This window comes from Synechococcus sp. MIT S1220 (genome assembly GCF_047303025.1).
Lineage (GTDB): Bacteria > Cyanobacteriota > Cyanobacteriia > PCC-6307 > Cyanobiaceae > Parasynechococcus.
The window spans coordinates 567,418-625,088 of sequence record NZ_CP138939.1; the positions used below are offsets into that span (position 1 = coordinate 567,418).

Below are 57,671 nucleotides of genomic sequence, written 5' to 3' on the forward strand. Positions count from 1 at the left end.
GTTGGAAGTACGAATGGCGTTTAATCGCTGATTGCCGTGGCTCAGATAAATCTTTAATCTGGTGTAACTGCCTTTTTCCGCGACGTCCGAGGTCTTGCTGATTCGTGATGCGTCAACCAAGATGATGGAGCCCGATCGGCTGCAGGAGATGGCGGGGCCGGGGGGGCTTGGATGTTGCATCCATTGATTCCTGTCACCGATGCGCTTGATCTTTTGATCTTGCTCTTGCTTGGTCATTTTCTGGGTGACTATCCCCTGCAGGGAGACAAGATGGCCGTGGAAAAGTGTCCTGGTTGCGACAAGACCATGAATTGGCGATGGTGGCTCCTGGCGCATTCCGCGACGCATGGATTTATAGTGGCCTGCCTAACCGGCATCCCGTCGATCGGTTTGGCTGAAGTGGGCGCGCATGCCGTGATTGATTACGGCAAATGCAAGCTTCGTTATTCCTTGTTGGTGGACCAGGCGTTGCATTGGCTGTGCAAAGTGTGTTGGGTGCTTTGGATTGCCTTGTGGTTCCCAGGCCTTTCTGCATAGATGGTTGGGATGGAATTGAGTTCCAGGCGATTGAATCTCTCCATCAGTCCAGCTTTGCAATGGGGAGTTTGATGTCTGCCTGAGTCACTTTTTGATGATCTTTTGTCTCGCCATTGTTGAACTTGCCCGCTCGCTCTGGATTGATTTTGCATCCTCCCAGCAATCTGCTCGGCTCTCTGGATGTTGATCAGCAAGTTGTTTGCCAAACTATTGATAGGCACGCTGTTCTGTCGTATGCAATTCACGCCGTTGCTAACCATGGTTTTTAGGCGAAGCGTGCTGCTTGCCGCCGTTGTGTTGTTTCTGCCGCTGGCATCCGCGCAGCAGAATCAACGCAATGTGTTTCCCGGACGCCGGGTCGGTGGGGGCACCCGTGGTGAATGCAGTGCGCGTGTGTTGGCGCACCTGGTTCCCGAAACCAGTGTTTTTTCTCCTGCTCCGACGGGTGATCTGGCCCTGGTTCGTGGTCCTTCCGCCCAGCCCGTGCCCTTGGCTGTGACCTTCCGAGCGCAGCGCGGTGAAGCGGAGGAGGACCTTCGGCGTATGCCGGCGCGTCCAGCAGGAATCACCTTGCTCCGCGTTCCACCGATTCGGGAGGCCATGGTCTGGGAGTCTGCTTTTGCATGCGAAAGCGATGACAGCACAACAGCTGATGACTTGTCGTTTGTGGAAACAGCGTCTCCACCTGCCTTGAGTTTGCTTGTTGCTGTGTCCGAACCCGGGGACCTTCCCGTTCAGCAGGCCCTGGCTGGACTTCGGCAGCAATGTGGTGCTTCGGTTCCCACTGCTGAGACTCTGGCCAGTTTCGGATTAGCGGATCTCGCTACGGCTCAATGGCCGAAGCATTTGCCGGTGGATTGTCCAGATTCAGCTCGCTGACGTCCAGCCCCTGGTCCCGTCCTTTGATCGGGACCGATCCCCATGCCGTCAAGTCGAGGTTCTTGAGAAAGTCTGGTTCCAGCAGGTCTTGCGTGTCTTTGGAGAACAACACGCGCACAACACCATGATGCCTTTGTTTGTTGATGCTCTCCAGTCGTGAAGCACAGTTGACGGTGTCACCGATGACGGCATATTCGATTCGCTCAGAACTGCCCATGGATCCAACCAATACTTCGCCTGAATGAATGCCTACACGCATGCGCATCGCAGGTGCACCATTGAGTTGGAATGTTGCATTCAGATCCTGGAGTCCAGTGTTGATTTCAATCGCGGCTTCGATTGCCGCACGAGCGTCACCCCTTGGATTTTGTTTAAGGGGAACACCGAAGACGGCAAGCATTCCGTCACCCGTGAATTTATTCACCATTCCGCCCCGTCTTGTGACTGCTGGGATGCAGATTGCCATTCCCTGATTCAGCCAGTTCATCAGCTCACTTGGACTCAATTGTTCTGAAACACTGGTAAATGATGCTGTGTCTGTGAACAGAACCGTAACTGGTAGCAGTTGTCCTTCAAAACGTCCGTTGCTTAACAAGGACTCGCGTTGATTCCAGAGTTGTTGCGCAACTGCTGGTGAGGTGGTTTGTCCTAAAAGTCGGCGGATCTGTTGTGTGTGGTGTTGATTGAGTACACCCCGCCGGATCCATGCTGACCCTCCCATGCTCAGTAGCCCTGTGATCGGTAATGCCATTCCGACCCAGCGGTGATTCAAGAGCAGAACCAGCAAGCCTCCACTTAGAGCCAGCGTCAGCAGGCTCACGATGAACACACTCCTGCGCAATGACGGGATGGCCTCCCCACAGATCAGCCCGACGGATGCACAGATCAGCACAAGCAGCACATTGCCCCATCCCGGCATGATCCAACCGATGTTCAACGTGTTGTTGTGATGGTCCAGCAATGTCGCGATGCGGTTGGCATGGATCTCGACACCACTGATCTGAAAGGGTTCGGCGCCATGACGAAAGCGGCTGTGTGGCACTTCGAACAAATCTCGAAGCGATGGTGCGGCACTGCCGATCAGCACGATCTGGTTCTTGATGGCCTCGTCAGGGATGTCTCCGCTGAGGAGTTGGTTCAGTGAAAAACTTGCGTAGCTCCCTGGTTCCCGAAACAGCAACAGGCGTTGCCAGCCCAACCCCGCATCCACGGCACCGTGATAACCACCGCCATTGGCGCTGACCCAGGCATCCCTGTGACGCCCCTGTTCCAGGTCCTCTCGGATTCGCGTTGATCCTGTGGCAACTTCGATCACGCGCATCGGGAACGTCACCGTCGCCTCGTCCTGGCCGCCCACATGCACCAAATCCCGGCGAAGAATACCGTCACCATCGAGGCTGAGATCGTTGTAGGACTGCCGGTGAGCTGGCGTTCCAGGGACTGCACCAATGTCGGCAGCGGCGTTGAAGATCGAAATCAGGCGTGGTTGTTTGCTGAATCGATCTCGTAAACATTGCTGATTGGGGCCTACACCCTTGTCGCGATAAATATCGAAGCCGATCGCCCTGGCGCCATGGGTGTTGAGGGTGTCGATCGCCTGGCAGAACAAGCCATCTTCAATGGGCCACCCGTACTTTTTGATGTCACGTTCCTGAATTTGGATCAGGGTGATCGGGGTCATCTCGCCAGATTCTGCTGAGCGTTGACTGGTGACCAGGTCATAGAGGAACAGGTCGATCATCTGGGCCAGTCCAGTGCTTCGTAGAAGGACCAGAACAAATGCTGCAAGAAGTGCTGGTCCGATCCGCTGGGTCAATTGTGTGAACTGTTTCATTCTTCCAGCGAAGCGATCACTCTGGTCATTCAATTTGCAAGCAATCTAGATCGATTTAGAGGCCAGGTCTTAAGACTGTCAATTTGTCATCCTGAGCGCATCGACGGCTTCAGCTTCTCTTGTTCTGATGGTGTACTGAGTACTTGATCCATCAATCTTGCTCACTCAGAGTGAGATTAAAAATCAACGGGTTGTCTCGACATTGTTCAGGCATGAAAATTGGTGGACCGAATCAATTTGTCTGGTTGGATTGATCCTGGATTTAGGTGATCTGCAAGCGATCTTATAAGTATCTTCTGGGTGACGATGAAACTGAACAATCTGATCGGGTGCTTGCCGATTATTGCCAGGATTGTGACGACGGATTTTATTATCGAGATCCGATGATGATTGAAGTGATTAGGATCTTCAAGGGGCTGAGATTATTTTTCCAGATAGGTGGTTTGGCCCAGGCTCAGGCGGAGGTGGTCCATCAACAGTCGTGCATCGGAAATGCTGAGAGAGTCACTTTGAATGGCTCGTTCTGAGACCTTCCTGAGCCTTTCGAGCAGCAGCTCTGGGTCATGTTCCATCATCTTCAGCACATCAGCGTTGGTGTCGCCGCGGAGAACGTGATCGAGTTCGTAGTCGTTGCCCCGATCACTCAGCCTGATGTGGACGGCGTTGGTGCTACCGAAAAGGTTGTGCAGATTGCCCATCACTTCCTGATATGCGCCACCAAGAAACATCCCAATTCGGTACGGCTCGTTAGGGTCAAGTGTGTGAAGTTCTAGAAGCGATTTTGTCTGTCCGCCATCGATGAAACGTGCAAGTTTGCCGTCAGAATCGCAGGTGAGATCAGCAAAATGACCGAGTTGCGTTGGCCGTTCTTCCAGTCGATGGATCGGCATCAACGGGAAGAGCTGATCGATGGCCCAGGTGTCGGGAGCGGAGCGGAAGACGGAGAGATTGGCGTAGTAAGTGCAGGCCAGTGCCCGTTGAAGGCCGCGTAGATCGTCGTGGACAATCTCGTCATCCGGTAGACGCTGACTGATCTCTTTGGCGCAGGTCCAGGTGAGCTGCTCGGCCAAGGCACGCTGGCTGAGACGGATATAGCCCAGGCGGAAGGCTGCCAGAGCATCATCTTTGAATTTGATTGCATCGTTCCAGGCCTCCTGCATCAGGCTGGTATCGGGGCTCTCGAGGTTGCGGACCCGCTCAAGGGTTTCGCGGAGATTGCGGACTGGTAGCGGTTCGTCCGTTTCCTCGTCAGGCTCCTCACCTGGAGTGCCGCTGCACCCGAGCACGTTGAACACCAGCACGGAAAAATGGCTGGCGATGGCTCGGCCGCTTTCACTCACGAGGGTGGGTACCGGCACCCCATGGGGGTGGCAGCACTCTCGAACTGTGGCGACAACATCGTTCGCATAGTTTTGGAGGGAGTAGTTGGTGGAGGCGGCACTGGCAGTGCGGCTGCCGTCGTAGTCGATTCCGAGTCCGCCACCAACATCCAAAAAGCCCATGGGCGCCCCGAGTTGGGTGAGCTCCACGTAGATCTGCCCAGCTTCCTGGAGCGCATCCTTGAGGACAGCGATGTCGTTGATTTGGCTGCCGATATGGAAGTGCAGTAGCCGAAGGTCTTCGAGCAGGTCTGCCTGCTCGAGCGCACGCACGGTCTGCAGCATTTCAGACAAGGACAGACCGAATTTGGCCCGATCGCCAACGGAGCTGCCCCACCGCCCCGTGCTGCGGCTCGACAGCTTGGCGCGGACACCAATGAATGGCGAGGCGCCAAGGTCTTTGCTGGCCGCGATGATCCGTTCCACCTCGTCGGCCTGTTCGATCACGACGACTGGCTTGTGTCCAAGTCGTCTGGCGAGGATGGCCGTCTCGATATAGCGCCGGTCCTTGTAGCCGTTGCAGATGAGCAGCGCATCTGGGTTCTGCGTCAGGGAGAGCGCGATCAGCAGTTCCGCTTTGCTTCCCGCTTCAAGGCCGAAGTTCCAACGGTTGCCCCGTTCAACCAGGTGCTCCACCACATGCCGCTGCTGGTTGCACTTGATTGGAAAAACACCTTGATATCTTCCGCCGTAGTCGTAGTGCGCGATAGCGCGATCGAAGGCGGCATGCAGTCGCTCGAGCCGGTCTTCGAGGATGTCGTCGAAACGGATCAGCAGCGGGGGATGCAGATCCCGTGCTTCCAGGCCTTTCAGCAGGTCCACCAGATCCAGTGAGCCACCCCGGTCACCCCGTGGTTGCACCACGACATGCCCGCGGGAGTTGATCGAGAAATAGGGCTCCCCCCAGCGATCAAGCCCATAGAGCTCAGCACTGCGGGAGACGGACCATGACCGTTCCGTTCCGGTCAGCACCATGGCTCAGGCGGACAAACAAACGAAAGATAGGGTTTTGTGTGCTGGTCGTGCTTGCCAAGAGGGCGGGCCAGCGTTGACGATGACGGCGCTTTTCCGTAAAAAGACCCATGGCTGAACGCACTTTTGTTGCCATCAAGCCCGATGGCGTCCAGCGTGGGCTGGTGGGAGAGATCCTCGGTCGCTTTGAACGCAAGGGTTTCAAGTTGGTTGGTCTGAAGCAGATCACCCCCAGCCGAGAACTGGCTGAGCAGCATTACGGTGTGCACAAGGAGCGTCCTTTCTTCGCAGGTCTGGTGGAGTTCATCACGTCCGGTCCTGTGGTGGCGATGGTCTGGGAGGGCGATGGTGTGATTGCCAGTGCTCGCAAACTGATCGGCGCAACCAAGCCACTGGAATCAGAACCCGGCACCATTCGCGGTGATCTTGCGATCAACATCGGTCGCAATGTGATCCATGGCTCTGATGCGCAGGAAACAGCTTCCTTTGAAATCGGCCTTTGGTTTGACGCCTCTGAACTGAATGATTGGACTCCCTCTGATCAGACCTGGCGCACTGAAGATTGAGTTCAGCGACGAATTCGGTGACACCCTTGGGTTGAGTGTTGCCGGATTCTCTTGAGCAAAGCGCTTCTGGTTGGTTCCTGCCTTTTGGTGTCCACTGTGGTGTTGTCACCACTGGGCAGGGCCACATCTGAACCAACGGTGGTGGAGGTCCCCAAGGGTCCTGCCTTTGTGAAGCCTCCATCGGAGTCTGAGATCAAGGCGCGCAAAGGCCTAACGCTGAAACAGGATTCCCTGCTCCGCACCACCAAGCCAGGTCGGATGCAGGTCAAGCTCAGCGATGGTCGGGAGTTCCGCATGGGTGGCAATGCCTTGCTGCGCCTGAAGCCCAGGTCTGTTCAGCTCCTGAAAGGATCGATCATCGGCTGGATCAAGCCTGGATTGAAGCGGAATCAACCATTTACCATCCAGACACGCCTGGCAACAGCCTCGATCCAGGGCACCACAGTGTTCATCGAACTCACCGATGACCTCTTCAAGGTGTTCAGTTGGGAGGGCCGTGTCTTGGTCACAACAAGCTCTGGCGATCAGTTCCGTTTGGAGAGTGGCCAACAGCTTCTGCTTGACTTGACCCAGCCTGTGCGTTCGGTCTCGGGTGATCGCTTCGGCGACGACGACTATGGCGATGGTGGGTATGGGGCCAATGACGCTGGCGACTTGGATTCAGCTGTCGAGACCTTTGAGTGGTCGTCTCCCCAGCGGATCAGTGAGGCCGAGGTGCGCCAACGCATGCAGAACAGTCAGCTGATCAACGGTTTTTCAACACCCCTCGACACCCTGCCGGAGATTGAGCGTGAGCTGGGAGTTCCAGCAGCGGGCTCTTCGCAGCGTCCGTCACCGCCGTGAACCGGATCATCATTCCCTTGCTCTGGCGGCTGGGAATCCTGCTGCCGTTGCTGTTGCTTCCCTGGCTCAGCGGGCTGGATTCACTCAGCCGCCAGCTGCTGTTCCAGCTGCGCGGTCCACGCCCGATTGCCGAATCCCTGACGCTCCTGGCGATCGATGAAGCCTCTGTGGATCCGGAGCTGTCTGAATTCGGTCGCTGGCCATGGCCGCGCGCTTTGCAGGCGGAGTTGGTGGCCAGGGTGCTGGAACTGGGGGCGCAGCGAGTTGTCTTCAATATCGTCCATTCCGGCATCAGCCCGTATGGCATCGAGGATGACGAGGCCTTTCTGCGTCGGCTCAAGCCCTGGCTCGATCGGGTTGTATTTACTGCCCATCTGGTGGAGCAGAAGCGTGATGGGATGGAGGAGGTTCAACTCCGACAGACCTCGATTCCGGATGTTGCTGTAGGCCTGTCCAATACCGTTCTTAATGAATTTGGTGTGGTGAAGGCCATTCCAGGCCTGCGCATCCTTCGCGAACGGCTGGCGGATTTTCCACCGCCGTACCCAGCTCCACTGGCCCATCTCGCCGCCGGAATCAACGCTGCTGATGGCATCTACGGCATTGATTTTCTTGGACCCGCCGGCCAGCTTCCATTAGTGACGCCACAGGACATCGACAATCTGGGAGATGGGTTCTGGAGCAACCAGGTTGTCGTGTTTGGAGCAACGGCTCCGACCCTGGGCGATCAGCTGGAAACCCCGTTTGGTCTGGTTAGTGGTTCTGAAGTGCTGGTGGCTGCCATGTCGGGGCTGTTGGAGGGGCGAGGCTTCAGGGAGCCTGAGCCTTTGGTTCTGGGTGGCCTTTTGCTGCTTTGGACGCTCCTTTGCGGTTGGCGGATCGGCGCAGGCAGCGTCGCCCTGATCACCTTTCGGCACAGTTTGATTTTGATCGTTTTGGCGGCGGGAGTCACCGTTGCTGCTTGGAGTTGGGGCTGGTGGCTGCCTGGCACAACGCTCGTTCTGGCACCCTTACTCGGAGGAGGGATCCGCACGCTCGCTCAGTACCGCGTTGAAAACGTTCAGCGCCGTTTTTTGAAATCGGTCTTGTCCAGCCGGATCTCCCCGACGTTGATGCAGGACATGCTGCTGTCCGGGCAGGAGATGTGGACCCAGCTGGGCGGCCGACGGACGCACTGTGTTGTGCTCTTCACCGACCTTGTCGGTTTCACGGCACGCAGCAGTGTGATGGAGCCCGAAGCGCTGTTTCAGCTTCTCAATCGTTATTTCGAGGCGATTGCTGCGCCGGTGCTGGCTGAGCAGGGCCTGCTGGACAAATTCATTGGTGATGCATTGATGGCTGAATTCGGCGTGCCCCAACATCGGGGCGAGCGGGAGGAGGCCCTGGCTGCAGTGCGGGCTGCTCTGGCGATGCAGGACAACCTGTCAGCCTTGAACGTTGATTTGGAGAGGGAGGGGCTGGAGCCACTGCGCCAGGGGATCGGCATCCATGTGGGCGAGGTGATCGCAGGCAATCTGGGCTCCAGCCATCGGTTGGAATACACCGTGATCGGTGCTCCGGTGAATCTCGCCAGTCGGCTGGAATCGCTCACCAGGAATTTCCCTGAACATCCGATCCTGATGAGTGATGCTGTGCGCACCCTGCTCGGCGATGAGGTGCAGGTGGAAAGCTTGGGACGGCATCAGGTGAAGGGCTGGCCTGAGCCGATTGAAGTGTTCGGATTGATCCGTTTGAATCGTCCCTAGGCAGCCCCAGAGGACAAGACCTGAGGGAATTTACCAAGGTGTGCTGATCAAACTGAAACCGGCCCAGTAGTAGGGCGTGCGCTCTGCGATGTTGGCGTTGGTTGCCCGCAGAGCGGCCACCTGCGCTGATTGCAATGCCTGGGCCTTCGTGGAGCTGCTGGGCAGCGCTTGGTAGAAGTTCTTCATCAATGTTGCTGTGGTCTTGTCGTTGATGGACCACAGCGTTCCGATCGCCGATGGGATGCCTGCCTTGAGAGCGAGGCCGGCAAAACCATTGGCAGCGTCTTTGTCTCCCAGGGCTGACTGGCAGGAGCTGAGCACGATCAGATCGGCACCTGATTGCCTCCAGGCAATGGTGTTCAGAGCGTTCAATTTGAGTTTTTGATCCCAGAGTTGGATGTAGGAGGCATCCGCCTTGCCCGGCCTGAACTGGGAATGGGTGCTGATGTGCAGGGTGGAATAGGGCGTTGAAGCAATTTGTTGATTGATTTTGCCCTGGGTGAAGTTGTTGTTTTCCAGCCGCTTCACAGTCCAGTTGTTTGGACGTTGCGCATTCAGGCTCTGGTTAAGAAGATTCAGTTCCTTAGTTGCGCCTGGGAGAGGAGGAATGGTGCTGTCTTGGAAGGTGCTTGCTCCCATGGCAAGCAGGGTGCCAGATTCAAAAGGCTTGTATGTGGTCTCGATCAGGTTGAAGGCTGGAATCCTGGCCATTGCATAGGATTCGATCAGATATTTATTGTTGTTGGAGAGAGCGGGTAAGGCCAGATCTTTGATTCCATCACCCAAGCAGAAGAGAAGAAGATTGATCCTGGCGTCCTTGAGTTCTTGTTCATAGGGTTTGATGATCCAATCGTAGAGCTGTTGCCCTGTTTCTTGAGTGACTGCCTGATTCAGGCGGAGAATGCTGGTATGAAATCTTTGCGCTGTTTCGAATAACAGAGGATCTGTCACTTCGTAGAAATCTTTGACGATTGGTGTGCCATCAGGCGTGATCAGAACCAGGTGCAGATGGGTTTTGCGGGGGATGACGTAAAGCAGGGCTGAGCCTGTGCCGGTGATAGCGCTCAGACGGCTGAGCTCGGCGGCGGTTTGATCAGCTGTTTTACTCACCGTCGCCAGATCTTCTTTGAAATAATCTTCAAATTCTTTCTCTCTGTCGCGCTCCATTTGCAGCACTTTCTTGGTCAATTCTGGTGATGTTTGGGCGTATCCGGGCGATGCGATCAGCGTGATCCCCCCGTTGATAACGGTCGCGATGATCAATGCTGCGAGGGCGCGATGCATGTTGCGGACGTTTCTCTCTTCAAGAGATAGCTTTAACCGAGCGATTTGGCGCTCTTTGCGATTGTGCAGCTTTGTGCAATCAGAAGCGATATCGGAGGTTGCTGTAAAGGCCATTGCCCAGCATCCAGTCGTTCCAGATGCCGGGCGAGTCATCGGTTTTGAAGCTGTCGACCCAGCCGAGTTCAACCACCCAGCGCCCATTGCGGTAGCGACCGATCAGTCCGCCTGATCCAACGGTGTCTCGAAAGACGGTCCGGTTCACTTCGGTATGGACGCCGCCCATGCCGATGAATGGCACAAGCGAGAGGCTCTGGTTGTTGTTTTCCCAGAGGTTCCAAACCAGTTCGCCGCTCGTCAGCCAGCCGCTGTCTCCACTGACGAGACTGCCGGGGAAGCCCCGCAGGCCGGTGTCGCTCCCGAGGACGAAACCCATGCTGCCGGGCAGAGGGTTGAAGGCCACTTGCCCGGCAGCGCGGAGATTCAGTGTTGTGTTGGTTGCCAATGGCCACGAGATGTCGGCCAGCCCACCGATCGCGCGCGCAGTACCAACGTCGATGCCAAGCCTGTTGAGATTGCTGAGATGGTCGTTTGGGGTGACGCCCGCCAGTCCTTGCATGGCGTAGAGATTGGCTGACCAGAAGCCTCGTCCCGTGATGCCACTCAGGCTTGTCGACAGTTTCAGGTAGCCGGTGCGTGTCCATGGATCCCATCGTCCATCGGTTTCGATGAAGTCGGAGCCGCCAGCGATGAGGGGGATCTGGGGGCGGCCTCCAGATTCGAAGCTGTCTGTTCGGTTTGCTGAAATCCCCGCCGCAGCGCTCCAACTGAAGGACTGACTGCTCTTGAGGGTGGTGTCCAGTTGCAGCAATCCCTGCAGTGTGCGAAAGCTGAAGTTGTAGGCCGGCTTGCGAAATTCAACGAAGCGTCTGTAGCTGTAGCCGAGGGAACCGGTCAGGGACCAGTCGCGGCTCAAGGGCCAGCTGTAGGTGGAGGTGATCACACCAGTGCCGAGTTCCAGCTGGCCGTCAGCGTCGAGCTCAAGAAACAGCAGGCCGGTATCTCCCTGACGGAGCAGATCGTTTTTCAGCAGTGTTGTGGTTGCACGCCATTCACCACTGCCTGCGTTGCCGCTGTTGCTCAGTTCGAGATCTCCCTGGAGGGGGGATTGCGGTGCAGGGGTAACCCGCAAGCTGATCACAGCCTTGGTGGGATCACTGCCAAGACGTCCCATGTTTCCCTTGATCGACCCAACGCCGTTGCGTCGCACCTCGAGCAGGGCTTCTTCCAGGCTCGGTAGGTGCAGCACTTCCCCGACAAGAGGGTTGAGTTGCTGTTCCACCCGTGATTGCAACGCCGCGTCGTCGCTGCTGATCCGCAATTCGCTGATGGTTCCCAGCACCAGCTCGAGGGCGCCCGGCGGGGGAGTCTTCACCACATACACGCGGCTGTTGATGTAACCGTCCTGGATTAGACGCGCCGTCAGAGCAGAGGCACAGGCATTCAGTGTGCTGACCGGTGATGGTCGTTCACAGCCAGAGAGGATCAGATCCAGATCTTCAGCTGAAAAAGGTATGGTCCCCTGGATGGGAGGGCGCCAGCCGGGCATCGGTTGTGTGTTCTCCGCGCCATCCCGATCGATTGCGTCGTCGCTGGGCGCTTTAGGAGGTGCGGGCTCAGGGATCAACACAGGCGTCTGATCATCCGATCGACGACGCTGCTCCGCAGGTTTGTTGGGCAGGCGAACAGGACCGGGCTGGAGGGGTGGTTCAACCAGCTGGGCCAGGAACAACACGTTTGCATCACTCTGTCGTGATGATTCTCAGTGAATTCAGCTGGAAAACCAGCCCTGTAGTTAGCCAGTATTGGAAAAGACGAAAAATTTCTCAAAATAAGACTCAAAAGTCTTATTGCTCCATTGTGTCTCGGCACTACGATTTTGTTGGATCTTCTCCTAAGTAAGCGTGTCTGCGGCTGTGTCCAGGCCTGGCGTTGTTGCTCTTGTATGGGCAACGACATTGTTTGGTTTCGGCCTGATCGTGCCGTTGGACGCAAGCGCTGATGTTCGCGCAACGAATGGACGCAAAGGGCTGGGCACCTTGGTGAATGGCAAGCGGGGTGGCCGTTGCCGCTCTGGTGTGTGCCGCGTCAGTGGTGGTACAAAATCAGGCCGCAATCAATTTCATCGGTTCGGCCGTTTTGATACACGTGGCAAGATTCGCTCGGTCAAATTTGATGTTGGCAATTCCAAGAATGTGATCGTTGGCGTGACATCGCCCCGCGGTACATTTATTAATAAGATGATCAAAATGTCATCGAAAGCCAACCTCTTTTGGTTGTCTCCCGGTGGTATTCATTTGGGCCGTGGTGCAGGTTTTGTCAATATTCCCCGGCTGAATCTCAGTACGGCACGAATGCTTCGGCTGGGCGATGGTGTGTTTGATGCCTTCAATAGTTCAGCGGTTCAGTTGAAGCAATTCGGGGATGATCCAAGGCCTGGTGCGGATGGATTTCAGGGCGCCGTTCAGGGATCAATTCAGCGGGACGGTGGCTCAATTCCTGGAATTCAACTGGACGGAATTGAGATCAGTATCGATCAGGAGCTGCTGCTGGATGCTCCTGGGGGCCGTGTGGATGTGCGCAACAGCAGCCTGTCGGTGAGCTCTGTCGAGGGAAACGCTGGCCGGATGACGCTCAGCGGAGACGCCATTGATGTGGATGGCCGATCGCAGTTGTTGGCGCGAGGTCGCGAAGGTGGCGGGCTGATTCAGATCGGTGGCAGCTGGCAGAACAGTGATGCGTCTGTGCGTCAGGCGACGACGACCAGTGTGGCGGCGGGTGCCTTGATCGATGCGTCGGCAACACTGCGTGGTGATGGCGGCGAGATTGTGGTTTGGAGTGATATTTCTGCTGTCGATTCCATCACGGATGTAGCTGGTACGTTCTTTGCAAAAGGGGGGCGAGAAGGGGGTGATGGTGGCCGAATTGAGACCTCAGGGGCGACATTGTTGCTCGCTCCGAACCTGAAGATTGATGCGTCGGCGTTGAATGGAGACGCTGGTTTGTGGCTACAAGATCCTTTTAATTATGACATCACTTCTGCCCCGGCGGGTACGATCTCGAGTAGCTTAGATAGTGGGACGAATGTCACGATTAGTACTGCGGTTCAGAATTCTTCGCTTGGTTCGTCAACTGACAGCGGTGATCCAGGGAATATCACACTGGCTTCGCCTATCAGCAAGACAACTGGCCCTCCAGTGACATTGACGTTTGAGGCGGATAATGATGTTGTTCTCAATGCAGCGATTTCTTCGACGGGTAGCGCTTTGAATGTGGTGGCCAAGGCTGCGGGTCAAATTATTCTTGATCAAGAGAAATCGATTGAAACGAATGGTGGCGATATTGTGCTTTGGTCGAATACAGGCAATAAACAGTCTGGATCGGGTCAGCACTTCATTCGTTTGAATCCAGGGTCCTCGTTGACTTCGGAGGGTGGCAAGATTGTTTTGGCAGGAGGGCTTGATACGAACTCTGATGGTTATCCCGATGGATACGCGTATGTCGGTGATGTTGTCCGGTCAGCAGGATCGGTCTTTGCTGGAGACCCGCTGCAGTCCGGTGTCAGTTTGGGCAGCGTGCGTGATCAAACGGGTGCACGCATCACGATCAATTCCGGTGGCGGTGATGTGATTATCAGCGGACGTTCGGGTGTGGCCAGCACCCAAGCCGATGGTTTTGGCTCGCAGCGGGCTGTGGTGATTGATGCGGGTTCAGGGTCAATTCAGATCGAAGGTGATCAGGTTGCCGCAGGTGGTGGCGTTGGCTTGCGCTTTGGCAATCTTGATTACTACCCAGACGTGGCAATTACGAGCGGGAGTACGTCCACGCCTGCAATTCAAATTGTTGGTACGTCGGTGAATAATCGTGGCGTCTGGTTGGGTGATGGTACCGGTGATTCTTCACCAGCAGGAACAGTTTTATTGCAGAGCACTGCCAACAGCGGCGGTGGGATCACGTTGGAGGGTTCATCATCACAAACGTCAGGAGATACACCTGGCATTGCTCTCTCGGGCACAGACACGAATGGCTTCCAGGAGTATCAATTTATATCGAACGGAGGAGAGATTCTCCTGGTGAGCAAGCGGGATACAGCGAATTCGAAGATATCGGTTCGATCAGAGACGTTTTTAGGTCGCCGTAAAAATGCGACTGCCGTTCAAGGAGTGACTCCGATTGAAGGGGCATCTTCTGTTAACACAACTTTTCAAGCCGATCGCAAGATTTCGTTCAAGAAGCATGTGGAGGGTGTTGGCTCAATCGTTATCAAGCCTTTTACGGCGGGGAAGAGTATTGGATTGGGAACCAGTTCTGGGGCCGATTTGGAAATTGAAGGCCTTACAGAGATTGATAATACACACTCACTCTTAACGATTGGTGATGCAAACACCAATGGAATTGCATCGACTTCGCCGATTTCTTTGACTGCTCCGACGATTTTTATATCGGGCTCAGATGCGCTTAGTTTTACTGGAAATTTGACGTCGACGAAAAATTTAACGCTTGATGTTGCGGGCAATTCGTCGGTCGGTGTTTTGAATCTTGGTACAGGATCGTTGACTAAGGAAGGTGCTGGAATTCTCAATCTCACGGCGACGAATTCTTACTCAGGAGCCACAAATATCAATACTGGAACGTTGCAATTGTCGAACACAGGAGCTCTCGGCACCACAAGTGCATTGAATTTTGATGGCGGTACGCTCCGCTTTTCAGCAGCGGCTTCAATCCCTTCGGGAACTGCTTTTGTTCTAAACAGCGGTGGTGGTGTCTTTGAGGTTGATCCTGGTCTTGCGATCAATGTCAGTCGTGCCATCAGTGGCTCCGGTGCGCTGACCAAGACAGGCTCCGGAACGCTCACGCTTTCTGGGATCAACACGTATTCAGGTCCAACCGCTGTCAGTGCCGGCACGTTGACGGTGACGGGTGAGGCGCCTGCGACGGCGACCTGTGCGTCCGGTGCCAGCTCCAATATTTGCCCAACACCAGCTCCGGCTCCGTCGCCAGATCCGGCACCGACTCCCGATCCCTCTCCCACGCCGGATCCGACGCCCACACCGAAACCAGCGCCTGCACAGCCTGGCGCTGGGCTACCCAATGCTCCAAAACCCGGAAGTCCACAACAGCCTGGTACACCCAAACCCGGTACTCCTCAACCAGGCGCATCAGTCCCCACAACACCCAAACCAACTCCTGCAAAGCCTGGGCCAGGGCAACCCGTTGCTCCAAAACCAACGCAACCTTCAGGGCCTAAGCCAGTACAAAGTGATGACAACAACGGTGGTGTCGTAGAAGGTGGTGTCGGAGAAGGTGGCGGCGGCGGCAAGGGTGGCAAAGGAGATAAAAACGATGACAAACCCTCCGGAGCAAAAGGCGGCAAGGGCAGCAAAGGCGACAAAGGAGATAAAGACCTCGACAAACCCTCAGGCGGTGAAGGCGGACAAGGCGATCAGGGAAATCAAGGCGATCCGGCCAACGACAAGTCCGGACAAGGCGATAAACCCGAGCAAGGGGATAAACCGGAGCAACCCGCAGATCTTGGCGATGGCCCTGTGCAAGGACCAGACGGCAACAAGCCATCAACCATCACGGATGTTCCACAACAGCCTGGCGGTCAACAACAGCCTGGCGGTCCACAAAAGACTGGTGGACCACAACAGCCTGATGGTCCACAACAGCCTGGTGTACCCAAACCAGCTCCGGCACAGCCCGGCGCATCACTCCCCCCCCCACCGAAACCAGCGCCTGCATCAACGGATGAGCGATTCCTTCGCGATTTCAAGGATGTGGAAGAGGCCATGGTTTTGGTGGAAACCGCAGCCAACACCAACCCGCTCAACGCGCAGGCCGGCAACGCACAGCTGCCGTCTCGCCCCGCGCCATCGACTTCGCCCCCGCCGTCTCGCCCCGCACCATCGGCTTCGCCCCCGCCGTCTCGCCCCACGGCATCGGCTACCCCTTCGGATGGATTGCAAGATTCCACCCGATCTGATGCTCCAGCGCCGGTATCGATCGCTCCTTCGAATCTGGAAGGGCCCGGTTTGAAGGTGAATCTTTCCCTGAATGATTCTTTTCAGGTTGTTGAGCCTTCCACTCCCCCTGTTTCAGGCGGTACTCAAACGGATTCGCCCCGCGCAGCCACGACTGTTCGAGCCAATACCAATCAACTTGAATCAAACAATTCTGAGAACACTTCATCGGATCTGACCGGCGGGCCAGCGACTGAAGTGGAATCAGACAAGTCCGAGAACACTTCAGCGGATCTGGCCGGTGACACACCCGCTGAGGCGGAATCTTCCGGTGATGCTGTTGTGAAGTCAGGCCCATCGTCAACGATCGCGGTTAAACAAGTTGATTCTGCGCAGGCGCGCGAGAACGTCGATCGCAGTGATGCTGTTGCCACTCAAAGGGCTGTACGTTCTTTAAATCTTCCTGCCTCTGCGCTTCAGAAGCAGTTGTCGACGGCTGATGTTGTGAAAGGCCTGCAACAACTCAAACAGCAGATTCAAAATTTCAGAGGTCGATGAACGGATGTTGTCTTCCTCGTTGACGTCTGTACTGCGCTGCTCTGCACTCTGTTGCTGCATCAGTTGTGGTGTGTTGCTGCACGACCTGTCATTTGGGCTCGGGGCTTCGCTGGCACAAGTTCAGACAACAACTCCTCTGAAGCAGTCCGCTTTGCGGGAGCCGGTTTTCAACCGAAGCGCTTACAACCCTGCGGTGCTGCATGTGCGCTTCACAGAAGCAGTGGACCGCACATTGGATTCCGCAGCAGATGCATTTCTCGATCTCACGCTGATACCCGCATCAGGCAAGGTTGAAGGTCTTCGGGTTGAACTGTCCAAGTCAGTTTTTCTGCAGAAATTGCGTGGTCTCTATCGGCAGCTCTCGCGCCAGGAATCCCTGCAGGTGGATGATCCGTCGTCGCCTTCGCGTCAGTTGCATGCGCTGCTGATTGAGGGGATCACGCCGATTCTTGAACGGGAAAAAATCACAACCATCCTCCTTGCCGCCGATCGAGGGCTGCAGGCTGTTCCGTTTGCGGCGCTCAGTGACGGGCAACGCTTTTTTGGTGATCGTTACGCCTTTGCGATTACGCCATCCCTTGCATTGACGGAATTCAATGCGGCGAACAATCCCGATCAACGCTTGCTGGCCTTTGGCGCATCGGAATTCCAGGGTTTGTCGGATCTTCCCTTGGTGCCACAAGAACTGAACCGTATTTCCGCTGCGGCTGGGAAAGATCAGTTCCTCAATCGAGAGTTCACCGCTTCCGCTCTGATTGAGAAGGCCGGTTTGTCGCGGTATGACCAGCTGCATGTGGCCACCCATGCTGAGTTCAAACCGGGTGGCCCTCAGGCGTCCCAGCTCCATTCCGGTGCCGGCCCGATTTCGATGAGTGAGTTGGCGTCCTTGCGTCAGAAACGCCAGGGGATTCCCTTGGATCTCGTCGTGTTCAGTGCCTGTCGTACGGCGCTTGGTGATGCAGAGGCGGAACTCGGTTTCAGTGGTTTGGCCTTGCAGGCCGGCGCGCGCAGCGCGATCGGCACGCTCTGGTATGTGGACGACGTCGCGACATCGGCGTACTTCGTGCAGATGTATCGCTTTCTTGCCGATGGCATCCCCAAAGCAGAAGCGATGCAGATGACACGACAGGCCTTCGTTCGAGGTTTGGTGCGACTGGATGGAAATCAGGTGCTGGGGGTGGGTGATGTTGCCCTTTTGAGTGATCTCAACCCGCTGCAGCAGCGCCGTGCGGCCGCTGGATTTAGCAACCCCTTCTTCTGGGGTGGCATTGAGCTCATGGGTGCCCCGTGGTGAAGCGCTGCCAGCTGAACTGACGCATCCGAGCACTGTGGCTGGCCTGATCGGTGTCTCCCAGAATTGAGTCCGTCAGGAGCTGGGCTGTGATTGCCGCCAAGAGCACACCATTGCGGTGATGCCCTGTGGCCAGCCAGACCCCTGGAACGGGACTCGATCCGAGGACTGGTGCCTCATCCGGCGTGCAGGGCCGGAATCCCCACCAACGCTCCATCGGGGGCCAGGTCGCTGCCTGGGGAAGCAGCGCTTGCAGACCTGCCTGCAATTCTTTTTGTCCATCGGGAGTCAGCCCCTCTTCAAATACGGCGTCCCGTTCACTGGTGGCTCCCACCACCACCAGACCGTCCTCTCTTGGAACCAGATAGGTTCCGGGGCCAAAGATCACGCGCTTTAGAGCGGTGCGTGGTGCTTGCAGGGAGAGCATCTGTCCCTTCACTGGGAACACGGGCAAAGCATCGAGAAGTTGCTGGCTCCAGGCGCCGCAGCAGAGAACGGCCTCTTTTGTGGCGAGCTGCTGTTCTTCTCCAATGGCATTGCGCAGGAGGATCCCGGTCAGAGCTCCGCTTCGGTCCTGCTCGAGCTTCAGCACCTCTGTGCCTTCCATGAACTGGACGCCAAGCGAGGTGCAGGCCCGCTCAAGCGCCCGCATCAATTGGCGGCGATTGTCGATCTGTCCGTCTTGCTCGAACAGCAGCCCTGCCCTCCAGGCTGAGCCGATACCTGGTACCTCCCGTTCCAGCCGTGAGCGATCCAGTGCTTCTCCAAAGTCTGCTGTGGGGTAGCGGTCGCGTTCGTCCTCGCCATGAAACGGCACCACAATTCCGCAGGCCCGCAACCCACAGGCGAGACCACCATCCAGCTCGATCTGAGCAACCCAGCGGGGTACAAGATCAAGGCTGGCTTGCCCGAGCTGCAGCAATGCTCCCGTGAGGCCTTCCGCATGGGGGGCGAGCATGCCTGCTGCCACGAAGCCAGCTGCTTCGCTGCGCCGCCGGCTGATTACTTGAACAGTTTTGCCCCGTCGTGCCAATTGATGGGCGATCGCCAGACCCATCAGGCCACCACCGAGGATGCGTAGTGGCGGTCTGGTCGCGATCGTCATCAACAGGACTTGGATTCAACAGCAGCTAACAGGCGTTTGAGCAGGGTCGCGGCATCAGAGATGCTGCTGGGTCCGTGGCGCAGTTGGTCGCAGATGGACTCGAGAGCAGGGGCATTGCTCTCGGCACAGGCGCTGATTGCACTCAGCAGAAGGGAGGTCCAGCGGTTGCTGCTGCGGCAGCGTTCCAGGCTCAGTTCCAGGATGGCTGCGGTGAGCTCGCTGTCAAACAGCACCGCCTGAAGCAGCGCATCGCGGGAGATGCGCAGCAGTTCTGCAGGTGTGTCGATGACGCGCACGCGCGCCGTGTGATGTCCATCCCCGAACAGGGCCATTTCACCCAGGAGATCCCCGGCTTTCACCACGGCCACAGTGCGCATTGGTGCTGCGGATTGATTCACTTCCACCGCCAAACGTCCTTGATTGACGAGGAGTAGGGATTCGGCAACGGCACCCTGTTCAATCACCACTTCATCCAGACCGGGACGCAAGATTTCAGGCTGAATTTGGTCCATATGAACGTTGAGCAGCAGTCGCAGGCCGCTGCGCATCACTTCCAGTTGCGGCAAGGATGCACCCACGAACCCTCCTGCGACTGCTTCCATGCTGATCGTGCCGGGCGCCGATGTTCAGGATGTGGAGATCTGCTTCATGCCAGCTCACCTCATCGGATGGCGATTGTTTGGATCCGCCCCTCGATGGAGGCTTGCTTCCCCTGTTGATTCCATAGGATTCCTTGATCTGATTGATCGCCTGGGCCCATGGCCGACGCAGCAACCCTACCGGCCTGGGAGGCCGTGATCGGCCTGGAAACCCACGTGCAGCTGGGGACCGACAGCAAGATTTTTACGGCTGCGTCAACGACGTTCGGGGATGACCCCAACACCCATATCGATCCAGTGGTGTGTGGTTTACCCGGCACGTTGCCAGTGCTGAACCAGAAAGTGCTCGAATATGCCGTGAAGGCAGCGATGGCGCTGAATCTGAACATCGCTGAGCACAGCAAATTCGATCGCAAGCAGTATTTCTATCCCGATCTTCCGAAGAATTACCAGATCTCCCAGTACGACGAGCCGATCGCGGAGGAGGGCTGGATCGAAGTTGAAGTGGCTGAGAAGGGGAAGGACACCTATCTGAAGACGATCGGCATTGAACGTCTTCATATGGAAGAGGATGCCGGCAAGCTTGTTCATGCCGGTAGTGATCGTCTGGCCGGTTCCACCCATTCACTGGTGGATTACAACCGTGCCGGTGTTGCACTGGCGGAAATTGTCAGCAAGCCGGATCTGCGCACCGGCCGGGAGGCTGCGGAGTATGCCTCCGAGATCCGCAGGATCATGCGTTATTTGGGGGTGTCGGATGGAAACATGCAGGAGGGCTCACTGCGCTGCGACGTGAACATCTCCGTGCGCCGCGGTCCGGATTCGCCCTTCGGTACGAAGGTTGAAATCAAGAACATGAACTCGTTCTCTGCGATCCAAAAGGCTTGCGAGTACGAGATCAAGCGTCAGGTGAAGGCGATTGAGGCTGGCGAAACGATCGTGCAGGAAACCCGTCTTTGGGATGAGGGCAAACAGCTCACCAAGAGCATGCGCAGCAAGGAAGGGGCCAGCGACTATCGCTATTTCCCTGATCCTGATCTCGGCCCGATCGAAGTGAGTGCGGATCAACGGGAGGCCTGGCGCGAGCAACTGCCTGAGCTGCCGGCCGCGAAGCGTCATCGTTATGCGGATCAATTGGGGCTCTCTCCGTACGACGCCCGGGTGCTCACCGATGAGCGTCCGATGGCGGATTTCTTCGAGGCCGCTGTGGTCGCTGGAGCTGACGCCAAGCTTTCAGCGAACTGGATCACCGGTGATATCGCCGCCTATGTGAACAGCAAACGATTGAGTTATGCAGATCTGCCGTTTCGCCCGGAGCAGCTGGCCGAGATGGTGCAGCTGATCGATGGGGGTAAGATCAGCGGCAAAATTGCCAAGGATATTCTTCCTGATTTGCTGGAGAAAGGTGGTTCTCCCAAAGCAATCGTCGACGAACGCGGATTGGGAATGATCAGTGATCCAGCTGCAATCACCGACATTGTGGAAGAGCTCCTGGCAGCTCATCCCGCAGAAGTGGAGGCCTTCCGGGGCGGCAAGACCAAGCTGCAGGGATTCTTTGTGGGTCAGCTGATGAAGAAAACGGGGGGCAAGGCTGATCCGAAGCTGGCGAATCAGATTTTGAGCAAGAAGCTGAAGGGGTAATTTCTGGAGGTCAATATCAAACAATTCAAATCAACGAAATTTATATTATTTTTCAATCACTAATATTTATAAGCATAAAAACCGCCGAAATCCCCTACTAAAGGGTGAGAATTATAATAGCAACGAAAATTTATTTCACCTCATATTGTATTGCCAAAAAGTTGCAAGATCAAGAAGGGTATTTACTGATCTTGTCTATTGTTTATCAGCATGGAGGTCCACAATTATATGTACCTAACGTACAGGTTATAGTTGCTGTTTCTGGGATAGTTTGAAAACCGCAGGGCATTTTTGTAGCGCCGCCCCTGATATTCTCAAGGCTAAACGATTTGAGATCCTTGGGAGAAATTTTTAAAGCTTTTGCAAAATTATTGAAACTAAATCGCCGTGCACCTCCCGAAATGGCCTGTAATTCTTGATCATCCAATTCACTTTCTTTGAATTGGTAAAATTCACTATTTAAATCATCCAATGTAATTTCGAACCCATCTGATTTTGCAACATCAATAATATCTTGCTGGGTTTTTGAGTTTTTTATGGCATCTGATAGGCTTTCACTAGACATTAATTTAGAGAGGAATGCTTCGTAGTCAGAATTAGTGGACATAGAATCAATAATTTAATATAGATAGTTTAGTTGCTAGCCGAATAGAACGAAGACTTTTTAGAATAAATTAATAATCAATTTTATATTATGTCATGCCTTTTTTGAATTGCGGATGCTCTTAATGCTTTGAGTTGCTTTTCTGGGTCAATAAACCGGCTGACATTAGATTTAAGCTTATATTATTTTGATTGGCTACATCTAATAGGGCTATACAAATACCACTTATTCCTGTCATGAAACCTGGAAGTTGAAGTGAATGATTTTTTGTACCGTAGCAAGTGAAAAAGTTGTTGTTTGATTTGTACTTCTCAAGAGTCGCGTTGACTAAGATATGACTATTCTCTACTAAACTTTTTTGTAAAGTCGAGTATGAAGAGGGCAACCACTCATCTCTTGAGAGTGTATTTAAGATAGTGACTGTACCCATTGACCCACAACAGAGATGATGATTATCTAATTGCTTATTCTGCGAGGTCGCTTGCAAGGCTAGATGCATCTCCGTTTCATATTTTTGGTTCCATAAATTTGTTTCTCGTAAGCATGCTCGAGATAGTGCAACTCCAGGGGCTCCATGACACCAGTTCATTGAATAATCAAAGGGAGCAACTTGAGTTAATCTTAGATCTGGCCAGTTCAATTTTGAGAGATTAAAATATTTTGATTCCCAATCTATTCCTGCTTTTGCTGAATCTAAATATTTTTGGCTGTTGCAGTATTGTCCAAGTTTTGCTAACGCAGCGGAAATTCCAGAACTCCCATGTGAAAAACCAATTAGAGATTTTTTACCCATTGATGATGGTAGGGTCCAACTACCATCTTTATTTTGTGATTCAGCTAACTTCAGTCCAGCTTGGTCTAATAGAGATTCTTTGTGATTATTGTCAATCTGAATTATTGATCCGACAAGACCACTCACCCCACCAATAATATCCAACATGCAGTCGCCCTGGATTATTTCTACACTCAAACATGAAACAAGATCGTAAATCAGTTCATCGATATCTATTTGATTTGACGAATAACCAATTTCTTTTAATGTTAGTAAGGATTGCATGATTCCACCGCATCCGGTTAATCCAAGTGGATTTTCATACCACCATCGCGTGCAGTTAAATGAATTTTCTGCGATCTTTTGAAGTGGTTTTAGTATTTTATCGATAAGAACATTGTGTTCACCATTATTATTAACCAATGCTGCTAATATTGATATGCCTATTGAGCCACTATATAATGACAGTCCTATAGGACCAAAACTAAAGTGTTTTTCGTCTGGACCAAACACGAGTCCAAGCCACTCAGGGTTCTCTTGACAACTGCCAATCATCATTTCTTGCAGAAAAATTAATTGGTCTTTACTTATTTGAATCAGTTTTTCACTATCAATTGCTGATTTATGTTCTACATTTTTATCTGTAGATGTACTTTTTAAATCTATTCTGGCTTTGGCACAGCCTTTAATAATCATTATTTGAAAATCTATAATTTTTTGATCGAGATTATTGAGTCTTCTCTTACAGGCATTGATTCCATCGTCTTCAACAAAAGAGTTTATATTTTGGTTGATCATTTTTAATTTTAGATCTTTAAAGCCGACTTTGTGCTCAAAGTATGGGATGTCTAGATTATGTAAATGCTCACTTTCTTCATGGAAGATAGGCCAATTCTTTGGTTTGTCTTCATATACTAAAAATGATCTCGATAATTTTTCAACAATTAACCCTTGGTATAAAAATGATGACAACGCGGCCGGTTGAATCATTTCATTGAAGATGCTTTTATAGATATATGTATCTCTCAGAACAATTCTTCTAGTTGCCTGACTGAAGGAATCAATGACTCCATTTTTTTGAGTTAATTTTGCTTTTATTGCTTGAATATTAATTAATTGTTGCTGAAATCCTGACACAAATTCATCTAGATACTCACTAAATGGATTCTTTTCCCCATAACTTACGGGTAAGCTCGTTGCAATTTCTGCAGTACGCTCAATTGTTTTATACGTCATTGCATCAGTATTAATATTCCCTAATCCTATTGTGCTCAATGTTTTATTGACAGGCGGTGATATTCCAAAAGCACTTACGTCAATTGGTATCCTTTCTTTCCCAATATAATGCCAATTAGGAAGTAGCCCTGTACGCACTACCGATTCATCATAATTTTGTCGAAATTGAGTATTAATAATCTGTTCTCTGTTCCTATTAGGAGCGTATTTGATCGAATAACCTTCGTTAGCAAGTTCTGGCTCTAATAATGTTTCGCAATCAATTAATATCAAATCTTTTTCGGTCGCAATTAAGTTTTCATGGTGACAATCTGTGCAGCCTAGTATGTACAAAATTGCCGTAATCCTGCCCGCATTACGATAAAAATATTTTAATTGATTCTTGTCAGAGCAAACTTTATGCTCAATATACTCGGCATATCCATATGTACCCATATTTAAAACCCTCAGGTGCATGATTTTATAATTGGAAAAGTTATTACATTGCTGTATAAACTTGTTGTAACTCTCATCTATTGCCAGTGATCTAGGCTTGTAGACTAGTTTTTTGGCGCCTTTTTTTGTTTTTAATTTTAGAATTGCGACTGTCTTTCCCCCATTATGTAAATCTCCTTGATTAAGAATAATGTCTTCAACTGTGAATGTGCTGCTCGCATAATTAAAGGATCTAGATATAAATTCTTGGTCATTGCTCAATCTTGATATAATTTCAAGAGAATATTTGAGCGATAAATCTACGGTCCGTGTTATATGTTGCTCTAAAACTGGAAAAATCTTAAAAAATTGCCGAAGTCGATCCTCTTTTAATTCATTGACAAAATTTTTATAAAATTCATTTGGTATTTTTTGGGAGGAGTTTTTGCAAAGCACGCTTGCCGTTAACAGTTGACCGGCTGTCCTTTTAGAAATAAACTCTTCGTACAGTGCATGAATTGATATTTCTGAAAGTTTTGTGCAGAGTGCGGCTCCTAAAGAGGTATATACTTTAGGGCTTAGATTAATATTAACTTCCGTTTTTTTAAGGTGTTTTCGGACTTCATTGGTATAATATTCTGATAGTGGCTCCCAAATATCCACGAAAGGAATATTTTCATCTCCAAAGGTCGATTTTTGGTTTTTTCTAATATTGTTGGCTCTGTAAATTTTATCAAATGGTATTTCTTTGATTCTCTCCCCTTTTCTATCTTTACAATGCGATTCTGCGTAAAATTCTCTTTTGGACTGAAGATTGTCAATAGTTTCTTTGATATTGCATTCATTGATTTGATCCCACTTAAGCCTTTTTTCTAAATTATGCGAATCAATGGGAGCGCTCGCTGCTTCCCATGCATCACCAAGTCCTGGAATTAAATAATTTAATTTCTTGGTATCTATTGTAGTATAGTCTTTGTTAAATGTGCTTCCTGATCTAAGTAGACGCTGAAAATTGGTGAATAACTTTTGGTCTTTTCCCTTTATTGGGCTATTTTCATTTGTAGATGGCTGCGTCTTCTTGTGCGCCACAAGTTTACGAGTGCTTCTAAATATGTATTTTAGCTACTTGGCTTTGAATTGCAATATCTGATCAATTTTATTGGCTTAATACGCTAATAAGCCATATTTTTTGTGTTGATATTCAGCAATATGTCGGTGCCTATTCTGTGATGCCTTCGTGGAGAATATTCATTTGACTCTACGTGGCTTGCTATACTTGTTCTAGAGAAAAGACTAGTTGAAAGATTTTCCATCACTCTACGGGTGAGAATCTAATTAAATTGATTAAAAATTAAGATATTTGCTTTGTCTCCTTTCGTATTGGATTAATTGGTAATTCAAGCTGATGCATTTTCGAACATTGATATTGATGCTGTCCGGGGTTTTGTTTATATGGCTGCTTCCTGCAATTCCAATGATCTGTTGGATCTTGCAGCAGGCTTTCATTAAGGTTTTTTTGATTCTGGCTTGATGAAAAATTGTCAGTATTTGAAATGTGATGCCCGTAGCTAACGAATGAGCGAACGATGGCGGATTACTTTGAGGCCGCTGTTGGTGCCGGTGCCGACGCTAAGCTTTCAGCGAACTGGATCACTGGTGATATCGCTGCCTATGTGAACAGCTACCGGTCGAGCTATGCCGATTTGCCGTTTCGGCCTGAGCAGCTGGTGGAGATGGTGCCGCTGATCAATGGGGGGAAGATCAGCGGCAAAATTGCCAAGGACATCCTTCCGGAATTGCAGGAGGAGGGTGGTTCCCCGAAGGCGATCGTCGATGAGCGCGGCTTGGGAATGATCAGTGATCCAGCTGCGATCACTGCCATTGTGGAGGAGCTGTTGGCGGCCCATCCTGCTGAAGTGGAGGCCTTCCGAGGCGGCAAGAGAAAACTGCAGGGCTTCTTTGTGGGGCAGCTGATGAAAAAGACCGGCGGCAAGGCTGACTCGAAGCTGGCGAATAAGATTTTGAGCAAGAAGCTGAAGGGTTAACTGAGACTGATAATGATGCGGTGGCTTGATTATATTAATATAGAGTTTTACGCAAAATATTTAAATTCAAAAGATCGTTGACCAGTGAATTCTGAATCTTATGATTGCCTTTGAACTTAAATACTATCGTTCGTTTTGTTAGAAGCGGTTGAGGAGTAGCCACTGATTGTTTACTTTTTTTCGAGCGTACCATGCGTAGAATAGGTTCGCTGCGGTCTGTTCTTTATACTCATTATGTCTGAATTTTTCATTGCAAGTCCTTGAATTAAAAAATGCCGAGTGTGCAATAAAAGAGAGAACTAACAGCGGGTGTCGCACTTAGAAACATTCTTTATGGCAAAATAACGCCAACGCTCTATATTAGAAGAAAAGGATATTTTATGTCTATTCATTGTCGAGGCTGCGAGTATTGCATCCGGAGTTTCATGGAACAATGATTGGCCTTTACCAACTTTTGCTTGTTTGGATAGTTGGGTAACTTTATCGACCCAGTCACCCGTCGGGGTGAGCCAATGGAGTTCATTTATACTCAACTGCCTGATGGATTGCCTTGAGGTGGTAAGCAAATCTGTAAGACCGCTGATCAACTCAAAGTTGAATTCTGCTTTTTTGCTTTGCTTCTCTAAGATTTTCTCTACTTCCTTCTAATAGCTTCTTCGAATACCCAGTCCATAGTGTTATGAGCTTCCCTTACTTGAAGTACTCGGCGATTGTGCCTCTGAGCTCAAGAATATTGCAGGCTCTCTATCATTAATTAGTTTGACATTGTTGGAGCGGATACTGTACCCCTTCGTATCTAGATGCACTCCGGCAGTCGTTTGAAACGCACCAGAGAGCTATGCGATGGTGATGCCTACAACTCCTTGAGGCAGTATGAACCATCATTGCCCAGGCCGCACCAGGCACAATGATTGACAGAGTTTCTCTGGATTGGCGATTGGATCGAGTGAGTTTTTATTATACAACTTCCCATAATCTGATATTTTTTAAGTATAATCAAAAACTGATTCGATATTAAATATTTAAAATAAAAATTTTATTACTCTTCTACATGCTATAAATTTCCTTTGTTTTCTGAATATTCGCTATGGATGTTTTTACAATAATTTGGCCAGTGATCCTCGGTCTGCTTGTAGTTTAGCCCGCCAGGTTTAACCTGATAAGCAAAGTTTTTTTCATTGATCACCGAAAAGGCATTCTTTTCACTTCTAAAAAGATCTAAACACCCTTCGATGATACAAGTCCTCTCGACATTTGTTACGCTACCAGAAAAATTTTTAATTGTTCTGTCAAAGATTCCTGGTCCGAAAACTTCATTGGTAAATAGCGCAATTGTGATTTTTCTGGATTTATAGTCAATATTTTTAAGCTGATTCCGCATTATTTTAAATATTGAGCAATCTGGAGTTGAAACGAAAAAACAGCTGCTAAATATCGGTAAGAAAGAACAGCAGAAAAAAGCACTCTTTTTTAAAGATATAGCCTTTGTGAGTATTTGTTTTGCGGTATCTTTTGGATACATGTCAGCGTCGATATAGACACAAGGATGTTTACTAGTGAAGGCCAATCTAAAAACATCAGACTCAGAACAATAGTGAGGTGCTGTCTTAAAAGCTTTTTCAAATTCTGGTGCATTTTTTATAATCCAATTACCTGCTTCTTGTTTGGACCATAGTTTGATGGGCCTAAGACCACATTGAACTAATACATAATTCCAAGATTTCGTTATTTCCTGCACGTCAGAAGGAATGACCTCTTGGCTCCAATATTGAATAGGTTGATATCTTTGGATTTCAATGCTTGTTTCAAGCGCTATCTCCTCACATTGCAAAGATAATTGACTATCATTCAATTTTGATTCGATCCAAGCTTTAAAGAAAAGATTGCTTTTATCTATAAAATTTCTTCCATGTGAAATCATTTTCTTTAACTCGATAAGTGTATTCTTATCTATGTAATCATCCAAATTTTGTATGCCTTGATTACACACTTGAATTGCTTTTTCGAGGTCTTCCTTGAGTATGTAATCTTCTACTGCACGTATATATGCTTGAGTGAAAGAGCAATCTTGCTTGATTAATTGTAAAGTTACATCGAGAGACAAATTTATCTTGCCTTGACTTCTATATGCATCACTCAAGGCGAACAAAACCCAATTTTTGCAAGCAAGTTCCATGAATTAAGGGATGATTTGATCAACTTTTAAAGGATAAAGAACTAAAATATTTCGAGTATACGTGTTTATATTGAAAATAATTATTTTGTATATCCCATGGATTTGGTAAAAAACAAAATTTCTGATTCTTCTTCAGGCAATTATGATTTTCGACTTGGGCGACACAGGCATATAGCTATTATTTACCACGTAGTTCCAGGAAAACAACCCATTTTGTTAATATCAAAAGCTTTCCCTTGTAATCTGGCATTCATCACTCTTGCCATTCGGGCTATCATTGTTTTCCGTGGGCTGATTTTTAAATTTTTAGCAAGACCAAACCCACCTGCAACTAAAGAAAGCTCTTCATCATCTAATTCATTTGATGTTGCATCATCCTTAAAGTCAGGATCTTCTTCCAGAAGATTATCCACGGTAAATTCAAATCCCTCAGATGCCCCAAGTTCGACTAAATATGCCGCACTATTTTCTTGCTTATTTGCATCTACAACTTTAGTCATTAGCTCCTCATCGTTTTGTACTTTCTCGATAAACGCCGATAACTCTGATAGAGACATAATAAGTTTTGAAGTGAAATGGATTGCACAAAGTGCACAATAGTATTATATTAGCCATGAACATAGATCAACATCCAGACTCTTAATGATCTCCCTATAATTGCATGAATTAATGTAAATCTGGTCCTGTTTCGCTCGTCATTTTAAATTAATTGTGATTAAAAGTCTTTTATCTTTATTGTATGCAAATGATGGCGAAAGAGACAAGTCACATTTAATTAAATTCGAATACTTTTTTAAAATCCTATTTAAGTAAGGATGCAATTCATGAGTAGGTGATTCAAGCTTGTCTACTGGGAAAATTTTGATCTCTGAACTTGAAACGCGGACTAATTCTAAGAATGATTTTTCGTGATATGAGTAACTTAAAGCATTAGTATCTTCACTTATTCCTCCACTTTCTTTCGAAGAGTACGTAAATAAATAGTTTGATGTAAAGACTGAATCAAAAGAGTTGTTATTCAGATTAAGTTTTGGGTAGGAGTCAAATAGATAATTTACTCTATTCATTTTGTAGTCGCTAATAAATTCTGCATGATGGTTAGACGCATGCAAAAATGTCTTCTCAATTTCGAGTCTGTTATCTGGATATTCGTTTAAAATTTTTTGTTTTAGTATCTGTTGATCATAGTAAACTTTAGACATTAATTCTCGAATATTATGTTTGTACAAAGGATCAAGCCCCTTAATATTGATTCCGAGTCTGTTTAAATATGCTACCAATGTACTTGCTCCACTCGAGCAATCAAGAATTGAGTTGTTAATATAATTTACCGGAACCAAGTTTAGCTGCTTTGCGATTTGCTCGCCACATCGACTAAATAAGTGGATAGATTTCACGATTTTGAACAATCTAAGTAAAGTTAATATCGTATTTGACTCCATTATGATCCTTGATTATTCTGTTAATTCTTTGGTCAGGGTTTATATTCATATCGACCATAAAATCTTTTAGAAATCGGTCAGGTGTATACATTTCAGAATCACAGTGCGTTATGTGAATGACTAAAGAATCTCTATTTTGATTGATTATGTTCTGATTTGTTGAATTTAATGCACCATGGAAAACACTTCCATCAAAAAAAATTACGTCACCTGCTCTCATCGGAAAGAAATATTTTGTTTTGTGATTTTTATTTGCATATCGCTTGAAAAGCCGAGAGTGATATAAATCAGATCGCAATTTAAGATCATTGATATTATAATTGTTGCTTTTTTTCATAAACAAGTGATCTTCTGGTCCTATAAGTTTTGCAAGTGGATCAAAAGGAAATTTATGACTTTCCTCAATTATAAAAAATGGTCCTTGTCGATACGATATATCTTGTAAAGCTATCCAAATACCTAGCATTTTGGTGGGTTGTACAAAGTAAAAGGCAGTGTCACGGTGCATAGTATATCCAGTGCTTCTTTTAAAATGATTCATATTAAAAACAGACCATGAGATATCCATTAAATAGTTGATTATAGAAATCATTATTTCAGTGAATAAAATATCTAAAATACTGAGGTCTCTTAGATGTGGTTTTGCAAAATAAAGAGTTTCAATTTTGAACTCCTGGAGTGAGCGAATCGATTGAATTTTGGCTTTGTAATCTCGAATTAAAGATTCGTTAATAAGGTTTTCTTTGAATATCCATCCCTTAGAGTCGAATTTTTGTTTTATTTTTATAAAATCCAATTTCAGAACTACTGACTATATTATTTTAAGTCTATTATCCCCGAGCTGAGAATTGTCGGCATAATGTCTTTATATTTATCGCTTGTCAGTGATAAATACAGCATGAGAATACCAGATGCCCCAAGAAAAAAGCTTGGATGTAATAAATTTGACGAACTTATGGGAAAGGATTTAGGTAATAAACCGCATTGATATCTAGTATTAATAGTGTCGAGATATATATCTTTGCTATGCTCGCACAGCCTTTCGGTTTTTGTTGATAGAGGAATATTTGAATTGGCTAACATGTTTAAAATAAATGTGGAACCTCCAGATCCGCAACATAATTGTTCAAAATTACATGATCTAATAGAATTATAGGTAATTTTAATTGAGTCCCATACATAAGCATCCTTTAAATTAATTATGCTTAAGTTTTGAAAACATATTATTGTTGACAAGAGAATTCCGGGAGCTCCGTGACACCAAGCATTAATATGCTTCCCACCAGCAATTTGATTTCTCTTTCGCCAAAATCGGTTATCTGGCCAAATTTGATCAAGAGTAGAGTATTCATTTTTTTGAAAGCACAGTGCTTTTATAATTGCTTCTAGAACTGGTTGAGATGGCCTTTTTTGATACAGTCTTGATAATGCTGCGACAATACCAGCGCTCCCGTGAGAAAATCCAGTAAGAGACGTATGAAAATCATTTTTCCATCCTCCTTTATCAGATTGAAGACAAGCAATTCTTTCTCCTAAAAACACTGAAAGGTCGTCTAAATATTGATTTTCAATGTTAATAATAGCGCCTAACAACCCCGCATAACCTGTCATTATGCTGCAGTCTTCTGAAACAGTTGATTGATAAATGTAAAGCTTGATTTTTGGGAATAGACTTTCAATTAAAGCCTTCATTGCCAGTATATTTTTATTATTGTGGCAGAATTTCTTCGTCAGTTTGTAGAGTATGAACAATTCACTTAGCCCATTTAGGCCAATCGATTTTTCACATAGATGAGAGATTTGTTTTGAAGAGGAAACAATGTATTCTAAATGATTTATCATAGCTTTGAGAAGCATTTCAACGTTTACTTGTAGATCCTCTGCTTCCAATAAAAGATCGGCATACTCATTGTCGTTCTCTAAAACTAACACCATAATTATTATTCCCAGGTATCCATCATAAAGTGACGAAGAAAGATATTGATAGGAAAAACCATAGTTGAACTCATCTGGGCATATGCCTAATGCGATACATTTTCCATCTACTGAAATAAGAGATCTATTAATTTTCTGCAATAGACTTACAACAATGCCTTTATTTAATTTCATCTGGTTGGCCTTATTAAGGCGATGCCACCAAAGATATCTTTTGCTTCTTCAACAATCATTCGAATTAATTTACTATTCTTTTCGATTTCCGGTCGGGACAAATTTTTTAATCTTGCTTGAAAATTCTCAAAGCCACTTAATCCGAAAATATGAGCATTGATGATTGGTGAAATCAGAGCATCTGACGTAGCGGAAGCTTGCAATAATGGTATATCTAACCTTAGTAATTGTTTTATTTCCGAATTGACAATTATACTCAGGTAACTATCGGATACTTTTTTTATAAAAGGGATGAATAGTCTTTCAAGATAGAAGCTTGCATCAGGATCATTTTTTAAAATATTTGCAGAAAAAAGTTGATCCAATAAGTGGGCATAAATAGCTGTTGGCCGCATTATAAAGCGAGTTCTAATTGTCTTAAATTCACTGCATTGCTTGTTAAAGGAAAGTTGCTTCTGGTTTTTAAGATGAATAATTTGGTAGGATTGATGCTCAAAACCTTTGATTAGATGATCAATATGACGATCTAAAATATTTAATGAGTGGGCACTAGATTTTTTTAAGAGTTTTGCTCTTTTGCCGTACTCTGATAATATTCGATTCATTTTATCTGTATTAATTTTATGCCATCGTTTATTTTTGACCTCGCTACTCGATTCAAAATCTACCTCAAACGCACTCATCGGCTGGGATAATTGTAACTTTGTATTGCTCATTATTGCAGGCAAAAAACTAGTTTTAACGATCGAATTTTCAATAGAGTTATTAAAATCATGCTCTTCTTTGGATTTATAATTTTCTCTTCGGCAAAATTGTGGCTGCATTAGTGTTTCACAATCTAGAAATATTGGCTGATCTTTATTAATAATGAAGTTTTCTTTATGGCAATCCGTTGCGCCTAAAATCCACAGAATACTACTTAACCTTCCACAATTATAATGATATTTTTCTAAATCCAGGTTTCGATTAATATCTTCGGATATATATTCTACATAACCATAATCTGATTTACACAGCGTTTCATAGGTGACAAACTTAAAATCTTTGTCATGTTTATTGAGATACTTCAGGAAATTATTAAAGTAGAGCTCCGCAGATATATTTCGAGGTTTGTACATGATATTAATCGCTTTACTGGTCGAAGAAAATGTTATTCTTCTCACGGATTGCGCGCCGTTGTGATAGTCACTCAAGGGTTTGCTTATTGCCATTAACTGGGATTCTGAAGAAAGACAAAAAACATATCTAATTTCTGATAGATCATTGTTGATTCTGTCGATCAACCGGATGAAATTTGTCAACAGGTCTAGAAATATGCTGCTTAATACCCTGCCGAATAATGGATACTCTTGAAAAATTTCTTTCATTCCATTATTTTTTACTTTTCGGACAAAAGAATTATATTTTATTCTACTTGCGTGAGCTTGTGCTTTGTTTGTTTGATCAGTAGTGTCTTTTTGGAACTGATGCTGATCCTCGTTAGATAATTTGTAATTCTGGAAATTTTGAAGTAGTAAACTTTCCCCAATTAATGCAGCACGATGGATAAACTCATGGCTTGCAGCTAGAATAATAACATCTCGAGCATTCAGCAAAGAATTATCTAACTCTTTTTGATCTAATTCTGACATTAATTTTTCCTCAAACAGTTTTTTGACAGGTAGCCAAATGTCTATAAATGCTATTTCTTGATCTTCCCCAAGCTGCTTGGAAAGGTGATGATCAGCGTTATTTTGCTCATTGTCACTTCTCAATGCAATGCTGATCTCATTTAGAATTTTCCAGTAAATAGAGAATTGAATTTCTCTTGGTTCCTTAATATTATCAGCATTCTTGGAAGATCTGAAATTTACTTCGTCAGATGGATTATTGCCGTCAATAGCATTTATTTTGATAGCTTGTATTCTTTTTTGGATGTCATTTGATGTAGAGGTTTTGTATATCTTTGATAGCCTTGAAGCAATATTTTCTTCTTCTTTGGTGTCAAAATTAAAAAGCTCATGCATGCTGAGCCAATGATTTGGATATTTCTTTTGAAAGGACGCTTGTCTTCCCAATTTCTGCATCATCATAGATTTCTAATTTTAATTCCTTACCGTGGATCGCCCCTAGTCTTCATGATAACTTAAGTAGGTTTGCTACGCGTGTTGAATGATGCGTATTTGGCAAATTGGTATGGTTTAGCTTGACATAAACATTTAGAAATTTCGCCAAAAATCTGCGGCTTTAACTTCCCAGTGATGAATGCATTATTTTAAATCATTTTAAGAATTTCTAGAGAGGAGTGTAGATTTTTTGGTGTCAGTCTGATTGGATAGAGTGGTGTAATGGTAGTATTTCTATGAAGTGATGACTTGAATGCTTTCAAGACTTGGATACAGTATAGCTTTGGTATAGGTTAGTCATCTGCGTCTAATTGCTTTCTTATTTTTTCCTTTCTATCATCAACGCTATGAACTCCAAGAGCGAAGATAAGTAGTTGCTTTTTGTTGAATTAATTTAATTTTACTATGGTAAATGATTGTAAAATATTTCCTTTAACATTTGACAACTGTCAAGAAGTATATGGTTGATATTTTTGAGTTTATTGGAAATATAGATTTTGAATTCTGCACTTAGGTTTTACGATCATGATGCGAGTGATGGAAATGGAGACGAGGCTCTTGTCACGATGGTCTGGATGTGATTGTCGAGATTACTGGTGGCCTCATAGATCCTGAGGGTGCGGTTTCGTCGCACCAGAGCTCGTGGCATGGCGATCCCTGACCATCAGTTAGTGTTCCATCCCATACGACAATCACGGTCTCCATCAGCAACGCAGTAATTTTTCAGCCTATCCCCGCTGAAGTGGAGGCTTTCTGCTGCGGCAAGTCGAAGATGCAGTGTGTCTTTGTTGATCGGCTGATGAAAACAACGGATGGCAAGGCAGTATGAAGCTGGTAAATCAGATCTTGAGCAAGAAAATAAATCAAAATTTAAAGGATTTAGATGAATATTTGAGCGCAAGATTTGTATGCTTTATTGCAACTTCGATCTGAAAAATTAGAACACTTCGCCCAATGCTCTCATGTTGGATTGGAGTTATTGCCGTTGAAATTTTCGAAAATTAGGTAATTTTCTTGGATTTCAACGTGTTTTATCGTAAAATAGATTTTTAAAATCATTTATCTAATTGTTGGTATGAAACAAATGATATATTTATTGAGCAAAAAGCATGGGTAGCGGTTTTCTATCGGCATGGAGATCCACATCTTTAGGTACTTATAGTATAGTTTATCGCTGCTATTCCTGGGATGGTTTGATGGCTGCATGGTATTTTTTTGGCGCCATCACTCATACTCTCAGGACTAGACGACCTAAGATCCTTGGTAGTAGCTTTTAAAGCTTTGGCATAATTATTGAAATTAAATCGTATTGCACAAACTCAAAATGCTTGTCAATCTTGATCATCCAATTCACCGTCTTCGAATTGGTAAAACACACTTTTTAAATCATCTAATGTAATTTCGAAATATCTAATTTGGCAATGCCAACAATGTCTTGCTAGGTTTTTGAGTTTTTTATGGCATCTGTTAAGCCTTCACTCGTCATTAATTTTATTAGGCAAGCTTCTTAGCTAGAATTCGTAGGTACAACAAAAAAATTATTTAACTTTAATGTCTTGGCAAATATTCATTTAATTCTCAATGGGCTGCTGTTTTCGTTCCAGTGTAGAAACTGATTGAAAGGTTTTTCATTGTCTACGGTTAAGAGCCTGATTAAATTAATTAAGGAGTAAGATATTTCTTGCGCCTCCTATGGTGAGTGTACAGTAGATTTGATAGATTGTCTGGTTTGATCATTTTTTGTTTTCACAGTATTCTTGCTATGCGCTCGATTCACTAGCTTAATTGTGTAGGTATTATATTTCGCGTCTCGGTTGTACCTTTCGGAATTATGAAAAATATTTCTGGCGGTATTAATCATACACCCGGGAATTTCTAGGAATTTTGATAGGATTTCATGGATCCATCCGCATGTCCTATGTCCGGTCTTGTGCTTCAAGAACTTTGTGATGATGCATCGTATGTTCTTGTGTTGGTATGTTTGATGTAATCCTAAATTATCTTATTTCGTCGCGAGCAAGAATAAATGATAGTTGATTCATGTAGAATTTTTATCTTGTAGCAGTAGTATTAAAAGTGTTTCGTTTTAGTGCTCTAGGCTTGCTAGCGATAATATTGCAATGGATTATGGTTTGAAGGGAAAATTGCTACCCTTTTCTATATCAGTAACTTTCAAAAGCCCATGCCACAGTTCAGGAGGTTCACTTGAGTGATCCTGCGCTCAACTTGATTGAATCTATTCCTGATAGTTGGCGCGATTGGCTGATTCTCAATCGCGATCGGGGTTGTGATCGTGAAGGGTTAATCGAACGTGCGATGGCCCAGGGATATGAACGCGCTGCCATTGAGTTGGTGCTGGCGTCACCCCAGCTAGTCTCCGCGCCTGACGGAAGTCATCCGGTCCAGTTGGCTTCCGTGCCCTGGCTGCAGTGGTTTGAAGCTCCGTTGACCCAAGCGGTACATCAGCCTCGGGCCTGGCGTTTGGATACACCTTTGGCGCAGGTGTATGAAATCCCCAACCTTTTATCACCACAGGAATGTCGAGATGTCATCGAAGCGATCAATGGAGCTCTGCAACCCTCCACGGTCACCCGGGGCAGCAAGGATTACCGCACGAGTCGAACTTGTCATTTGCGGCAGACGCACGCCGATCTTTCTGCCCAGCTTGATCTGCGTTTTGCTGAGTTGCTCGGTGTCGACCCCCGACTGTCGGAGCCGATCCAGGGCCAGAGGTATGACCCAGGTGAATATTTCAAGGAGCACACCGATTGGTTCGCACCAGGCACGAAAGAATTTAAGGAACATACAGATAGTGGAGGTCAACGAACCTGGACAGTGATGATTTATTTGAATGTTGTTGATCAAGGGGGGGAAACATGTTTTAAACGCCTGGGTCGTTGTTTCACTCCGGTTCCCGGTTTAGGACTGGCCTGGAATAATCTTCAGGCGGATGGAACTCCGAACCCCTTTACATTGCATGAGGCGCTTCCGGTTGAGGCTGGTCACAAATGGGTGATTACCAAATGGTTTCGGGCCCATGCCGGGCGGAACGGTTAAATAAGTCAAATGTGTTTTTTGTGAACTGAATCTGTTGGATTCAGCGTCATATTTCTCAGCCTAGTGTTCAACATGAGTTTTTCTCTGCTTTGATATTTCGATGTCCAAGTGGATTAAATTGCTGCCGCGTCATTGCGGATGATCGTCTCAGCCCGACTTGGACGTAGTGCACCATCTTTTGGGAAGCTGTTCGCTCAAGAGTTATGTCCCACGCCCACCAGAGATCTTGTTCGTAGAGTTTCAGTGTTTCGGTATGCCCTTTAGGTCTGATGCATAGAAGATCTTGTTTAATTGTGTATATTTGAGGCACTAATTTAATCCATTCTTCCATTCTCTCAAGGCCTTCGCACACTTTGAAAAATCTTGATGGTTCTCGATGGTTTCATCAATGGCAGTCTTGAGAGTGTCGTTGCGTTGCCTGTCCGTTCCAATTCTCGTGAACGTTGTCATTAACCAGGATCGTGGTAATTTATCCTGTTCAAATGCGTTGCACCTTGCTCCTGCCCATCCGAGATGAACGCCGTAGCGATAGGCCTGCTCGTCGCTTTCACTGGGTTCAGCCAATGCGCCTAGATGCGAGCCGATCACTGAGATGGCGGAGGCGATAGCGGTGAATTGTCTAATGGGAGAAGCTTCGTTCGATTGGCGATGTTCGGCTTAATCAATCAACCTGCGGTTTAAATTTAACACTTTAAAAGTGTATGATTTAAGTTTAAGATGCCTAGTTAAGTTGACAATCTGTTCTGTTTTGTGGAGGTTGTGCACGGATGGTGTCTTGTTCAGATTGTTTTACAGAAGGGTTGACCATCTGCATATGAGTCATGAAGGGTTGGTCGAGCTAATTGATTTATTATGCCAAGCATAGTTTTCTTAGGTGTTTTTTATTTTCCTAGCTACTGCAATAAAATCTCTTCGCTAAATATATTGTGTTGAATTTTTTAAAGTTCAAGCGAGCTTGCACTTCGCTTGGGAATTGGTTTCCAATCATAGAGATCTGTATCCTTTTATTTTAATCATTTTCTGCTCAGCTATGTTGGTATCTGCGAGGATGAAGAAGGGGAGCGGTGTCTAACTTGATGCATGAGTGACAAGAACATTCGTCGCGATCTTGCGATACCCTTGTGTGCATCATAAAATCAGACTTCTCGAATGTTGGATTTAAATTTAATCTATATTACTACTTTACTTTGAAGAAAAATTTTTTTTCATTGGTTTCGATCGGCTTATACGTGCTTGTTTGCTCTACTTTGTTGTATCTCCTTGATCAAAGGGGCGACCAACCTATTGGCCTGATTGCTGTTGAAATTGTATTTACTCCTTTCATTCTGATGATACTGAGCGGTTTGCCCCTCGATATTTGTTCCCCGCAAAGGGCTTCAGAAAAGTCTGACTAAGATTAGAAATTTTGGGATGATCAACGATTAGATGCTCCATTCCATCGCATATTTGGAGAGATTATTATGAAAATTAGTTTAGTTATTGTTGGCCACTTCGTTCTCGAATTTTAGCCCTGATTCAATCACTTTTGTAATTAATTTTTAGGCCGAAACTGAGGGATGGGCCAGTTGCCATTAAAATAATCTTCTGTTGGGGAGTAAATGCGAATCGTCGCATTCCATCCTGGATATATATTCAGGAAATTGTCTTGTGCATCAGGCCCGCCTAGGTTAATGATATATTTGCCGTCTTCATTCTTTGTGGCAAAAGCACTATTGACATTGTAGTGTTCTCCTACTGCAAATCCCTTGTTGTCGTATACAGTCACCGACCAGAATGAACCAGCTTCCATTGGCACATTGTCAAGTGTGAGAGTTTGAGCATCTGTTGAACTAACTGTTTTTGGCATGGGATAGACAGCGCCTTGTTTTGGTAAACCGCCCCATCCAATTGCAACACCAAAGTTTCTCATGTCACTGCTGATCTCACCTTTCTTTCCAAAAATCATTTCAGATGTAATTCCCTCGGGTTCTCGCCTTTTGTTGTATTCGGCGCGTAATGTCAGGATTTCATTTTTGTCAAATTGTTGATCATCGACAAATTGGCCTTTTGCTTTTTGTTTTAAATGCACCATTTCTTGCGCAGCACCTGCTGCCTTCATGTCTTCACTGTCTTGCATATTCACCTGTGTTCGAATTATTAGAAAAGCATAGCGACTTCCCACATTCTCTTTCGATAATTGATAGCTGCCAGGTTTGTTGGTCACCAAAGGAATCCAATGTTCGTCACTAACGACTTCTAAAATTTGATACCTACCAGCTTCAGGTAAGACAACAGTCGCTGGCGTGGATAAGTCTACAACTGCAAAAGAATAAAGCGTATCGAAATTTGCGCGCAGTATGGTGCGGTCATCCGGATCCATCGCGTCTTTCTTATGCATAAAAACCCCAACACCATCATTGCAAGAATGTGCTGCAATTTTATGGATGTAATCTTTTAGTATGCCCATTGTTTCAGCTTTGGCGTAATTGGATGTCGATACAGGAGTGATGCCGTTGGAAGATGTTGTGATTGCAGGTTTAGGACAGGAGGATGTTGCTGCTTGTTCAGTGGTTCCTGCGAACGTGGGGTGCTTAGCAGTTGCTAAACCGCAGCTCAGTGCACACAAAGCCAATGCGATTGTCCTCTGCATCAGTTGTCCTGGATTCATTGTTTGATAATACTTGAGCGATTGAATTTTGCGAGATTCACTTGATTGACAGCAGAATCAACGATATGAGCCTAATGATCGATCAAGGCTTGGATTGAACCGATACCACCCTGAGGATCGATGATGTATTTCTCCGCCTCTTTGACGGATTCATTCTTTTTTGGGCACTTATACATGCTGCAGAAGCTGGGGCTGTGCCACCATTCATCTTTCAATGAGCTCAACTTATGGCTCAGTTTCTTTCGCCATGATGGGTTGTTTGTGGGAATAAAGGCCCGAATCTGAGTTTGTGAACTTACAATCCTCATGCTGCTCATATATGCTTTAGCTGTGTCGACATCTTGTTGTAGTACAGTGTAAAATTTGTACTGATTTTTTTGTATTTGAATTTTTTTAGGTGCTACACATTATGCCTTGTGTATAGAAATAGCCTTCTAGAGGTCGATTGCAGCTTCATAATGTACTTACGAATATCCTTGTAGAAGGAGGGTGCTTTTTACCTAAGCAGCAACGACCCTATGTTTTCGTCGTGATCGTTGCTCCGTGCAGTGCATTGTAATGAGTCAGCTGTCGGAGTAGGCGCTGATCACTGTGCTTTCAATGATGTGTCCTGCACCGCGTATCATCTCCTTGTTGTCCTCAAAAATTTTTTGAGCGACTCCTGCCGGGGCTTGGTGAACTGCACAAACCTTGTTTGGATCCTCTTTGCTTACCCCGCGGAAGAGTGATGTGAGGCCAACCGCTGCATGCATTTTTTGTACATCTTCGCTGTCATAAATGGCTGCCCATTCTTCAAAGGGAACGTTAAGACTGAAGGTCCAGACGGTGGTTTCCATGAATTCAAAATAAACTTACCTTATTTAGCATCAAAAGTATGGTTTTTTGGTCTCCGCTGTGACAGCGCTTTAAGAGCTCAACATGCCTCGATTGAAATTGATCTCAATCGAGTGACATTTTCGTTCAGATTCTCATTTCGTATTTGGATGATGCAGATGTAGAACCATGGCTCATTAAACAATGCCAATCTTAATCAATAGAAGTCGCCAAAGGCGTTGTACTTTCGGCAGTCGTCCCCTGGCTTCTCTAGATTGATTTTGAATTGTGTATGCCAACGAAAGAATATTGAGGCTGTTGACTAGTGTAAAATCGTGAAATAGAAGTCATTTCAAGTCAATACTTGCTCTGATACTCCGGTTTTGATTTTAGGTAGATGTGGTTACATGCTCATCAAGGCTGGCCTTGCTTCGGGCTTGACGTGTCCGTGGTTCAACTGTTGCAGCTGGTCACTTCCGGGAACCAATCAAGCACGGTTGTGTCTCTCGGGAGCAGGTTCATGAATCTGACCCGCTCTCAACATCCAAACGATTCTTCCGAGTGATGCCCAACGTGGTAAGAGCCATGGCTTGATGGTTGTCGCTTTTTCATTGCCTTCTCACTCCGTGCTCAGGTTTGAAGTCCGGGGAATGCCTTATTGATGTAGATGTCTCAAAGATCAGAATGAAGTACTCCACAGTTGAGGACCATCACGATTCGCCTGAACTGCTTCAGTATCGTGCTGATTTGCCAGACGATCGGCAAATGTACAAACTCAAGATGAAGCTTGGCCGTAAAGCCTACAGGGAGTTATTGCAAGGACAGCGCTGAGGCGATTCCATTTTGGGATTAGTCATGCTTGGATTCGTCTCTCGCATGATTTATTTTCGTCGGGCTTTGGAGGGATCGTAATTGATTTTGAGTTGCTAGGGTCACATCCTTATTGTGCCTCCGGCTGATTCACTTCCCTTCTGAAATTGTTGCGAAGTGCTGCTGTCGTTGGTGATTGGCTTTCCAGTTCTGCTTGTGCAAGTGGCGCGTAAGAGGATAAGAATGTTGTATTTCAATCTCTTTTGGCCCGTATTTTGTTGATTGAGTCTGTATTGATCGGCGTGCCGGCTTGATTTAAGCCCTTGAGCTATCTGATGGTGAAGGCTTGTAGACGGCTACAGGTTGCTCGATGCCTTTGACAACCTGTTCTCCAATCAGTGAGGAAGGAATGTTCTGCTTCGTTGCTTCTGCAGTGTGTATATCCATCAGGATTGGCGTATGGAGTTGCCGTGTCAGTGCTTCCAGCCGACTGGCAAGGTTCACGGTGTCGCCGATCACCGTGAATTCCTTGCGCTGAGGGCTTCCGATTTCTCCTACCACGGCTTCCCCGCTGGCGATTCCGATGCCACAGCTCAGCGGTGCAATCTTCTCCGCTGTCCACGCGCTGTTCAAGTCGTTCATCGCCTGCACCATGGCGATCGCACAGCGCACCGCCTGTTCGGCTTCCTGCTTCAACCCACGACTTCTTGGTGACCCGAAGACCGCCATCACGCAGTCGCCAATGAATTTATCCACTGTTCCTCCGTGGGCATCGATCACCTCCACCATGCGACCTAGGTAGCTGTTCAGTTGCAGCACCAATTCATCACTGCGTCCCTCCAGTGACCGTTGGCGAGTCAGTGCGGTGAAGCCTTGCAGATCACTGAACAGAACCGTAACGGGACGGGTCTGTCCACTCAGCAGGTCTTCAACGTTGGCTCTGTCTTCGAGGATCTCCTCGACGACGACTGGGGAGACGTAGCGCTCGAAGGTGCGTCTCAGTCGACGCCGCTCTCGTTCCTCCTTGATGTAGCCGTTCAGGCCGAACAGGCTGGAAAGTGCAACGAGCCCTGTTCCGGGAGGAAGGAGAGGCAGGGCTCGATGACGCATCAATAACGCCGATATGCCAAGGCTCAACAAGAGAATGAATCCGATGCTGCAACAGAGAAGTCGCCACAACAGGCTTTGGCGTTGTACGGCGATTCCGGCCACAAGAAGCAGGGACAAACTGCCAATCAGGGCGCGTTGCAAGGGATCCAAGGGCCAGCGTTCCAGGCCTGAGCCATCCAGGCTGTTGGCTGTCGCAGTTGCAAGGAGTTCCACTCCCGAGAGGTTGCCAAATGCCGTTGGACGGCTACTGCTCGTTTCTTCCAACGTTGCGCCGACCAGGATCACGCTGCCGGCGACCTGTGCTTTGAAGGGATGATCCTTCCAGCGTTCCGGATCCAGAATCTCCCATGCCGAGAGGCGTTGGATGGTCCCCTCCGGTCCATACAGGCGCAGAAACCGCTGGGCATCCCGGCTGGGTGTTGCGATGCCAGCCACCTTGAGCAATGCGGTGGGCAGGGATTGCAGCTGTTGAAATCCGTGGGGTTTGAGCAACAGCTCCACATAGGCCTCGGGGTGCGGGCCGATCGCCCCATCTTCAGCATCGAGCATGTTGGTGAGGCCGAGGTTGGCCAAGCCGCCAACGGCCTCAAGAAGCGATGGTTCGGGGGTTTCCAGCATCAACCCACCGGCCCCTTGTCGGTCTTCGGGCTCAAGCATTTCTGCTGCCAGCACCACCTGAGGTTGGTGTTTTTTGAGGGACAAGGCGAAATGTTGATCGTCTATTGGTCCGCGTGCACTGCTGCCCGCAAAAAGCACATTGATGGCCACGGCTCGTGCTCCTGCCTCCAGTAGCCGATCGCTGATCACGCCATAGGCGGCTCGCGGCCACGGCCAACGATCCAAGCCGTCACTCCAGGAGTCAGCGCTCGGCTTGTCTGGAAACCAGCCTGCTTGCTGCAGTGAGGCGTCGTCGATCACAACAACGATCAGATTGTTCGGTGGCTTCGTTGGACCAGCCCAGAGGATCACCTGATCAGCGATCTGTTTCGACCAGCTCCGCCATAGCGGCGGTGGCCAGCCGCTCATCCAGCCGCAGATCACCGCAAGGCTGAGGCAGCCACCCAGCGGCAACAACCGTTTTCCCTTGGGCAGGGCCATGGGGCATCAGCGGTTGAGAGAAATCAGAAGAAGCGTGGGATCGATACGGGAGGTACCGAAGGGGTCGTTGGAATCGGAACCGATGGGGTGATCGGAAGATTGACCCCTGGAAGATTCAGCTTCAAATAACTCTCCAACTGTGCAAACCCAGGCACAGCTTGGGTGTATCCGCTGAACAACGGTCCGCCAAGGATGGATTGGTAATCCCCGGCCACCAACTTGAGAACCGTCAGCACAACCCCCGTGGGGCTGAGTTTCAGCCGTTGACCAGCCTCCACCGTGACGGGAGCCTGCTCTGAATCGTTGCTTTCCACCACGACAGACCCCTCCAGAACCGCAATGTCTGCATTGCCGTCCCCATCAACTTCAAGGATGTAGTTCGTTCCTCGAACGCTCATTCGGTTCGAACGCGTGCATCCGTCCTGGCGACCGGAGATCAGGATCTGCCCCTTGTTCAGCAGGAAACAACTACTACCGAGTTTGAGCAGTGATTGACGGTTGATACGTCCGATCGCATTGCTGCTGAATTGCAACTGCCCCCGGCTGTCCCCTGTGCTGATCACCTGAGGGGTGCTGGCCGTTTGCTTCACCTTGGCCTTTTTGCTGTCAATGAACAACTGATCACCATCCAGGATCTCCTGAACGGTGGCTTTGTCAGCTGCAGCATGGGCGGCTGCCGTGCTGCCGATCAGCAACACAGTGCAGATCCAGGTTGACCACGACGTGCGTTGGAGAGGAGGCATCGTTCCAGTCGCTCATGCATCGCTCCCTTCAGGATGAATCATTTTGCGTGGATCGACGATCCGATCAAACTCCTCGCTGCTGACGTAGTTCAGCTTCAGAGCTGCTTGTTTCAGGGTTAGATCGTGCTCGAGTGCATGGTGGGCAACTTCAGAGGCTTTGTCGTATCCAATGACCGGGCTTAATGCGGTGACGAGCATCAACGAACGTTCGAGATAGGTTTGAATTTGTGGCTTATTGGCTTCCAATCCTTCAACAAGAAAACGTCTGAAATTACGACAACCATCACTCAGCATCCGGAGTGATTTCATGATGTTGAAAATGATTAAAGGCTTATAAGCATTCATTTCGAGATGGCCGGCTGCGCAGCCCATCGAAACCGCATGATCATTGGCGATTACCTGAGTTGCGAGCATGGTGAGGGCTTCGCACTGCGTGGGATTCACTTTCCCAGGCATGATCGATGAGCCAGGCTCATTGGCCGGTAATTTCAATTCATTCAGGCCGGCGCGTGGTCCGCAGGACAGCAAGCGGATGTCGTTGGCGATCTTCACTAACGATCCCGCCAGTGTCTTCAACGATGCACTCAGCCAGGCCAGGTCATCATGTGCTCCTTGCAGCGTGAATTTGTTGGTTGCTGACGAGAAGGGAAGGGATGTCAGCTCAGCGATTTGCTGTGCCACATCTTTGGCAAAGGAAGGATTGGTGTTGATCCCAGTGCCGACTGCAGTGCCGCCCATACAGAGCCGGAACACCCCTTTCAGAGCGGCTTCGATCCGGTTGATGTTGTCATCCAGCATGCCTACATAGCCAGAGAGCTCCTGGCCAAGAGTCAGTGGAGTGGCGTCCTGCAGGTGGGTGCGACCGATCTTGACGATGTCATGCCAAAGCTTCTCTTTTTGATGAAGGGAATCGCGAAGTTCTCGAACATTTGGAAGCAGCATGTTCGCCGTTCCAAGTGCCGTTGCGATGTGCATTGCCGTTGGAAAATTATCATTGGTCGACTGAGACATGTTGACGTGATCATTGGGATGAACCGGTGTTTTGCTGCCAAGAGGTTCTTCGGATAATTGGCAGCATCGATTGGAGATCACCTCATTGACGTTCATATTGAATTGTGTGCCGCTCCCAGTCATCCATACATACAGTGGGAATTCGTTTTGATGCTTGCCGTCCAATAATTCATCGCAGACCTGGATGATTAAATTGCTTTGTTGTTCCTTGAGTCGTCCAGACTTCTGGTTCGTGATCGCAGCTGCCTTTTTTGTAATGGCATAGGCCTGGATCATTTCCGTTGGCATCAAGTCATCGCCAATGCTGAAGAACTCAAGAGACCGCTGAGTCTGGGCCCCCCAAAGTCGGTCGATGGGTACACGCACTGTGCCCATCGAATCATGCTCTTCGCGGTAGAGCGTTGTCATGCCTGACGCGCTTTGCGGCGAGATTAGCGACCAGCCCGATTGGCTCTGAAACGGTTGGCGATTGATTTTGTTGATCAATGATTGATTTGGCCTACTGCTCAAACGTTGCTAAGGATGCAACTTGGCGGGCCAAGTTATCTTTCGATCCTCGGTTGTCAATAATTTGATCTGCCAGTTGTCGTTTTGTAGCCAGGGGCCACTGTGCTTTGAGACGTTGTTTTGCCTCCTGTTCTGTCAGGTTGCTCCTTCGCATCAGGCGATCTATTTGTTGGTCTTCCTCACAGTCCACAAGCCAGATTTCGCTGCACATCTCTGTGAGGTTTGCCTCAAAGAGCAGCGGCACCATCAACACGATCAAAGGAGCCGCATTCAGCCTGTGCAGTTCCTGATCAAATCGATGACGCACCAGTGGATGGATGAGCTGTTCAAGCCACTGGCGTTCATTGCTGTCGGAGAAAACGATCCTTCCTAGGGCGGCGCGATTGATAGAGGCACGCTCACCAGCGGCCTGAATGCTCTGCCCGAAATGCGCCAGTACCGCGTCGCTGGTTGTTGATCCTGGCGTCAGGGCCTCGTGCGCGAACTGGTCTGCATCGAGCACGGGCCAGCCCCGTGTCACCAGGAGCGACCCCACGCTGCTTTTCCCACTGGCTATGCCACCGGTAAGGCCGATACGGCGCTGCATGGTGCGGGTGGAGGATGCTCCTTAGTTTCCTGTGTGGGCGGTGCAGTCAGCGACGGTGTCCTGGACGGAGCTGAACGGCGGCGTCACTGCGCCGGAAGGATTTCAGGCCGCGGGCGTTGTCGCAGGTCTGAAAGCATCCGGGCGGCCTGATCTCTCTCTTCTGGTTGCTCCGGAGGGAGCTGCGTGTGCTGGCACCTTCACCACATCCTGCGTACGGGCTGCATGTGTGGATCTCTGTGCGCAGCGTTTGCAGTCCCACGGCGACCAGATGCGAGCCGTGTTGACGAACTCCGGTCAGGCCAATGCCTGCACAGGCTCCCATGGTCTTCAGGACAGTCTGAGGGCGACCCACTCGGTAGCCGAGCGTCTCGGCGTGGATCCTGCTCAGGTTTTGATCTGTTCAACGGGTGTGATCGGTGTGCCGATTCCGATGGAGGCTCTGCTGGCTGGGATTGATCCCTTGGTTCAGGCCCTTGACGGCGAGGGCGGGCCTGCCGCCGCGGAGGCGATTCTCACCACGGATCTGGTGAGCAAGCAGATCGCCCTGGAGGGGACCATTGCCGGACGCCCTGTGCGGATCGGCGGTATGGCGAAGGGTTCGGGAATGATTCATCCCGATATGGCGACGATGCTTGGGTATCTCACCTGTGACGCTGGGGTCCCGCTGGATGCCTGGAGGCAAATGGTGTCGAGGGCTGTTGACCGTTCATTTAATGCCATCACCGTTGACGGTGACACCAGCACCAACGACAGTTTCCTGGCGTTTGCAGCTGGCCCGGATCTTCAGCAAGAGCATTGGCCAGCCTTGGAAGACGGCGTGACTCGGGTGGCCCAGCATCTGGCCCGCGCGATCGCACGCGATGGTGAGGGAGCCAGTTGTTTGATCGAAGTTTCTGTACGGGGAACAAGGCATGAGGCGGAGGCGTTAAAGATGGCCCGCACCGTTTGTGGATCTTCTCTGGTGAAAACTGCGATTCATGGCCGTGATCCGAATTGGGGACGCATCGTCGCGGCGGCGGGTCGTTCTGGCATTTCCTTCGATCTAGGGGACGTAGCGCTGTGGCTCGGCAGCCATCAGTTGATGCAGGCTGGCCAGCCGCTGGATTTCGATCGCAAGGCAGCCTCCGCTGAACTGAGAGCCTGTGCGCAAGGCACGTATCTGAAGAACGACTGCGTGAGGATTGGTCTTGTTGTGGGAGATGGTTCTGCTTCCGCGAAAGCCTGGGGTTGCGATCTTTCAGATCAATACGTGCGCATTAACGCCGACTACACGACATAAGGGGATTAATGATGATCGACGACGATTCAAGGTTTCCTCTTCTGATCGAGCAGGGTGTTTTCTTGGTTGGCTAAAATCATGCTATTGGTTCTTCGATCGAAAGATCGGTTGATTCTATTGAGAATTCTCGTTGTTTTTTGCTTGATAATAGAATGATATGAGCGACTGATGTGAAATGACGATGGCCACAACGCCCATGCTTTCAATTCCTCTCAAGGTGGTTGTCGTCCGAGATATGCCTGTGCCTCATTCAGGTGCTCCAGGATATTTTGTAGATTTTGCGGCTGTGGCCGGCAACAGTTCAGGGAAGTACCTGTTTCGCAAAGATTTCCCCAGCCTGACTGATGATGAGTTTTTGCTAAAAGGTTTAGACGAGTTGAGCAAGGGAGAAGAGCAGGCCTTTGTGGCGGTTTACGTCGATGAAAGCCAGGCTGAAATTGAGCGTCTTGTTTTTAAACGTAATCTGGACACAATGTATAAAAAGCCAGGATCGCTGACTGGCCAGCAAGTTTACGTTTTGGAAAAAGATCTTATCCCTAAAACTGTTTTGTGCAGACCGGATTGTGAAGATCCCATTCCTAGGGGCGACATTGATGCATGGATGACAGAAGATGACGCCAAGAGAGTGATTGAAGAGACAAACCGCCTATTCTTTAATAAATTTGGCATCAACTTTGAGCTTAAAGGTCAGAAGGCTGTGACCTCTTACCTGCGTAATGTATTACCAGAAGTATCGGAGACCTTGGATTATCTGGGAACTGTCAAGCGTCCGCCAGCTAATGATCTTCCTGCTAAAAATGCCGATCGAATCAAGCGCAGGAATGCATATAATATTATTGTTGATAACTTGTATCTAGACCAACAAAGCTTTGCTAATAAGTTGGTGCCTGATGAAAAGGCTGTAAATCTGTACTTTTTCACATTCACTGGCAACACTCGGCAGGGAAATGCGGGTGTTGGTAAGGGAAGTTCCAGCGAAAAGATCGTGATGGGCCAATGGACGAATAAGCCAACTATCGACCCAAATGATGATGATTCCTTGCTGCGACAACGGAAAATTTATGTCAAGGAGGGAACGCCGTCGCTTACTTTTACGGCGGCCCATGAGCTTGGTCATATTCTTGACACTAACCATACCGATACACTTGATTTTATGAATGGACCCCAATCATTGCTTGTGGCTAATGAGCAACAAATTGAGGTTATGAGAGACGCGGCTTCGACATTGCGTACGTCATTTGGTTTGCCAGAAGCAGGCCTTCCAGAAGATGATCTTCCAGGCGAAGGCCTACCGGATGTTGGCCTGCCAGAGGCACCTCTTCTCAATGGGATCTTAGGTACAGCTAAAAAAGATAAATTGATTGGAACAACAGGCAATGATCAAATTCTTGGCATGCTCGGCAATGATAAATTGGTGGGGCTTGCAGGCGATGATGTCTTAAATGGGGGTGCTGGCCGAGATAAAATATTTGGAGGATCTGGCGCCGATATATTTATTGTTTCGGGCGGGAGAGATGTTGTGAAGGATTTTTCTCCATTGGATCATGATAAAATTGTCCTACGAGATGAGACTTATAGTCTTAAGATATCTGGAAAAGGCAGAAATGTAAAATTAACCGTTGGGCTTGGTAGTGTTTTGTTTAAGAATGCCTTGGTTGATGATGTAGAGGCTGCAATCGTTGTGGATATACCGTTGTGAGGGATTGGAAGGGATTACAGTGGCTGTTAATCAACTGTGTGTGGTTTAAAGAGTTGCTAGACGTGTGCATTATCCATATTGAATGTGTGGCGTGGAGTCCCTAGCGCTCATCCAGCCTTTGCTTGTGGGCCTATCGATTGACCTCGACTTCTTCGAAATTATCTGCAACTGCCTCTAGCAAGAGCTTGTTGGCTGGGGCCTTGTGAGAAACGAATCGCACGACCAAATATGATGTTTTCAGTGTTGAGAACGATTGATTGGAATCAATTTCCCTCCATGGTTTTGGATTCCTCTGCGGAAATACTGGTGGGATTCTCATTACGAGCGCAGATCAGTAGAGCCGCTGCCATAGCGAGACATTGCGCCAGAATCAGCCCAGGTACACCACTGGCGCCCTCGCTGATCAAGGCCAGTGAAACGGCTGGGTTGTAGAGCCCACAGTTCGTTAATCCACCCATCATCACCATGGCGGCAATGGCCATTCCCATCACTACACCGGAAAGTGGACGCGAGAATGGGCAAAGCCGACCTTCGCGACTCCACATCAAAATCAGAGAAAAGAGGGCGAAACTAAAAATCAGCTCCGGAACAAATGAGATGGTGTGAAAGGTGGTGGTTGTGTTTCCCGCTGGATCAAGACGAAAACCGATCACGGCTCCAATGATTTGAGCAATGCTGTAAGCGATGGTTTCTTTCCAGAATATTCTGCTGCGCCAATCAAAGAGTTGGCGATTCAGCATGAACGAAACAAGAGGATTCAGATGGGCGCCAGAGGCCCGTCCACAGAGGTGGATCAGAGAGGCCAATACAAGGCCAATCAAGAGACATTGATCCAATGCATTGATGTCTGCATTCCCGGCCCGTGATGCTGAGTAGGCGAGAAATCCTGTGGCCAATGTTTCCACAAGAGATCGTTGCGCTAAAGAGTGGGTCATGGTTCATCTGCCTACGTTTTGACAGAGTGCCATTTTTTGACAGTACTGCAACGCTGTTGAAGAATAATTGCGTAAGTTGTTGGATATCTCGTGTATCTGGAGAGTGATTGAGTTCTATGAACTCATGATGTTTTTAGACGATGATCAGTGCTTTTGATGATGCTTCGGTCAATAATGAATTGTCGATGTTCAATGGTTGGTGCTTTGGATGTGTTCAAGTCGGACAGCATGGATTTCGAATTGTTGTCTTGTCTTCTCTCCTTTTAGGGGGATATAAGTCTCGAGAGTTTTCTCTCGAGAGCCAGCTGGATTGCTGTTTCAATAAAGGAGAGGTGTCGTTTCGGGGAGTCACCTCCTTCCTGGTTACCTCAGTGATGGACGCGATTTATCTATTTTTTGCGAGTGCGCTTTGTTGGGTGATTGCTCTTGTAGTCTGTATTCTCTGTTGATTCTTTTCATCAATGAAAGGCTGGTTTGTTCATTGCTTGGCAAGCAATGCGTAGCAATGCATGTGTTTGGGCTAAAGAATTTCGGCGTATCAAAACATGACTCCGATCCGGTTGGTTCATCACGCTCCAGGAGCCCCGGGATTGCGCTGGTTTGGTTTGGGCCCCTCGTTAGGTCCAACCCGAGCACTACTGAAACTTCAGCGGCTTTTTGATCGCCATGCGTTCTGGGCACGAGGCCGTAGCTTCGCGCAGCTACGACGCTTGCTTTCCGGCAGTGATGCTGTTGTGAGCTTGTGGCGTGGAAGGCGTTTGGTGGGTTTTGGCCGAGCAACGTCCGATGGTTTCAGTCGGGCCGTGCTTTGGGACATTGTCGTGGCCGGTGATCTTCAGGGCCACGGGCTTGGCCGCCGCGTGTTGGAGGAATTGCTGCATTCCTCAGCGGTTGTTGGCGTGGAGCGTGTTTATCTGATGACGACCAACAGTGCCGGTTTTTATCGACAGCTGGGTTTCCGGGATGCTGATCCTCAAAAGTTGATGGTGTTACGGCGTTAACGGATGTCTCATATCTTGCTTCCATGCTTCAGACTTATTCAGGGTATGTGGAAGAACTTCTGCCTCTCTTGTGCTTAATCTAAGAGTCCTAAATTGATGTCAAAGATATAAAAATAGTGGCTGTAATTTAGAAAGATGACGTCTCATGGATCGCCCTTAATTTCTCTGCAAGTAGCTCATTGTTTGCCGGTTGTTGCCTAAGTCATGATGTTTGTGCCGCCCACGGGACCTGAGATTGAGCTCACCCCAATCGAGCCCAGCTGAATCAGTTCCCCACAGGCGTCGCTCCGGTGAAACTTTCCTGCGAAACTTCAGAAACGCAACGGGATGGCTTTTGGACGACACCACACGTTCCCAGGATGATCCTAAGCCGCGCCGCCCTCGCTTCTGGGTCGGCCCCCTAGTCGCTGGTTGTTGTTTTGCATTGGGCTACGTCGTCACACAGCGGGTGGTGACATTGCAGAGCAATGCTGAGGAACCTGTTCCCGAGGCGTTCGCACCGGTGTTTTTTCCCGGTCAGTCCCTCGATGGTCTGAGGGCCCGCGATGGGGGAACGTCTGCTGATTTCCAGGTCGACCTCATCAAATTCGAGGCGGAGAAACAGCCGGAACGGGAGGCTGAGGAAGCAGCAAAGAAAAAAGCCGAAGAGGCTGAACGTGCTGAGAAAGCTCTCCAGGCCACGGCCACACCCTTGCTTCCCACCGACCAGCCGGATTGGACCACTCCAATCACACCACCGCAGCCGGCTGCTCAGCCCGCCCCGCCAGTTGACGTTCCACCCGCGCCGGGCGAACCCGCGCTTCTGCCTGATCCAGCACCGCTTCCGGCGGAACCCGTTGTTCAACCCGCTGCGATTGAGGCTCCAGTCGCGCAACCTGCGCTGGCCCTCCCTGCAGCCCCAGCTCCCCCCGCCGTTGATGCTGTCTTCGAGCCCGTTGCTCCTCCTCCAGCCCAACCCTGAAGGCCGTCTGGATCTGCCACAGTTTCAGTCGTTCATATCAAGCTGATGGGTTCCCCGGAAGCAATGATTCGCGCCACCGTCAATCGGTTGGGGGCGCGTCTGGGGCACGGGTTAGCGGATGCCTTCGCAGAGTTGGCCGTTTTCGCCCAAGATGCTCCTGAGCGGATCCGGCAGGAGTGGGATCTGTTTCAGGAGGAAGTGATGGCTGAGGCGGATCGCCTCGAACGCGGCGACTCTGATTCCTTCACTGTTGGCACCCAAGAGGACCAATCGAGCGCGCCAGCCACGGATGAAAATCCCCAGGAGGTCATCGATCGTCTGCGCGCCAAGGTGGCGGAACTGAGTCGAGAGCTCGAGGGTCGATCCTGATGCTGGCCGCCCTACGAGCAGATCGTCTGCGTCGCGCCGGTCGCGTGATCAGAATCTGGCGGACTGTGCTGACGCTGCTCGCTTTCCTCTGGTGGGACGCTCAGAGCTGGACCTACCGCGGTGGTCCCACATCTGAACAACGCCAGAATCGGCAAACGGTGAGGGCGCGCTGGCTTACGGATGAGCTGCTCAGGCTCGGATCAGCATTCATCAAGCTCGGTCAGTTGCTGTCTGCTCGCCCCGATGTGTTGCCGGCGGGGTGGGTCGCGGAATTGGCCTCCTTGCAGGACAGCGTCCCGGCGTTCAGCTTTGAGCGCGTTCAGGCAATGCTGGAAGAGGAGTTGGGTCAGCGCTGCGCCGAGGTGGTCGACCTCGACCCTGAACCTTTGGGTGCTGCTTCTTTGGCTCAGGTGCACCGGGCCAGTCTCCGCAGTGGCCGTCAGGTGGTGCTGAAAGTCCAGCGTCCTGGCTTGGAGCAGCTGTTCCGGTTGGATCTGGAGGTGATGCAACAGGTGGCGGCTGTGCTGCAGCGTCATCCGAGCTGGGGGCGAGGCCGGGACTGGCCGGCGATGGCGAGGGAGTGCCGCCGGGTGCTGTTGCGTGAGCTTGATTTCCGTGTGGAGGCGCAATACGCCGCCCGGTTCCGTCAGCAGTTCCTGGATGACGGACGCATTCGCGTTCCTGGCGTCATCTGGGAGCTGAGCAGCCGGCGTGTCCTCTGTCTCGACTACCTCCCGGGGATCAAAATCAATGATCGCGAAGCTTTAGTCGCGGCGGGCATCGATCCCAGTGCGGTCGCTGAGATCGGGGCATCCAGCTACCTCCAACAGTTGGTGCGGTTCGGGTTCTTTCATGCGGATCCTCACCCAGGCAATCTCGCGGTGGCCAGCGATGGTGCCCTCATCTATTACGACTTTGGAATGATGGGGCTGCTGAGTGACGGCCTCAAACGCCGTCTCGGCTCCATGGTGCGTGCCGCTGCAGCCAGGGATGCCGCATCTCTCGTTGAGGAGATGCAGGCGGCGGGAGTGATCACAACGGGCATTGATCTGGGCCCTGTGCGGCGGCTGGTGCGGGTGATGTTGCTTGAAGCGCTGACGCCACCGTTCAGCTCCAACGTGATCGAGAAGCTCTCAGGAGATCTCTACGACCTCGTGTATGGACAACCGTTCCGGCTGCCGGTGGAACTGATTTTTGTGATGCGGGCCCTCTCCACGTTTGAGGGAGTCGGCCGGGCCCTGGATCCCGCCTTTAGCCTTGTCGCGATTGCCAAGCCCTACCTCTTACCCCTGATGACCTCGAGCGGATCTGGCACGAACGATTTGTTCAATGAGCTTGGCCGTCAAGTGGGTGCGATCGGCACCCGTGCCGCCGCTCTACCTCGCCGTCTGGATGAAAGCCTGGAGCGGCTTGAGCAGGGTGATCTGCAGCTGCAGGTGCGTCTTGGTGAATCCGATCGTCAGTTCCGTCGGATGACCCTGGCTCAGCAGTCCATTGGTCAATCCGTTCTGCTCGGATGCTTGGCACTATCGGCTGCCATCCTCGGGGCGGGATCTCAACCGCTGTGGTCGATCGCGCCCTTGCTGGCGGGTGTGCCCGTCGGGATCGGCTGGACGCAGATGCAACTCAAATTGAAACGTGCTCAGAGGCTGGATCAGTTGCCTGGATCCAGTCGCTGAGGTTGAGCGCAACTGCAACTGAGCAGCTTTCGATCTGTTCAGGCTTTGCCGCGGGGCCCCTGGCCAACAGCTCCGGCGTAGACGGCCTGGCTGCCCAGTTCATCTTCAATGCGCAGCAGCTGGTTGTATTTGGCCACCCGTTCGCTGCGGCTGAGGGAGCCTGTCTTGATCTGACCAGCCCGGGTGGCCACGGAGAGATCGGCAATGGTGGTGTCTTCCGTTTCGCCGCTGCGGTGGCTGATCACACTCGTGTAGCCGGAGCGGCCCGCCAGATCGATGGCCTGGAGCGTTTCGGTGAGCGAACCGATCTGGTTCACCTTGATCAGGATCGAGTTGGCGGTACTGCTGTCGATGCCCTGCTGCAGGCGCTTGGTGTTGGTGACGAACAGGTCGTCGCCGACGAGCTGGACTTTTCCTCCCAGACGCTCGGTCAGCAGCTTCCAGCCTTCCCAGTCGTCCTCCGCTAGACCGTCCTCGATCGAGACGATCGGGAACTTCTCCACCAGCTGCGCGAGCTGCGTGACCATCTCCGCGCTGTCGTAGTTCCCGCCATCAAAGGCATAGCGGCCGTTCTCGAAGAATTCCGTGCTGGCCACATCCAGGGCCAGGGAGATCTGCTCGCCAGGCTTGTATCCAGCTTTTTGAATCGCTTCCACCAGGATCTCGCCGGCTTCCACATTGCCCAGATCGGGCGCGAATCCCCCTTCGTCGCCGACGGCGGTGCTCATGCCTTTGGCGCTGAGCAGACCTTTGAGGGTGTGGAACACTTCGGTGCCCATGCGAAGTGCCTCACGGAAGCTTGGAGCGCCGTGGGGCACCAGCATGAATTCCTGGAAGTCCAGGCTGTTGGCGGCATGGGCGCCCCCATTGATCACATTCATCAGCGGCACCGGCAGCAGATTGGCCATCGGACCCCCCAGATAGCGGTAAAGAGGGATGCCGAGCCCGTTGGCAGCGGCACGGGCGGTGGCCATGCTGACCGCGAGGATGGCATTGGCCCCCAGGCTCGATTTGTTGTCGCTGCCGTCCAGTTCGAGCATCGCGGCATCGACGGCTGCCTGGTCGAGAGCCGACAGACCGCACAGTGCCGGAGCAATCCGTTCTTCGATATGGGTCACGGCCTGGCTCACCCCTTTGCCCATGTAGCGAGCTCCTCCGTCCCGCAGTTCATGGGCTTCATGGGCACCGGTGCTGGCCCCGCTCGGCACGATCGCCCGTCCCATGGCGCCTCCCTCAAGCATCACCTCGGCTTCCACCGTGGGGTTGCCGCGGGAGTCCAACACCTCACGGGCCACGATGGTGTCGATGACGAGGTCGAGGGAATCGATCACGTTGGGACAGTTTGTCTATTCCGGGGATCTTATGGGTCGCCCCTTGCTCTCGTGTTGTGACCAACGGCACGTCGCCAGAATGAGCCCAGGTTCAGCTGCCTTGGAGACCCGCTGATGAGACTGCTGCACACCATGCTCCGAGTCGGAGATCTGGAGCGATCGCTGGCCTTCTACACGGAGATGCTGGGCATGCAGCTTCTGCGCCGTAAGGACTATCCCGGCGGACGTTTCACCCTGGCCTTTGTCGGATATGGCTCTGAGCAGGATCAAGCCGTCCTCGAACTCACCCACAACTGGGACACCGAGGCCTACACCTTGGGCGATGCTTATGGACACATCGCCCTGGGCGTGGACGACATCTATGCCACCTGTTCGGTCATCACGGAAAAGGGCGGTCGTGTTGTACGGGAGCCGGGGCCGATGAAGCACGGTGCAACGGTGATCGCCTTTGTGGAGGATCCTGATGGTTACAAAGTTGAGCTGATTCAGATGTCCTCCCGCGCGAAGGTCTGATCCCGATGTCGTCTTCGACGCGCGGTTCGGTTCCACCAAGGGGCAGCCTCACCCATGAACCGGATCGTTTCAGTGATGAGGCCTGGGATTTGCTTCTGGCCAGCCAGGATGTGGCGCGTCGCTGGCGGCATGGCCAGCTGGATGTAGAGCACCTGATTCAGGTGCTGTTCAGTGAGCCTGCCTACCGCCGCTGGATTGGTGCTCTTTCACTGCCGGCCGATGCCCTTCTGGATCGCTTGGAGGATGTGCTGGCCGATCAACCGATGGGGCGGGGCGATGAGCTCTTCATCGGTGAGGATCTCGAGGAATTGCTGGAGTCGGCGGAACGCGCTCAGCAGCGCTGGGGTTCGCGCCTGATTGATCTTCCCCATCTCCTGATTGCCCTCGGCCGCGATCAGCGGGTCGGTGCAGATCTTTTTGAAACCTTCGGTCTTCCGGCGGATCGGTTGGAGGCTGAGCTGCAGCGGCCGACGCCCCGTTCGTCGTCGGCTCCTGAACCAAGGGCAACGCCCTACCCCACGCCATCTCCTCCATCACTATCGCCTCCATCAACTTCTCTCCCATCACCATCACCCTCATCACCATCCCGCTCGAAGCCAGAACCCGTTGAGCCGCTCGGCACGATTGAGCCGGCTCCGCAGCTGGAGGCCCCTGATCAGGCGCCGACGGCGCTCGACACCTATGGCCGGGATCTCACCGAAGCGGCTGAAGCCGGTGCCCTGGATCCGGTGATCGGCCGCGACAGCGAGATCCGCAACCTGATCAAGGTGCTCTCCCGTCGCAGCAAGAACAACCCGGTGTTGATCGGTGCACCCGGTGTGGGTAAAACCGCCATCGCCGAACTGCTGGCCCAGCGGATCGTGGCTGGTGAAGTTCCCGAGTCGTTGCATGGCCTCAGGCTGATCGCCTTGGACATCGGTGCCTTGATTGCCGGAGCGAAGTTTCGAGGTCAGTTCGAAGAACGCCTCCGCTCCGTGCTGGAGGAGGTCAGCGGTTCCGATTCAGGTGTTGTTCTGTTCATCGATGAGCTGCACACCGTGGTGGGCAGTGACAGGAGCAGTACCGATGCGGGCAGCCTGCTGAAGCCAGCTTTGGCTCGAGGCGATCTCCGCTGCATTGGTGCGACCACGCCGGAGGACTATCGCCTCACCGTTGAGAAGGATCCGGCGCTCAACCGTCGCTTTCAACAGGTGCTGATCCGGGAACCGGATCTGGATCTCAGCCTTGAGATTCTTCGTGGTTTGAAGGAGCGATACGAATTGCACCATGGCGTCTCGATTACCGATGAGGCGTTGCAAACGGCGAATCGTCTGGCGGATCGCTACATCAGCGATCGTTGCTTGCCAGACAAGGCCATTGATCTGAT

The 57,671-nt window shown here is 49.7% G+C and carries 40 protein-coding genes and 3 pseudogenes (1 of these 43 running past the window's edge); 20 read left to right on the forward strand and 23 right to left on the reverse strand.

All coding sequences use genetic code 11. The annotated features are described in order from the left end of the window. Positions 1-171: 171 nt before the first annotated feature. On the forward strand, positions 172-537 hold the full coding sequence (locus tag SIB64_RS02815; protein ID WP_413441809.1) for a DUF3307 domain-containing protein: 366 nt from the start codon (positions 172-174) through the stop codon (positions 535-537). Between the two features lie 258 nt (positions 538-795). Next, entirely contained in the window at positions 796-1,416 is a 621-nt protein-coding gene (locus SIB64_RS02820) for a hypothetical protein (RefSeq protein ID WP_413441810.1), read from the forward strand. Here the strand turns inward: SIB64_RS02820 and SIB64_RS02825 are convergent. After that, positions 1,361-3,250, reverse strand: coding sequence for a CHASE2 domain-containing protein (locus SIB64_RS02825; RefSeq protein ID WP_413441811.1), 1,890 nt, complete (start codon positions 3,248-3,250; stop codon positions 1,361-1,363). The two genes, SIB64_RS02820 and SIB64_RS02825, sit on opposite strands and share 56 nt — an antisense overlap. 422 nt (positions 3,251-3,672) lie before the next feature. Beyond that, complete coding sequence (gene speA / locus SIB64_RS02830; protein WP_413441812.1) at positions 3,673-5,604, reverse strand: biosynthetic arginine decarboxylase; 1,932 nt, start codon at positions 5,602-5,604, stop codon at positions 3,673-3,675. 107 nt (positions 5,605-5,711) lie between these two features. Between speA and ndk the strand changes: the two genes are divergently transcribed. From ndk to SIB64_RS02845, 3 genes are read left to right on the forward strand one after another with little or no spacing between them, the layout of a single operon-like run. Beyond that, positions 5,712-6,167, forward strand: coding sequence for a nucleoside-diphosphate kinase (gene ndk / locus SIB64_RS02835; protein ID WP_413441813.1), 456 nt, complete (start codon positions 5,712-5,714; stop codon positions 6,165-6,167). A gap of 51 nt (positions 6,168-6,218) precedes the next feature. Further along, positions 6,219-7,010 (forward strand): FecR domain-containing protein, encoded by a 792-nt coding sequence (locus tag SIB64_RS02840; protein ID WP_413441814.1) that lies wholly within the window; start codon positions 6,219-6,221, stop codon positions 7,008-7,010. Further along, positions 7,007-8,755: a CHASE2 domain-containing protein gene (locus SIB64_RS02845; RefSeq protein ID WP_413441815.1), complete on the forward strand. Its 1,749-nt coding sequence runs from the start codon at positions 7,007-7,009 to the stop codon at positions 8,753-8,755. The genes SIB64_RS02840 and SIB64_RS02845 overlap by 4 nt, the downstream gene beginning before the upstream one ends. A 30-nt stretch (positions 8,756-8,785) precedes the next feature. Here SIB64_RS02845 and SIB64_RS02850 read toward each other — a convergent pair whose 3' ends face one another. Continuing rightward, positions 8,786-10,039, reverse strand: a complete 1,254-nt coding sequence (locus SIB64_RS02850; protein WP_413441816.1) for a CHAT domain-containing protein — start codon at positions 10,037-10,039, stop codon at positions 8,786-8,788. A gap of 79 nt (positions 10,040-10,118) precedes the next feature. Then, positions 10,119-11,831, reverse strand: a complete 1,713-nt coding sequence (locus tag SIB64_RS02855) for a ShlB/FhaC/HecB family hemolysin secretion/activation protein (RefSeq protein WP_413441817.1) — start codon at positions 11,829-11,831, stop codon at positions 10,119-10,121. 169 nt (positions 11,832-12,000) lie between these two features. On the opposite strand from SIB64_RS02855, the gene SIB64_RS02860 reads away from it, so the two are divergent. Together SIB64_RS02860 and SIB64_RS02865 are read left to right on the forward strand one after the other, a co-directional pair. Further along, the gene (locus SIB64_RS02860) at positions 12,001-16,617 is read left to right on the forward strand and encodes an autotransporter-associated beta strand repeat-containing protein (RefSeq protein ID WP_413441818.1); all 4,617 of its coding nucleotides are present in this window, start codon (positions 12,001-12,003) and stop codon (positions 16,615-16,617) included. A 19-nt stretch (positions 16,618-16,636) separates the two neighbouring features. Next, positions 16,637-17,911: a CHAT domain-containing protein gene (locus tag SIB64_RS02865; protein ID WP_413441819.1), complete on the forward strand. Its 1,275-nt coding sequence runs from the start codon at positions 16,637-16,639 to the stop codon at positions 17,909-17,911. Here the strand turns inward: SIB64_RS02865 and thiO are convergent. Together thiO and SIB64_RS02875 are read right to left on the reverse strand one after the other, a co-directional pair. Then, the gene (gene thiO / locus SIB64_RS02870; RefSeq protein ID WP_413441820.1) at positions 17,892-19,013 is read right to left on the reverse strand and encodes a glycine oxidase ThiO; all 1,122 of its coding nucleotides are present in this window, start codon (positions 19,011-19,013) and stop codon (positions 17,892-17,894) included. The two genes, SIB64_RS02865 and thiO, sit on opposite strands and share 20 nt — an antisense overlap. Further along, on the reverse strand, positions 19,013-19,615 hold the full coding sequence (locus SIB64_RS02875) for a cyclic nucleotide-binding domain-containing protein (protein WP_413441821.1): 603 nt from the start codon (positions 19,613-19,615) through the stop codon (positions 19,013-19,015). The genes thiO and SIB64_RS02875 overlap by 1 nt, the downstream gene beginning before the upstream one ends. Between SIB64_RS02875 and SIB64_RS02880 the strand changes: the two genes are divergently transcribed. Then, positions 19,614-19,811: a hypothetical protein gene (locus tag SIB64_RS02880; RefSeq protein ID WP_413441822.1), complete on the forward strand. Its 198-nt coding sequence runs from the start codon at positions 19,614-19,616 to the stop codon at positions 19,809-19,811. The two genes, SIB64_RS02875 and SIB64_RS02880, sit on opposite strands and share 2 nt — an antisense overlap. Beyond that, the gene (gene gatB / locus SIB64_RS02885; protein ID WP_413441823.1) at positions 19,772-21,253 is read left to right on the forward strand and encodes an Asp-tRNA(Asn)/Glu-tRNA(Gln) amidotransferase subunit GatB; all 1,482 of its coding nucleotides are present in this window, start codon (positions 19,772-19,774) and stop codon (positions 21,251-21,253) included. Before SIB64_RS02880 ends, gatB begins: the two co-directional genes overlap by 40 nt. 205 nt (positions 21,254-21,458) lie before the next feature. On the opposite strand, the gene SIB64_RS02890 is transcribed toward gatB, so the two are convergent. Together SIB64_RS02890 and lanM are read right to left on the reverse strand one after the other, a co-directional pair. Then, a complete protein-coding gene (locus SIB64_RS02890) occupies positions 21,459-21,860 on the reverse strand; it encodes a Nif11-like leader peptide family RiPP precursor (RefSeq protein ID WP_413441824.1) in 402 nt (133 codons plus the stop codon). 118 nt (positions 21,861-21,978) lie between these two features. Beyond that, positions 21,979-25,368, reverse strand: a complete 3,390-nt coding sequence (lanM, locus tag SIB64_RS02895; RefSeq protein WP_413441825.1) for a type 2 lanthipeptide synthetase LanM — start codon at positions 25,366-25,368, stop codon at positions 21,979-21,981. A gap of 479 nt (positions 25,369-25,847) precedes the next feature. Between lanM and SIB64_RS02900 the strand changes: the two are divergent. Beyond that, positions 25,848-26,324, forward strand: a pseudogene (locus SIB64_RS02900) (Asp-tRNA(Asn)/Glu-tRNA(Gln) amidotransferase GatCAB subunit B); the annotation flags it as partial. 1,054 nt (positions 26,325-27,378) lie between these two features. Here SIB64_RS02900 and SIB64_RS02905 read toward each other — a convergent pair. The 6 genes from SIB64_RS02905 to SIB64_RS02930 all read right to left on the reverse strand — a co-directional run bounded on the left by SIB64_RS02905 (position 27,379) and on the right by SIB64_RS02930 (position 34,057). Then, positions 27,379-28,500: a glycosyltransferase gene (locus SIB64_RS02905; RefSeq protein ID WP_413441826.1), complete on the reverse strand. Its 1,122-nt coding sequence runs from the start codon at positions 28,498-28,500 to the stop codon at positions 27,379-27,381. Positions 28,501-28,682: 182 nt separating this feature from the next. Next, positions 28,683-29,057 (reverse strand): Nif11-like leader peptide family RiPP precursor, encoded by a 375-nt coding sequence (locus SIB64_RS02910; RefSeq protein ID WP_413441827.1) that lies wholly within the window; start codon positions 29,055-29,057, stop codon positions 28,683-28,685. Between the two features lie 138 nt (positions 29,058-29,195). Next, the gene (locus SIB64_RS02915; protein WP_413441828.1) at positions 29,196-29,897 is read right to left on the reverse strand and encodes a hypothetical protein; all 702 of its coding nucleotides are present in this window, start codon (positions 29,895-29,897) and stop codon (positions 29,196-29,198) included. Between the two features lie 13 nt (positions 29,898-29,910). After that, on the reverse strand, positions 29,911-30,738 hold the full coding sequence (locus SIB64_RS02920; protein ID WP_413441829.1) for a phytanoyl-CoA dioxygenase family protein: 828 nt from the start codon (positions 30,736-30,738) through the stop codon (positions 29,911-29,913). Between the two features lie 20 nt (positions 30,739-30,758). Beyond that, positions 30,759-32,051 (reverse strand): lanthionine synthetase LanC family protein, encoded by a 1,293-nt coding sequence (locus SIB64_RS02925; RefSeq protein WP_413441830.1) that lies wholly within the window; start codon positions 32,049-32,051, stop codon positions 30,759-30,761. Further along, positions 32,048-34,057: a DUF4135 domain-containing protein gene (locus tag SIB64_RS02930; RefSeq protein WP_413441831.1), complete on the reverse strand. Its 2,010-nt coding sequence runs from the start codon at positions 34,055-34,057 to the stop codon at positions 32,048-32,050. The genes SIB64_RS02925 and SIB64_RS02930 overlap by 4 nt, the downstream gene beginning before the upstream one ends. Before the next feature lie 2,304 nt (positions 34,058-36,361). Here SIB64_RS02930 and SIB64_RS02935 point away from each other — a divergent pair. Next, positions 36,362-37,213, forward strand: a complete 852-nt coding sequence (locus SIB64_RS02935) for a prolyl hydroxylase family protein (protein WP_413441833.1) — start codon at positions 36,362-36,364, stop codon at positions 37,211-37,213. Positions 37,214-37,522: 309 nt separating this feature from the next. Here SIB64_RS02935 and SIB64_RS02940 read toward each other — a convergent pair whose 3' ends face one another. The 7 genes from SIB64_RS02940 to coaE form a co-directional block, all read right to left on the reverse strand. Further along, the gene (locus SIB64_RS02940) at positions 37,523-37,801 is read right to left on the reverse strand and encodes a hypothetical protein (RefSeq protein WP_413441834.1); all 279 of its coding nucleotides are present in this window, start codon (positions 37,799-37,801) and stop codon (positions 37,523-37,525) included. Between the two features lie 943 nt (positions 37,802-38,744). After that, positions 38,745-39,860, reverse strand: a complete 1,116-nt coding sequence (locus tag SIB64_RS02945) for a DUF1254 domain-containing protein (RefSeq protein WP_413441835.1) — start codon at positions 39,858-39,860, stop codon at positions 38,745-38,747. Positions 39,861-40,423: 563 nt separating this feature from the next. Then, positions 40,424-40,696 (reverse strand): DUF3764 family protein, encoded by a 273-nt coding sequence (locus SIB64_RS02950; RefSeq protein WP_413441836.1) that lies wholly within the window; start codon positions 40,694-40,696, stop codon positions 40,424-40,426. Between the two features lie 1,102 nt (positions 40,697-41,798). Next, entirely contained in the window at positions 41,799-43,691 is a 1,893-nt protein-coding gene (locus SIB64_RS02955; RefSeq protein WP_413441837.1) for a CHASE2 domain-containing protein, read from the reverse strand. Positions 43,692-43,714: 23 nt separating this feature from the next. Then, positions 43,715-44,434: an iron dicitrate transport regulator FecR gene (locus SIB64_RS02960; protein ID WP_413441838.1), complete on the reverse strand. Its 720-nt coding sequence runs from the start codon at positions 44,432-44,434 to the stop codon at positions 43,715-43,717. 12 nt (positions 44,435-44,446) lie between these two features. Then, complete coding sequence (fumC, locus tag SIB64_RS02965; protein ID WP_413441839.1) at positions 44,447-45,853, reverse strand: class II fumarate hydratase; 1,407 nt, start codon at positions 45,851-45,853, stop codon at positions 44,447-44,449. 91 nt (positions 45,854-45,944) lie between these two features. Further along, positions 45,945-46,538, reverse strand: a complete 594-nt coding sequence (coaE, locus tag SIB64_RS02970; protein ID WP_413441840.1) for a dephospho-CoA kinase — start codon at positions 46,536-46,538, stop codon at positions 45,945-45,947. A gap of 31 nt (positions 46,539-46,569) precedes the next feature. Between coaE and argJ the strand changes: the two genes are divergently transcribed. Beyond that, complete coding sequence (argJ, locus tag SIB64_RS02975) at positions 46,570-47,817, forward strand: bifunctional glutamate N-acetyltransferase/amino-acid acetyltransferase ArgJ (protein WP_413441841.1); 1,248 nt, start codon at positions 46,570-46,572, stop codon at positions 47,815-47,817. 181 nt (positions 47,818-47,998) lie between these two features. Continuing rightward, positions 47,999-49,516: a calcium-binding protein gene (locus SIB64_RS02980; RefSeq protein WP_413441842.1), complete on the forward strand. Its 1,518-nt coding sequence runs from the start codon at positions 47,999-48,001 to the stop codon at positions 49,514-49,516. 263 nt (positions 49,517-49,779) lie between these two features. On the opposite strand, the gene SIB64_RS02985 is transcribed toward SIB64_RS02980, so the two are convergent. After that, positions 49,780-50,451, reverse strand: coding sequence for an aquaporin (locus SIB64_RS02985; protein ID WP_413441843.1), 672 nt, complete (start codon positions 50,449-50,451; stop codon positions 49,780-49,782). 545 nt (positions 50,452-50,996) lie between these two features. Between SIB64_RS02985 and SIB64_RS02990 the strand changes: the two genes are divergently transcribed. From SIB64_RS02990 to SIB64_RS03005, 4 genes are all read left to right on the forward strand, one after another. Continuing rightward, positions 50,997-51,452 (forward strand): GNAT family N-acetyltransferase, encoded by a 456-nt coding sequence (locus SIB64_RS02990; RefSeq protein WP_413441844.1) that lies wholly within the window; start codon positions 50,997-50,999, stop codon positions 51,450-51,452. 235 nt (positions 51,453-51,687) lie between these two features. Beyond that, entirely contained in the window at positions 51,688-52,413 is a 726-nt protein-coding gene (locus tag SIB64_RS02995; protein ID WP_413441845.1) for a hypothetical protein, read from the forward strand. Positions 52,414-52,458: 45 nt separating this feature from the next. Further along, positions 52,459-52,782: a DUF6825 family protein gene (locus SIB64_RS03000; protein WP_413441846.1), complete on the forward strand. Its 324-nt coding sequence runs from the start codon at positions 52,459-52,461 to the stop codon at positions 52,780-52,782. Beyond that, positions 52,782-54,461, forward strand: coding sequence for an ABC1 kinase family protein (locus tag SIB64_RS03005; protein ID WP_413441847.1), 1,680 nt, complete (start codon positions 52,782-52,784; stop codon positions 54,459-54,461). Before SIB64_RS03000 ends, SIB64_RS03005 begins: the two co-directional genes overlap by 1 nt. Before the next feature lie 38 nt (positions 54,462-54,499). Here the strand turns inward: SIB64_RS03005 and eno are convergent, their stop codons facing one another. Then, positions 54,500-55,792 (reverse strand): phosphopyruvate hydratase, encoded by a 1,293-nt coding sequence (gene eno, locus SIB64_RS03010; RefSeq protein ID WP_413441848.1) that lies wholly within the window; start codon positions 55,790-55,792, stop codon positions 54,500-54,502. A gap of 114 nt (positions 55,793-55,906) precedes the next feature. Here eno and gloA point away from each other — a divergent pair, with 114 nt between their 5' ends. From gloA to SIB64_RS03025, 3 genes and pseudogenes are all read left to right on the forward strand, one after another. Next, positions 55,907-56,305: a lactoylglutathione lyase gene (gene gloA / locus SIB64_RS03015; RefSeq protein WP_413441849.1), complete on the forward strand. Its 399-nt coding sequence runs from the start codon at positions 55,907-55,909 to the stop codon at positions 56,303-56,305. Between the two features lie 5 nt (positions 56,306-56,310). After that, positions 56,311-56,709 (forward strand): annotated as a pseudogene (locus tag SIB64_RS03020) (Clp protease N-terminal domain-containing protein); the annotation flags it as partial. A 258-nt stretch (positions 56,710-56,967) separates the two neighbouring features. Next, positions 56,968-57,671, forward strand: a pseudogene (locus SIB64_RS03025) (ATP-dependent Clp protease ATP-binding subunit); its annotated part runs 1,417 nt beyond the window's last position; the annotation flags it as partial.

Excerpts from the sequence above, each read along its gene's own strand:
- SIB64_RS02815 (WP_413441809.1), top strand. The coding sequence starts at position 172 with ATGTTGCATCCATTGATTCCTGTCACCGATGCGCTTGATCTTTTGATC.
- SIB64_RS02820 (WP_413441810.1), top strand. The coding sequence starts at position 796 with ATGGTTTTTAGGCGAAGCGTGCTGCTTGCCGCCGTTGTGTTGTTTCTG.
- SIB64_RS02825 (WP_413441811.1), bottom strand. The coding sequence starts at position 3,250 with ATGAAACAGTTCACACAATTGACCCAGCGGATCGGACCAGCACTTCTT.
- speA (WP_413441812.1), bottom strand. The coding sequence starts at position 5,604 with ATGGTGCTGACCGGAACGGAACGGTCATGGTCCGTCTCCCGCAGTGCT.
- ndk (WP_413441813.1), top strand. The coding sequence starts at position 5,712 with ATGGCTGAACGCACTTTTGTTGCCATCAAGCCCGATGGCGTCCAGCGT.
- SIB64_RS02850 (WP_413441816.1), bottom strand. The coding sequence starts at position 10,039 with ATGCATCGCGCCCTCGCAGCATTGATCATCGCGACCGTTATCAACGGG.
- thiO (WP_413441820.1), bottom strand. The coding sequence starts at position 19,013 with ATGACGATCGCGACCAGACCGCCACTACGCATCCTCGGTGGTGGCCTG.
- SIB64_RS02880 (WP_413441822.1), top strand. The coding sequence starts at position 19,614 with ATGCTGATCGTGCCGGGCGCCGATGTTCAGGATGTGGAGATCTGCTTC.
- SIB64_RS02875 (WP_413441821.1), bottom strand. The coding sequence starts at position 19,615 with ATGGAAGCAGTCGCAGGAGGGTTCGTGGGTGCATCCTTGCCGCAACTG.
- gatB (WP_413441823.1), top strand. The coding sequence starts at position 19,772 with ATGGCCGACGCAGCAACCCTACCGGCCTGGGAGGCCGTGATCGGCCTG.
- SIB64_RS02890 (WP_413441824.1), bottom strand. The coding sequence starts at position 21,860 with ATGTCCACTAATTCTGACTACGAAGCATTCCTCTCTAAATTAATGTCT.
- SIB64_RS02905 (WP_413441826.1), bottom strand. The coding sequence starts at position 28,500 with ATGGAACTTGCTTGCAAAAATTGGGTTTTGTTCGCCTTGAGTGATGCA.
- SIB64_RS02910 (WP_413441827.1), bottom strand. The coding sequence starts at position 29,057 with ATGTCTCTATCAGAGTTATCGGCGTTTATCGAGAAAGTACAAAACGAT.
- SIB64_RS02925 (WP_413441830.1), bottom strand. The coding sequence starts at position 32,051 with ATGAAATTAAATAAAGGCATTGTTGTAAGTCTATTGCAGAAAATTAAT.
- SIB64_RS02930 (WP_413441831.1), bottom strand. The coding sequence starts at position 34,057 with ATGCATGAGCTTTTTAATTTTGACACCAAAGAAGAAGAAAATATTGCT.
- SIB64_RS02945 (WP_413441835.1), bottom strand. The coding sequence starts at position 39,860 with ATGAATCCAGGACAACTGATGCAGAGGACAATCGCATTGGCTTTGTGT.
- SIB64_RS02950 (WP_413441836.1), bottom strand. The coding sequence starts at position 40,696 with ATGGAAACCACCGTCTGGACCTTCAGTCTTAACGTTCCCTTTGAAGAA.
- SIB64_RS02955 (WP_413441837.1), bottom strand. The coding sequence starts at position 43,691 with ATGGCCCTGCCCAAGGGAAAACGGTTGTTGCCGCTGGGTGGCTGCCTC.
- SIB64_RS02960 (WP_413441838.1), bottom strand. The coding sequence starts at position 44,434 with ATGCCTCCTCTCCAACGCACGTCGTGGTCAACCTGGATCTGCACTGTG.
- fumC (WP_413441839.1), bottom strand. The coding sequence starts at position 45,853 with ATGACAACGCTCTACCGCGAAGAGCATGATTCGATGGGCACAGTGCGT.
- coaE (WP_413441840.1), bottom strand. The coding sequence starts at position 46,538 with ATGCAGCGCCGTATCGGCCTTACCGGTGGCATAGCCAGTGGGAAAAGC.
- SIB64_RS02980 (WP_413441842.1), top strand. The coding sequence starts at position 47,999 with ATGGCCACAACGCCCATGCTTTCAATTCCTCTCAAGGTGGTTGTCGTC.
- SIB64_RS02985 (WP_413441843.1), bottom strand. The coding sequence starts at position 50,451 with ATGACCCACTCTTTAGCGCAACGATCTCTTGTGGAAACATTGGCCACA.
- SIB64_RS02990 (WP_413441844.1), top strand. The coding sequence starts at position 50,997 with ATGACTCCGATCCGGTTGGTTCATCACGCTCCAGGAGCCCCGGGATTG.
- SIB64_RS03000 (WP_413441846.1), top strand. The coding sequence starts at position 52,459 with ATGGGTTCCCCGGAAGCAATGATTCGCGCCACCGTCAATCGGTTGGGG.
- SIB64_RS03005 (WP_413441847.1), top strand. The coding sequence starts at position 52,782 with ATGCTGGCCGCCCTACGAGCAGATCGTCTGCGTCGCGCCGGTCGCGTG.
- gloA (WP_413441849.1), top strand. The coding sequence starts at position 55,907 with ATGAGACTGCTGCACACCATGCTCCGAGTCGGAGATCTGGAGCGATCG.